Raw genomic sequence first — 57671 nt, 5'->3', positions numbered from 1 at the left:
AAGGGGATCTCATGGCGGCTCAGTGCATACCAAACCGCCATAATGCACAAAAATAATCACAAAACTAAGACTGGAGTAAACCTAACGTTGGAATTGAACCATGAGGGAACGTAAATTTTTCACTCGCTCAACCAGCGCGTTTGTTTTCTCAACAGAGATATCAGATAGTTCACTGTTTTTGCGAGATATTTCTTGCATAGATTCCAAGCTTTCATTCACTAAGTTAGTTACATCTGCTTGCTCTTCCACCGCTGATGCAATTTGGTAACTAGCATCCGATACTTTTAGTGTCATCTCATTCATTGTTATTAAGAGATCACCAGTTTCTTTCGCTTGTTCTTGGCAAGAGGCCGACAACGCAGACCCCGATTCCATGGTCGTTGTTGCTTTGCTGGCAGCTGACTGCAAGTTCGCAATCATGCTACGAATTTCTTCCGTAGAAGACTGAGTTTTTGAAGCTAAACTCCTTACTTCATCGGCTACAACCGCAAAACCTCGACCCGCTTCACCTGCCCTTGCCGCTTCAATTGCTGCATTTAGCGCTAATAAATTCGTTTGATCCGCAATAGAGCCGATAACACCTAAAATAGATTCAATCTGATTCGTACTGCTCGTGAGTTCATCAATAGTTACTTTTGATGACTCAAGTTCAGCATTCAATTGACTGATCACCTCAATGGTTTTATCTACACTTTCTTGCGCTTGAGAAGAGATATTATTAGTTTCTGTCGACAGTTCCCGTGAAGCGTTTGCACTGTCGGCAACTTCACGAATAGAGTGATTGAGTTCAGTAACCGCTGTGGCAACTTGAGTGGTCTCATTCACTTGATTCGTCAGATTATCTTTCATCGTCTGTGTATCAGATAAGTTTTTTTCAGCGTCGTTAACCACCACGGTACTCGTATCAATTGAACGAGCAACCACAGAACGAAGCTCCGCTTCTTTTTTAATAAAAGCTAACTCAATAGACGAATAGTCATCCAACTTAGAAGTATAAACAAACTCCATGAAAGGATTATCGTAACCCGCTTTGGCTGTTTTTTGTACTTGTTGCAAACGAGAGCGTTGCATAAAAATGGATAAAAGCAGCAATAATGACGCCACCAGCATCATTATGGACATAGCTCCCATATCTGCGGCGAGATGTATACCAGCAAACACAACAAGCAACGCACTCAATACTGAGCTGATTAAACCAAGATTAAACCGAGGATAACGTAAACGTGATGGGGTCTTGTCTTGCCTTAATGCTGCATAGGCCTCAATCGCCCTTTCCACCCACTCACGCTTTGGTTTAGTACGTACCGATTGGTATTCAATAGTACGGCCATTTACATCTACAATTGGTGTTACAAAAGCAGATACCCAGTAATACTCTTTATTCCCTTTACAATAATTTTTAACAGGCCCCATCCAAGTTTTACCTGTTTTAATCACCTCCCACAAATTCTTAAAAGCTTGTTTAGGCATGTCTGGGTGGCGAACGATGTTATGAGGGTTACCTATCAGCTCTTCTTGAGTATAACCAGCAATCTCACAAAATTTATCGTTGGAAAATGTAATGTAACTTTTAGGATCTGTCGTAGATATCAGGTTATCTCTTTCACCATACGTTCTTTCTTTTTCATTGGCACTTGAATTGTTCATTATACCCTCGAATGTCACTGATAAAAAAAAAGCACTCTGAATTATTATAATTATCTAAGTTCAATATAAATTCATATCGACAGCCAACAAAGCAAGTATAGTTCATATTTCACACAAAACGGTTCAATATTAACGCAACGAATAACCCTACATTATATATACTTAATCTACTTCTACTTAAGTTTTTATTAATATAAATAACAAAACAAAAACAGCATCTAACTGATTTTTCTATTTAATAATTCTTTTAAGAAAATGCCTAGTTTATTTTATAAATAATAGCCAGAAAAAACTCTGGCTATTATCTAACGATGAATTACGCGTCGCTTTCTTCTAGTTCAGCTTCAATAATTGGTTTTAACTTATCAAGTGGAACATAGCCATTAATAATTTCATCGCCAATAATCATTGCTGGTGTGCCACCAAAACCAAGTTCAGAAAATACTCGATAGTTCATGCTTATGATTTTTTCTACCTCATCATTTGTTTTTAACTCTGATTCTGTATTCGTCACTTTCGCAACACGCTCTAAGGATGACTTATCATGGCGGCCACTTTTACCAATCAAATATTTGTGAACCTCAGGGTAAGCGTCTCGCTCATTTTGCCAAACATTAAGAGCAAATTCGGCTGAGTTCGTATCTAACCCAACCACTTCTCTTTGTTGTAATGGTACATAGACATTAATAACATTTAACATTGGAAAGTCAGCTACTAACTGGTGCAGTACCGAGTCTAATCGCTTACAAAAAGGGCAGTTATAATCCGTAAAGTTCACAATCGTTAATGCTGGTTTCTCTGCCCCAAACGAACTATGAGCATCATTGTTATACAACCAATCATGATGCGTTGTCATTGCATTGGCTCTTTGCTGCTCCTGATTGATGTACATATTAAGGCTTGTTAATAAACCATCAATCAGCTGAGGGTTCTCCTCCAAAATCGTATTAATCTGCTTTAGATTATCTTGCTGAGTCGTCGATAAGTCTTCTGTCGCTGCTGTTGCAGAAAAGAAAAATACTGATGTGATTAACGTCGTTAATATTGATTTTTTCAAAATAAATCCTGTAAATAATTCATATATTTAAATAAAAAAGGCATGCACAAATACCACTCACATCACCGTTATAAACCAATTATCTTTGAGCAGTAATGTCGAGTAAGCACAACCTATATTGAAAATGAAGTCGTTACAGGAGTCTTATTCTAAGAAAACACAAAATTGCAGATGGGGCCGATACTTATGATACAAACGTACGTTTTGAGTTCGAACAATACGATAGGTACTGTACAGGAAAGCACCGATAGCCAGTAATATCGCAGCACTATAAGCGATAAACGGGGAAGCTTTTGTTTCTACATCACTACAAAATCGGACTAATTGTTCAGAAATAGAACACGTTTTTATGCCTATATTTTCATCTAATTGCTCTGTACTGGTAACCGTCTCAATACGATTACTACTTTCTTGCACATAAGAAAGTGACGTCAGCACCGAACAAAGCGTGACTAAACATACAATTAATAGACTGGCTACTAATGAGCGTCGCTTAAACATTGTGCTTGTAATTAGAAATGAGGGCATAAAATCGAAGAAAAGAAAACGTATGCAAATTAGTCTTTCGATATGAGAAAAAGTTCCTTTTTAATTCTTTACTAAACAAAATAAACACCACGAATAGCTGAAGAGAATTCCCCCCTCAGCCATTCACAACAGCAATCAAACCCAACCAGAAACTTTCGATAGAAGCGTAGTTTTTGATGCTGGTTTCGGTAAATAGTCATCCATGCCGGATGCCATAACAGTTTCTAGCACACCTTCTTGTTTGTCCCCTGTAAAGCAGATAATAGGAACCTGTTGTTTGCCTTTAAAACGACCATCATTGCGGATCTGCTTTGTGGCTTCAATTCCACCCATTAATGGCATTTCGAGATCCATTAAAATCAAATCAATATGTTCTTTTTCAAGGTAATCTAAAGCAGCGACACCATGCTCAGCATGTACAACCTGATAACCTTGTTTTTCAAGTAAAATACCCGAATACGTTCGTAAAGAGATATTATCATCCACTATCATGACTTTAGGCTGAATCGCCGAGAAGTTAGAAAAAGCCTGCTTACTTTCCCCTTTCGCAGGCTCAAAGAAAAGCTTATCAAGCTTATTCAAAAAGTAGTGCCTGTTTACCTGTTTATCCACCAATTCAAATGAAACCATACGGTTTAAACGATACTGAGAAGGCACGACTTGGGAATATAAGTACACGACACGGCTTTGTACAGAAAGCAGTTTATTTTCAAGCACCTCAAAACAAGCCCAATCAGACACGAAGCTATCTAAATCAACAATAATGACATCAACTTTTTTCTGCTCTTCCAACCACGAACAAACCGACTTTCTTGACTTGGATTCAAATTGGTACCCACTGTAAAAAGCATGCCCTTGTAGAATAGACAAAGATTCGCTTTTGGCTCCTACGTAAAGAACCTTTTTATTCACAATCGCTTCTGATTTTAGCTGGGCAACCTGATCAGAATTGTACGTTGGTAATTCAAGGGAAAACTCCAACCACGAATCGAGCAAAGAGTCACAACGAATTTCTCCTCCAAAAGCCGTGATGATTTTCTTACAAAATGGAAAACCCACCCCAAAACCTGCCTTTTGGTTTGTGACATAAAAATCTTCAAAAATATATCTAAGCTCTTTCTTGGAGATGCCAAAGCCTGTGATATAAATTTTAATGGTATTACTGTGCTCTGTATTCAATAAAGAGATATCAATATTGAAACCAGGACTTTCTTTATACGCAAACGCAGACTTCAATAACGTCGAAATGACATTTCTCAGCAATAAATCACTACCAAAAAAGTCATCTTTATTCATCAATGAGGTCAAATTTATGCATTGCTTATCTATTGGTGATTGGTATGAGTAGCCATTAATCACCTCATTAATCACGCCATTGATAGAGTACTTCTTAAAAGACTCCGACGTAATTGACTGCTCATCAATGGAACTCAGCAATAAACTTACCGACTCATTGCCACGATCAATCACTGACATACTGTCGTTTACTATGGCAAGCACCTGCTCAAGATCATTTTCGGAGATCGTATATCCAGCCGCAGATTTTCCTTTCTTCTTAGGTAATAGCTCTTTTACCACTTCCATCGAGCTGTAAACAGAGTCTAGCGGCCCTTTCATTTCATAAGCCATACCTGACCCAAGAGAGCGGGCTAACGTTAGCTTACCTTCATGCTCGATTTTATTTCGATGATTAAATAAAATACCCGCAAAATATGAAAGGATAAAAATAGGAACAAAAGCCGGGTCAAAATGCAGATAGGAAACCGCGCCATCCAAAATATAAACGGACAGAAAAGCGGCAAGATAGCCTACACATGATGATATTACTATGATTGTCCAATCATAAAGCAAGAGGATAACCAAAAAAATGCTGACCATAAATGAGAGGCTCCAAACCGTAGACCACTCATTTTTTAACATCATAAAGCTAAAAAAGAAGGGTAAACAAATTGTAATCGCCCCTAAAAAGTAATAATGCTGATATTTTTTAAATATCATTGGCATATTATCTTTAATGATTAATGGAACAAACAGCAATGAACAAAAAAGTCGTAATATTAAACTTTCATAAGGCTGCGGGAATATAAACTCCCACACGATGTAATATAAAAGAAAAGCTGCACTACCAAGAAAACCCACAATTTCTAAATTAAGTTCAGAATATTTATATATATCTTTTATTTTTTGGCTAAGGAACATAACTCTCCTATTATGAACGCGAATGCATTAACCATTATTTATACTTAATTTCAGATCACAATATTTTTACAAGACAAAGAATAACTGCAACCTTTAATCTACGCGTAGTATACTATATTGTTTTTCTATAGCTATTAATTCTGTTCAATCAGCTGATTTTTATTAAAAAATATCGCTCTACCCCAACATTAATCGCTCCATCGCAATGTCCTGATATGCTTACAAATACATTGCAACTCTCAACAGCTTGTCTACGCTTCTATTAAGGTCTGCTTGGTACACAACTCTTTCTACTACCAATAGCCTCATTATTGTTGTTAGATTACGGCGATTGGAGATACTAATGATTAAATTAAGGTCCATCTTTATTTTACTTATCATTAGCTTATTGCCTGGATGTTTTAGCAATCAAGAACAGGTTCGTATTGGCTTTATTGGATGTTTAAGTAGTGAATTTTATACGCTAGGGCTATCAGCCAAAAATGGAGTCCAACTTGCCCTAGAAAAAGCCAACAGCAAAAAAAAGAATAATTTTCATTATGAATTAGTACCCAGAGATTGCTACAAAGGTGAACAGGCCTTGGCCACATTACATGAATTTCGCCTGCTAGATGTGAGTGTAATTATCGGCCCACTACTGAGTACAAATGTAGAAACCTATTTACCGATGGCGAATGACAACCACCTTCTATTAATCAGTCCTACTGCCACATCAAACCAGTTCACAGGCTTAAACGATGCTCTGCTCAGAAATGTTGCTGACCACAATACTTATGCAGCTATCACCGCAGAGTACATACTAAAACAAGGAGAAAGCAAGAGAGTCGTCATACTGCAAGACGAAGAGAATATTTCTTACACGGAAGATTGGAAAAATACCTTTATTAATGCATACGATAGAAGCAAAGCAAACGTCAAAGTCATCGCTTATAACTCACTATACAATCCAGATAATGACACTATTATCGCTAATGCTCTTCGCTTATCGCCCGATGTCATCATCATGATCAGTAATGAACCAGATACCATCCAGTTTGCACAATACCTGAAAAGAAATAATATCCACCTCACGTTAATCGCCACAGAGTCAACCGCTTCTGACAACTTCATTACTTCTGGCGGTTCGGCGGTTGAAAATATCATTCATACTCAATTTTACGATCGAAAGAGTACCAGTGAGCACTTTCTGCAATTTAATGCCGATTACAAAAAGAGGTTTCGCAGCACGCCCAATTTTCCCGCCTACTCAGCGTATGATGCTGTAAACATCGCCATTACAGCGATTGAAAAAGCACCTAAAAACACCATCAAAGAATCTATTCTCGCAATAAGAGCATTTGATGGTGTGCTTGGAGAAATCATCATAGATGAGTTTGGAGATACTAGAGGAACCGTTTTTCTCACCCAAATCAAAAATGGTAAATTTGTTCCTCTAGAACATTAACGCTTTATTGATTCTGCCACTGTTCTAACCAACGCTGAACCTGTAAATTCGCCTCACGCCATTGTTGTGATCTTTGCAGTTCACCATAATTCGTGGAAAATTGCTTACGCAGACTGACGGCTTTCGGCACTTCAGAGATGGCCAAGTTATCCAGTACTTCAATAGCAGATTGACGATTATTACACATTAAGACCATATCACATCCAGCATCCATCGCTTGTTGTGAGCGCTCGGCCGGCCCCCCCATGATTGTCGCCCCTTCCATATTTAAATCGTCCGAAAAGACAATGCCATTAAATTGCAATTGATTACGCAAAATATCCTTCAACCAATAAGGCGAACCACTAGCGGGGCGTGAATCATAATGAGGGTAAATCACATGGGCTGGCATCATCGCATCTAAAATGCCAGCTTCAATTTGCGCTTTAAAAATAGCCATATCCACATCAAACAGATCGTCTCTTTCATCGTATGGTGTCTCTAAATGCGAATCAGCAATTACACCACCATGACCAGGGAAATGCTTACCAGTTGTCGCCATTCCAGCTTGTTTCATTCCTTGCATAAAAGCGGTGCTGTGACGAAGAATCGTATCAATATCATCTCCGAATGCGCGGCTACCAATGGCTTTACAGTCAAAACCTTTATCAAGTACTGGTGCAAAACTTAAATCTATATCATGGGCCATCAACTCCGCAGCCATAAGCCACCCTGCTTGTTTGGCAACCTCTGCACCATCATTAAACTGCGCAAAAGATTGTGCCGGAGGAAGCAAGCTAAAACCTTCTTTGAAACGCTGTACTCGGCCGCCTTCTTGATCCACACCAATTAAGATTGGGCGCTTTGCTGCTTTACGAATGGACTGATTGAGTGCCACTAACTGCTCATTATCATGATAGTTGCGGGCAAATAAGATCACACCACCAACCGTTGGATGCGCCAAAATCTCTCTTTCTTCCGCATCTAACTCATACCCTTCTACATCAAGCCATAACGGACCCATGCATTACTCCAAGCTTCTTGATTCTACAGATCTTTGCAAAGTAGCATGTAAGCCCTTCTCCCTCAATTAATAGGTAAAATATTGCACCTAAAAGTTGTGAAGAAAATCAAGCTACCACATAGATAATTGCAGAAACTCATTCGTTTATAACAAAGTAACTGGCAATATACACAAAAGCCTTATTGAGCAGAAAGTCATGCAACGTTATATCGGAATTATGTCTGGCACCAGTATGGATGGTGTCGACTCTGTCATTGTCGAAACCGATGGCCACAACATCACTTTACTCCATTCAGATTTTTATCCGATGGATATGGAATTAAAAGAAATCTTACTGTCGGTTTGCACAGGACAACCAACAAATTTACAAATAATTGGCGAGCTGGACCATCGCTTGGGCCACCTATTTGCCGATGCCGTATTACAGCTACTCAAAAAAGCGAATGTTTCTGCCACTTCCATTACGGCAATTGGAAACCATGGCCAAACGGTTTTCCACTCACCAGATAGCCAATACCCTTTTACCATGCAGTTAGGGGACGCCAATATCATCTCAGCAAAAACAGGCATCACAACGGTTGCCGACTTTCGCCGTAAAGACATGGCATTTGGCGGCCAAGGTGCCCCATTGGTTCCGGCTTTTCACCAAACTGTTTTTAATCACCGTTCAGATTCTAACTGCGTCGTACTCAATATTGGTGGTATAGCTAACATTTCCGTCTTACAGAAAGATCAAGCGTCTCTGGGGTATGATACTGGGCCCGGTAATATGCTGATGGACGCTTGGGTACACAAACATCTCGATAAACCCTATGATGATAACGCTGAGTTTGCTCTTTCTGGGATCTCCCATGAAAAATTGCTTCAGCAACTCATGCAGCATGACTACTTCCAACGCACTGCACCGAAAAGTACTGGCCGAGAATTATTTAACTTAGCGTGGTTAGAACAACAGCTACAAGTCATCGAAGAGCCAATCTCAGCAGAAGACGTTCAAGCCACCCTTGCTGAATTTACCGCGCAAACCATTTCCGATCAGGTAGCATTATATCAACAAGGCAATGCACCAGAATTACTGGTGTGCGGCGGCGGCGCAAAAAACCCACTACTCATGAAGCGTCTTGCTGAGTTATTGCCTCAATGGTGTGTCGCAACCACCAGCGAACGAGGAGTTGATCTTGATTATATGGAAGCCATGGCATTTGCGTGGTTGGCACATCAAACCATGAACCGCTTACCAGGGAATTTGCCAGAAGTAACTGGCGCTTCTCAATTAACCAGTTTAGGTGCCATTTATCCAGCTCCAGAAAAATATTAGGGAACCACCATGAGCAACACCAATTTAATATCCGATCTAGACAAATTGATCTCAGAAGGTCGTAATCCAGAAACCATGGATATTGATCTGCTTTCTGCGCACGACATCGTAAAAAAAATCAATACACAAGATAAACAAGTCGCGCTAGCGGTAGAGAAAGAGCTTCCTTATATTGCTCAAGCCGTTGAAAAAATCACCGAAGCGTTCAGAAAAGGTGCAAGACTTATCTATATGGGCGCAGGCACCAGTGGCCGGCTGGGTGTGCTTGATGCGTCGGAATGCCCACCTACATTTGGCGTGCCAGAAACCATGGTTGTGGCCTTAATTGCAGGCGGTCATGATGCTATTTTCCGAGCAAAAGAAGGCGCAGAAGACAGTGCTCAAGGTGGCATCGATGATCTGAAAAACATTCAATTTAATAAAGACGATATTCTGGTAGGCATCGCAGCCAGTGGCCGTACTCCCTATGTGATTGGAGGTTTAGAATATGCCAAAGAGCTGGGTGCCACTACGGTTTCTCTTTCTTGTAACCCAAGCTCCCCTATTGCCAATATTGCCCATATTGCTATTTCTCCCATTGTTGGCCCAGAAGTACTCACAGGTTCAACACGAATGAAATCTGGTACAGCACAAAAATTAGTGCTTAATATGCTCACGACCGCCAGCATGATCCGACTTGGCAAAAGCTATCAAAACCTCATGGTGGATGTCAAAGCCACCAATGAAAAGCTAGTCGCACGAGCTGCCAGAATTGTAATGCAAGCGGTAGAATGCTCAGAGCAAGAAGCGATCGCCGCACTTAATCAAGCAAACAACCACGTCAAGCTCGCCATCATGATGCTAATGACGGGGTTAGACATTAATGACGCCCGAAATTTACTGGAAAAAAAGCAAGGATTCTTACGCTCTGCTATTGAAGGTAAATAAAAATAAAGCGCCAACCGTGGCGCTTTATTTTTGTCTGTACTTTCAAGCCACACGATGACTAATCAACAACAAATTTATTCAAATGACCACGAAGCTCCGCCACCTTATGATTAAGTTCTTCACTGAGTGACGACGTTTTCGACACGATCTCATTCGCTTCGTTAGACATATCAGAAATCACGGTCACATTACGATTAATTTCGTCATTCACTCTCGATTGCTCTTCTGCCGCACTAGCCATTTGATGGTTCTGCATATTAATCGTATCAATAAGCGTATTAATACCTTTAAACGACTCTTCAGCATGACGAGCGGCATCAACACAACCAGACACTTTTTCATGACTGTCTCTCATAATGTGAACCACAGCATCCGTATCACTAGATAGCTGTTCAATCATGGCTTTGATCTCTTGGGTAGCTTCCTGAGTTCTGCCTGCAAGTACACGCACTTCATCAGCAACCACTGCAAAACCTCGCCCTTGCTCACCCGCTCTCGCCGCTTCAATCGCCGCATTTAATGCGAGTAAATTGGTTTGTTCTGCAATGCTGCCAATCACAGCCAAAATGGACTCAATACTTGATCCTGAATCCGAAAGCGATTGAGTCTTAGCTTCCGCACTGGACAGCGCTTCATAAACATTTTCAATCGTGCGTGTTGTGGACGAAATTTGTTCAACGCCACCTAAACACTGTTCTTGAGCCTGCTGCGCCGCTTTCGAAGCCTCTAAAGCAGAATTAGCGACTTCACTGGCGGTGGTTGCCATTTCATGTACCGCTACCGTTAACGTGTTCAATTCTGCTGTTTGTGTATCTAATCGCTGATGCGCTTCAGAAGCGGCTTCGCGGCTATTAGACGAGTTATCATCAACCGATGAACCAATGTGAGAAATATCGCGAATAATTAACTGTAATTTCTCTAAAAAACTATTAATAATATCCCCTAACTGACCAGACTCATCACGACGAGATACCTCAATCCTTTGAGTGAGATCCCCTTCACCTTGCACAATGCTTTTTAAACGAACAATCAGCTCATCTAAAGAAGAAGTAGCTGCCCGAGCAATCACCCACATACATAAACTGCCCACCAATAAAGCGATTAATCCGCCCAATAGCCCCATATTAAGCGCATGAGAAAACTCCTCATCTAACCACTGATGAAAACTTTGTTTATTCTCATTCAATACTGTTTGTGGCACTGCCACACTCACGATCCATGGGTTATCGGTTGTAGTCGCAACCCGAGAAAACGCAGTGGTTTTGCCATCAATACTGATCAGTTCTTGGTCTCGACTCGCCGATTTAGCTCGATCCCACGAAACATAACCGGAGATTTCCGACACACGCTTACCAACATTGCTAGCTACATCACTATCAGCCAACACTATGCCTTTCCACGAGCCCACAATAATCCGTCCAGTCCCGCGATAAAGTTTGTTATCCATCTCTTCTGCTAACTTTTGAATTCGAACTAAAGATAAATCAAAACCAACGCTGCCGATTAGCTCTCCATTCACCTTAATAGAGTCACTAATGGTAGTAATAAGCTCTTTCCCTCGGCTGGGAACCTCATAGTAATAAGGCTCCATTAAAAAAAGCTTGTCGGTTTCATAGGGTTTTAAATGCCAATCATCCACACGCTCGCCATTATCGTTCATCGCAGAATTGGAAAAAGATTCCATTGCGACATAATCGTAGCCCCCTTTACCATCGGGAAAATAAAAAGGGGCCAAAAAGCCATTTTTGTTCATGGCTTTCATCGCGATGTCACTTTGCTCAAAATCACTTGGCCACGTGCTTTTTTCATAAACCATGTAACCAGAAAAAACGTCGGCTTCTTGTGGCTGCATCGTGGCATCAAACAGACGAACTAAAAATTCGGCAGACAGCTTTTGCTGACTAGACAACTCTAAATTAGATTTTATGACGTCTAAATTTTTTAAAACGGGGGTCAGGAGATTTTCTACACTAAAACGTACCGTTGCAGATGCGCTTTGAATTTCACTAGATGCGGAGCTATCAAACGCTTCTCCTACTTTAATGTTCGTTTGTTGATTCACCGCGTTACTATAAAAAGCAATCACACCAATCCCCAGAACTAAAACCAGAGCCATAGAAGTACTGGCAAAAAATGCGATTTTTATCGTAAGTGACTTGTTAATACCTGAAAACATACTCACTCCAGATCTTATAGAGCCGGGCAACATCGGCGCTATAAATTGTCATATTGTAAATTTCAGACTAGACCACCCTCCTTCGCTTTACCAAAACGCCTCAATGACGGTTAAACAAACACAAAAAAAGCCGAGTGATCATCACTCGGCTTTAACATCAGATAAAAATGACATCGTTACTTACGAATGCCTTCCACGTGCAATTCCATATCAACGTAGCTTGATGTACCCATTACAGGAATGCCAAAATCAGCTAACTCTAAACGAGTTGAACCTTCAAAGCCTGCACGGTAACCGCCCCACGGGTCTTTACCTTCACCCACAAAAGTCGCGGCAATTTCGATAGGTTTAGTTTTGCCGTGCAAGGTTAAATCACCTGCAATCATCAACTCGCCATCACCTTTATCGGTTACTTTTGTACTTACAAATTTCGCACTAGAGAATTTGCTCGCGTTGATGAAATCACCACTACGAATGTGCTTATCACGTTCTGCGTGGTTTGAATCTAAGCTACGCGTATCAACATTAAACGTTACTTTCGATGCCGCTACGTTAGCTGGATCATAGCTAAATTCACCATCAAACTTATTAAAACGACCTTTAATAAAACTATAACCTAAGTGACTTACTTTAAAACTCACTGAAGCGTGGGCACCCTTTGTATCAACAACATAATCTGCTGCATTTACCGCTGCTGGCAGTGTCATCGCTGCGCTTAATCCCATTGCTAGTAGTAACTTTTTCATTATCCTTTGACTCCAATCATTTTCTTTAACGTATCATCTTTATTAATAAAGTGATGTTTTAGCGCAGCAAGTGCGTGTAGTAACGATAATCCCATTACTGTATAAGCAAGGTAGTAGTGGATCTCCCCTGCTATGTCTTCCTGGTTTTCCACTAATGAACCAAAACCAGGAATCGTGAACCAATTAAACACTTCAATACCACGGCCGTCCGCCGTAGAAATCATGTACCCAGAAACAAATAACCCAAACAACAACAAATACAATAGCGTATGAGCCAGTTTTGCCGCCATCACTTCATAAGGCTTTCCTTCAATTTCTGGCTGAGGCTTCATTTTTTTCCATACTAATCGGAAAATTGTTGCAAAAGCGAGTAACAAACCGATTGATTTATGCCAATGTGGTGCTGTTTTATACCATTCACTGTAATAAGTCAGGTCTACCATCCAATACCCGACACCAAACAAGCCGAATACGGTTAATGCTGAAAGCCAGTGTAGTGCTTTTGAAAGGCCATTATATTGTTTTACTGTGTTATCCATTGTCTTACCTAAGCATACTGCTGTGCGAATACAAACAATTCTAGTGAAATGGCTTAAAGTGTACAGATCACCCAACCGAACATTTTGTTCGAAAAATTCGAATGAACTTTTATCTAAAACGCTACAAGAATAAAGAATACAAATAATTATCGTCTTTTTTCTGTTTGTAGTTCGCTTTTCCTAACAAACAACAGATAACTTTTATAAATAATTTTCACTTTTATCTTGATTTGAGTGATGAATGAACTATTATGACGATAAGTCAACTTTGACGATTCGTCATTTATTGGCATTTATAGTTCTTTGATACGTGTTAAAATAGAAAGAATAGGAGCATGATACGCTGTCGATGGAATAACAGATAAAAAGAGCAAATAAATAATGTTTGGTTCACGCTGTAAAAGTAAAGATAAAGAGCCCTGCTTCTTCGAGAGAAGATTCACCAGTAAGAAGCAGCAAGCCATTGCAGACAGAGAGCAAGAACTCTTGTTAATAGCAAAAGAACTTGTCACTCAAGAAGGCTTTGCCAATCTGACAATGGATAAAATTGCCAAAGAGAGCCCTTATTCAAAAGGCACGGTATACAACCACTTTACCAGTAAAGAGGATGTGATTACGGCTTTGTGTATTATGGCACTTAAGCAACAAAACAGTATGTTCCAAACAGCATTAACATTTGAAGGTAACAGCCGAGAAAAAGCCCTCGCCTTTCATGTGGCGTATCGTACTTTCTCTCGTTTAGAGCCGATTCTTTTCATGTGTGTATTAACAGCGAAAACACCTTGGATAGTAGAGAAAACCTCTACTGCTCGGAATGAACAACTTAATAAGTTAGAAGAAGATGTAATTGCTATGGCTGATGGCATTTTCTTAAAAGGCATTGAGCATGGCGATCTAAAACTGTCTCCAGCACTCAGCACTGATACCATTGTTTTTGCCAACTGGGCGGTTGCATTTGGTTCTAACTCATTAATTAATAATGCAACGAACAGCCGCTGTATTAGCCGAATCCAAGATCCTTATTCTTTATTGCACAATATCAACCTTGTTTTAGATGGCCTCAATTGGGCTCCTTTATCAAGTGACTGGGATTATAAACGTACGTGGAATCGTATTGAGCAAGAGCTGTTTCCAACAGAAATTGCCCACCTTGAGTCCATAGGCCGATAAAAAACAGTAATGCCCGCCTGTTCGCGGGTTTGTTTTTCACATTAAGTGACGATTCGTCAAAAAGTAACAACTGATTCAGGGTTAAGACAAGTGTTCATTTAGTTCAACAAATGAACAGCTTAGCTTATCTAGTACCAGTTTGTTATTCATACAACCAGTTTTAGACCTTAGCCAGCCTTATGCTGGTTTTAAAATCTATGAACTTGACGAAACGTCACAAACGGAGAATGTGATGAATAAATCATTACTTAACTTGCCAACACAATACCCAAAGACGATTATTCTCTTTGTGTTATTTACTCTGGTTGCTGCAACACTCGGCGCCAAAAACTTATATTTTAGAGGTGATTACAATATTTTCTTTGATGGCTCAAACAAGCAATTGCAAGCCTTCGACGAGATTCAAGCCACATTCAACAAAACCGATAACCTATCTATTGTTATTGCGCCTAAATCTGGTGATATTTTTACACCCAAATACCTGACTTTGCTTCAGGAGATCACTCACGATGCATGGCAAACCCCATACTCTAGCCGAGTAGACTCCATTGCTAACTATCAGCATACCGAAGCCATTGATGATGACTTGATCGTGGAAGATCTTCTGCTTGAAGATATCCCATTGGATCCTGCCCGTATCCAAAAGGTAAAGCAGATCGCACTTAATGAGCCCACACTAAAACACTCATTAATTTCAGAGACAGGTCATGTCGCAGTGGTGAATGTCACCGTACAACTGCCAAATATTGATATGACGAAAGAAGTAACAGATGTGGTTACCTTCGCAGATCAACTCGTTGAAAAGTATCAAAAAGTGTATCCAGAAGTAGAATTCCATCAGGCTGGTATCGTAATGATGAACTCTTCATTCATGAAGTCAGCACAACGAGACAGCAGCACTTTAGTCCCAACTATGCTGTTAGTGATTCTGGTTTTCCTTGGCATTATGCTGCGTTCTTTCCTAAGTGTGCTGGCTACGTTAGCGGTGATCATCGGCACCATTACCGCCACAATGGGGCTCTCAGGTTGGGCGGGCATGTTCCTAAGCACCGCAACAGTGAACGTACCTACACTAGTAATGACCCTCGCCGTTGCAGACTGTGTACACATTATCGCTTCTCTTCGCCAAGCCATGCAACAAGGCAAAACCAAAGACGAAGCCATCGTTCATAGCTTACAGCTTAACTTCATGCCAATTCTCATCACTTCTGTGACCACAGCCATTGGCTTCCTAATGATGAACGCCTCTGATTCACCAGTATTACGTGATTTGGGTAACCTATCTGCACTGGGTGTTATGATCGCTTTTGTTCTGGCCGTGACTTTATTGCCTGCAATGCTAAAAGTAATGCCACTGCGTATCGCGCCAAAACCAGCAACCAAGCAATCGTCTTACATGGACACGTTTGCCAACTTCATCGTTAATAATCGTAAAGTAATTTTGCCTTTATCGGTCATTACCCTGGTGGCAACGGCCAGCTTTATTCCATCAAACAGTATCAATGATGATGCGGTTAAATACTTTGATACCAGCAATGAGTTCCGACAAGCGGCTGACTTTATGGAACAAAACATCAGCGGTATGACGAGCATTAGTATCGCCATTAAAGCGGGAGAATCTCAAGCCATCAGCAAACCCGAGTTCATTAAAACCGTTGGTGATTTTACCCAATGGCTACGTGAGCAACCTGAAACAGACCATGTCGCAAGCTTGTCAGACACTTACCTTCGCCTGAACAAAAACATGCACGGAGACGATGAAAGCTACTACAAACTACCACAAGATCGTGAATTAGCCGCTCAGTACCTGCTGCTCTACGAAATGTCACTGCCTTATGGCCTTGATCTTAATAACCAACTGAACATTGATAAATCTTCCATCAAAATTCAGCTAACAACAAAGAACTTTGGCAGTAAAGAGTTAGTTGATATTGAAGAGCGTATCTACCAATGGTTTGCAACTCATGCTCCACAATATGAAATATTAGCTTCAAGCCCATCATTGATGTTTGCTCACATTGGCGAAACCAATATGGACAGCATGCTTAAATCTTTACCTATTGCACTCGTATTAATTTCGGTTCTGTTGGTCTTTGCTTTACGTTCACTACCATTAGGTGTGATCAGCTTAGTGCCAAACCTAGTGCCAGCCGCCATTGGTTTTGGTATCTGGGCCTTAATCTCAGGGGAAATTAACCTTGGTCTGTCCATTGTTGTCTCTTTAACTCTGGGGATTGTGGTTGATGACACCGTTCATTTCTTAAGTAAATACCAACACGCACGTAAACAAGGTAACGATGCTCATCAAGCCGTGCGATATGCGTTCAACACGGTAGGTCGCGCACTTTGGATCACCACTGTTGTTCTGATCGCTGGCTTCTCAGTATTAGCGATGTCTGACTTCCGCTTGAACTCAGATATGGGCCAACTAAGCGCATTAATCATCTTTATCGCACTGGTTGTGGACTTCTTCATGCTGCCAACACTGCTGATGATGTTTGATAAAAAACTCATCGCCAACAACGACACAAAGCAAGAAAGCAATGCCACAACCACACCAGCAAACCAATTTTAAAATAAGGAATAAGCAATGAAAACGACTCAATGGATCGCCCCACTAATACTAAGCCTAGGGTTAACAGCACCAGCAGTGATGGCAGAAGACTCCGCCGCAAGCAACACAAAAGGCTTTGAGATTGCCTCTGAACGTAAGCAACGTGATATTGGCTGGAAAGACAGCCAAGCACAAATGAGTATGATTCTAAAAAATGCACAGGGAGAAACCAGCTCTCGAAAAATACGCATTAATTCATTAGAGGTAGACAATGACGGCGATAAAGGGTTAACCATTTTTGATGAACCGTTTGATGTAAAAGGCACCGCTTTTCTTAACTTTGCACACACAACAAAGCCAGATGACCAATGGTTATATTTACCGGCACTAAAACGAGTGAAGCGCATATCGTCACGTAACAAGTCTGGTCCATTTATGGGCAGCGAATTTGCCTACGAAGACTTAAGCTCATTTGAATTAGAAAAATACGAATTCACTTACCTAAAAGATGAAAAGATCGACGGCCAAGATGCCTTCGTACTAAAACAAACACCAACAGACAAATACTCAGGCTACACCAAGCAAATCGTTTGGATGGACAAAGAACATTATCGCCCATTGAAAATTGAATTTTACGATCGCAAAAACAGCTTACTGAAAACACTGTCGTTTACTGAATACCAACAGTACCTAAACCAATTTTGGCGTGCACACGTCATGACGATGGAAAACGTACAAACAGGAAAAACCACCGTATTAACAACTCATAAGTTGACCTTTAATACTGGTTTGACTGAGAAAGATTTCTCGAAAAACAGCTTAAAGCGCGCTCGATAACCGCTTAGACAATCAAAGGTGAATCATGAAAACAGCAGTATTGACATTGTCTTTGCTGGCAGCCAGCCTGAGTTCTGCTCAGGCGGCTGAAATACGAGGCCAAATTAACCTTGAGCATCGACAATTCTTTAACGATGGTGCCCAAGGGCAAGACAATGAACAAACATCTTTAGTCGCAGAACCTGAAATGTATTGGCAATGGCAGCAAGGACAATCAAGCCTTACTTTTACGCCATTTGCTCGTGTCGATAGCCTTGATGACGAACGCACCCATGCAGATATTCGAGAATTAATGTACCTGTATTTAACGGGAGATTATGAAATACGAGCAGGTATAGGGAAAGTCTTCTGGGGTGTCACTGAATCACAGCACCTTGTGGATGTTATTAACCAAACGGATAACCTCGAATCTCTGGATGGTGAAGAGAAACTAGGCCAGCCAATGGTGCATCTTACAGCTGTTAAAGACTGGGGGATCTTAGAAGGGTTTGTATTACCCTATTTTCGTGAGGCTTCGTTCCCGGGACAAGATGGACGACTGCGAGCTCCTGTCTTAATTTCTGAAGATGCAATGTACGAATCTTCTGATGAAGAACAGCACATTGATTATGCCGCTCGATATACACAAAGTATGGGCGACTGGGACATTGGGTTAAGCTACTTTAATGGTACTAATCGAACTGCAGATTTAAGATTCAACGGAGTTACTCTTACTCCTTATTACGCCCAAATGAGTCAATTTGGCTTAGATGTCCAAGGCATTGTAGGCGACTGGTTATTGAAGCTAGAAGCCATAAACCGAGACAGTTTTGAAGATCACAACGCGCTGACGGCAGGTTTTGAATACACCTACATTGGCGCATTTGATACAGATTGGGATATTGGTGTTATCAGTGAATATTTGTACGACTCTCGTGACGAAAAAGCACCGACGCCATCGCAAAACGATCTCTTCCTTGGTGCTCGATTTGTGGTTAATGATGCAGAAGGTACAGAGATATTGATTGGCATGACACAGGATCTAGATGACTCAGATTCTGTGAGCGGTAAAGTAGAAGCCTCTAGCCGGATAAACAATTCATGGAAATGGCGTTTAGACGCCTGGATGTTCAGTAGTGAGCAACCAAGCGATCCTATTTATGCCTTTAAAGAAGATGATTTTGTTGAATTGTCCTTAGAATATTACTTCTAAAGAGCAAGCATACGCTAAATGAAGCCATGGCCTTAGAACACTAAGGCCATTTTTATAATGGTAAAATCAGTTATAACTCAGACGTTTTAGATTCAGATAGCACTTGACGCTTATCATTGATCATCTTATCTAAATAACGGATTACCTTAATTTTTCTCTGAACAACATTTTCAAGAATATTAGACACATCCATTAAGGTACTGCGGATTTTTTCCCCATTCACACCGTCATCGGCAGCAGCCATCGCTTGTAAGTCTAAGTCTTGCCTTAAGATATCAGCATCTAATAGCTCATCACTTAAATGTGGTTTATTCCGCAAAGAACCAGATAGCTCTTCGTTCATTTCTTCCATCACGGTTTCAATGTGTTCCGCCTTAATACCTTCTAATTCTTCAAGGTAAGCAAACAAAAATAGCCGATCAACAAAGATGTTAATTTTTCTAGGTACACCATGCGTATACTTGGCAATTAAGCCAAATACATCCGCTTCTAAAGACGGATAATGATCCCAACCGACTTGATGCAAACGATGCAGAATATAGCCCTTAGTTTCTTCCTCATCAAAAGGCTTTAAATGACAAGAAGCAATAATACGCTGCCTAAACTGCTCCATTTGCGGTAGTTCAATAATGGGTTTCAGTTCTTCTTGCCCTAATAAAAAGCTCTGAATCAATGGTTTATCATTCATCTGAAAATTAGATAGCATCCTAAGCTCTTCAACAGTTTGAGCTGGTAGATTCTGGGCTTCATCTACGATCAATAAGGCTCTTTTTCCCTGTTTATTCAGCTGGTATAAATAGGTTTCTAAGCGTTTTAATATATCCGCTTTACTTAACCCCTCCACTTCAATATTAAATTGAGCCGCCACTAAGCGAACCAATTCTTCTGGATTTAACCGAGTGGTCGCAATTTGTGCCGCCACTATGGTGTCATCCAGTGATGACAATAAGCTGCGAGCTATTGTTGTTTTGCCTGTTCCTATCGGCCCAGTAACAACAATAAACCCTTCCCCTTGGGATAAACCATATTGCAAATAAGATACTGCTCGTCCGTGATGTGGGCTCTCAAAAAAGAACTTGGGATCAGGGCTCAGTTTAAATGGTTTATCCGTCAACCTAAAATGTGCTTCATACATAATTAAAACTGTTTACTCACATTAACCCGGGCTCTAAGTTCATCATAGCTGCTGCTAATATCGCTTGATGACTTATCCACATATGTTGAATTTAACTCAACGGATAACTGATCCTTGAGCTGCTGAGTGAGAGTAATACCTAACTCTCGGTAGTAATCGGTTTGACTTGATTGCAACACAGATGCATCAAAATCAAACTTTTCAAAACTAAACAGCACATCCAGCTCTAAACTACGGCTTAAACTGTGCCCCCAAGAAACCAATCCTCCTTCAGATTGGCTTCCTCGATTTGTTGAATTATCAATAATAGTTTCTGTTTTATTGTAGTTAGCCTCAAAAGAAAGCGTTCCTCTTCGTAAAGCCAGCTCTGAAACCCAACTTAAAGATTTTAAAAGTGTTAATTCACTAATATCGTTACCAGAAACCAATAAATCTCGTCGAAAACTGACCGGGTCTTCACTGTAATTCACCGAGTTTGTCCAGCGTCGGCTTCGATGGGAAAAATCCACTTCATAAGCATCCCCAAAGAATCGCTGACTGTATTCCAAATACAACTGTGTTCTCTGACTCGGCTCTAGTCTAATTGCGCCCCCAAGATAATCATCGTTATTGTCATCATCTATAGGAAAATTATAGTTCAATTCAAAATAGGACACTTTGTCTAAGTAATAACGCAAAGCTGGACCAATGTACGAAGACTGAGCGGAAGTGACTCTCTGACTATCATCAAAATTTTCATCATTTACTCTCACAAGTGGGCTGAACCCTTTATATTGAGTGAGACCCACTTCCGCCGATGCCGTTTCAGACGTATTTTCTTGCGAACTGGATTGGCCACTTTTTCGCTCAAAAGTGTAGTTTGCATTGGAAAAAATATGCTTTTCTGCACGCCCAGTTCCCACCGAAATATTGCCACTGTAGCTATTATTGTTACCAACACTGTCCTCGTTTCTTTCAATGCTCGTTTCAACCCCGCCACTCACCACAAGTGCTTTACGTGGATTAGACTGGTATTGAGCATCTGCTGACAACTGCTTTGTTTCAACCGTAGACCCTGTAAGAATGTCACCAACGGCATCACCATCAAGACGTTCTGCGATATTATCTACGTTACCATGTACTCCAAACTGCATTGATGAAGCACGGTTAGTCGCCACGTAATCAAACGATAACTGATTGAAAAACTGATTTTCCTCTGAGTCATGGCTATTAATCACTTGCCGTCCGTCATAGGAAAGGTTCAACGTTTGGTTACGGCCTTCCACATCCAGTGTCGTGCCAATGTTCACCGTTGTAATTGAACCACTTTGCGGACCCACATGAGATCGTTCAATATTATCTGTTTGAACAAAATCTACCCCAACGTCAGGAGTAAGAGTCCATTCCTCGGCATAACTCAGAAAAGGCAAAAACAAAACACAATAAGCAAGCTTACTTCGATGGTTCTGCCTCTGCGTTATAACCGTAACCGTAGCCAAGTCCATAGCTAGCATATCCGTACCCATATCCTTGTTGAGTAAAGGTGCCACGTACCACTTTGTTTACAATAAAACCTAAAATTAAATCATTATTAAGCTGAGACACAGCGGCCTTAATATCCCCAACTCGTGTTTTATCCTGCTCCACTACAACCATGGCCTGCCCCATTAAGCTTGATAACACCACTGTTTCGACAACACCAAGAATCGGTGGGCAATCAAACAGTAGAATACGGTCATCGTATCGTTCTGCCAGCTCTTTTGTTAATGCGATCATTCTGTCACTCGACAAAAGCTCATAACTCAAGTGGTTCGGCATGCCAGCTGGAATCAAACGTAAATTCGGCACCGATGTTGGGTAAATAACCTCACTAATATCATCAACCTCACCTAACAGATATTCAATAAGCCCAGGGCGATCACTGCCTATGCCTAACACTTTAGAAACACTGGGCTTTAATACATCCGCATCAATAAGTAGCACTGTTTTGTCTTTCTCAAGCGCAATACTCATGGCAAGGTTAATGGAAACGAACGTTTTCCCTTCATTAGGCTTGGAGCTCGTTACCATAATTAAGTCACTGTTGTTATTTAGGTCGCTATTTTCACCAAAAGCATTTTTTATGATTTTATGTTTAATAGCGCGAAATTCATCATTAATTAGCTTAGACGCGCCATCGTGAATTGGGCCTACCATTCCTTGATCTGATAATTCATCGACATCAAGCTCAATCAATTTCGGTGGCTTGTGCGTTGCTCTTTTTTTCTTAGCAACATGTTCAGCTGCTTTTTTTGCAACCGCTTTACTCGCTTCCTCTTCTAATGCGTTTTCTGCCGCTAATTTCTCCAGAGCAGCTTGTTCATCTTTGGCTTTCTGATCTTCCACTAAAGGGTGGCGTATTTTCCCCATTGCCTTTTGAATAGTACTCACAAGAAACTTACCTCCTGCATTACCCTTTCATGAACATCTGGCAGGTAATTTGTGGCAAAAAATGCTGAAAAGACGATAGCTAACAAAACACTTCCCAATAAGAACAACCTCATCTTATTCTTTTGCCAACGTTCAATACCTGATATTTCAGTCGCTGAAATTGCACCAAATACCGGCGCTCCTGTAATTTGATAAAGCTGCCTTGATGAACTGATCACAGGAGAGATTTGACTCATTAAGAATGATAGAGCGACACCGCCACCCACACCGACGATTAAAACAACAACTAATAATACTAAACGCATCGGGCCTGAAGGTGCGGTTGGGATCCTTGGTGGATCAACGATTCTGAACTTAATATTTTCCGAAGTTTGCCCAACATTTTGAGAAATTATCGCACTCTCTTTTCTTGATAAAAGCTCTTCATACTTCGATTTAGTAATATCGTAATTACGTGTTAAGCTAATCAAATTCGCTTCTACATCAGGAACTTGATCCAATTTCGATTTAAGATCTTCTACTTTATTAAAGTACCTTTGATTACGTACTTCTAAAGAAGCTACTTCGTTTTCTAACTCACTCACCATGATTTTTAAGTCTTGGTAAACTGAACTGTTATTGGCTAACGAATCTTGCGAAGCTTTAATACGAGAGATTTCTGACGACTGAAGTCTCTTTAAGTCATCAAGCTGCCTTCTTGCTTCAATCACATCTGGATGTTTGTCTGTGTAGCGAAATAACAGATCATCGAGCCTTGATTGCAACGTAAAGATTCGATCATCAAACTCAGTATTTACAGGACGTTTCTGAGACGCTAATAACGCCGCTTCCGTTTGCAATTGCGCTTTTGCAGAGCGTAATCGAGATTTAACTTCGTTCAGTTGCAATTGCGTCTCTTCTAATAACTCTTTCTGGCCTTCCATTCGAGTGTAATAGTTACGATCACTCCCCGGCAAATAGCCACTGTTTTCTCGTTTAAAGTCGGCCAATTTAGTTTCAGCCTCAATTAATCGAACTTCATAATCCTTAATTTGTTGAGTAATGAACTCATTTGCCTGATCAGTATCTAATCGCTTCTCACCGAGTGCGCTTTCAACAAACACATCTAATGTTGCTTGCACCACATCACGAACGTACGTTGCATCATCACCATCAAAACTAATGGTGTATAAATTTTCTCGTTTGGTGGATTTCAATTTTATATTATTTTTTAAATCGGCAATCAGCGCTTCATATTCTTCGGCATTGTTAGCCCGAATATCTGCATCTGTTGCCCGTGCGATCTCTTCTAAATTCGAACGATTGATTAATGTTTTTAATAGTAACTGGAGCTCTTGCGTTGGATCCGTCTGAATCGCTAGACCACGTAGCAATGGTTGCAATATCGAACGAGTATCAGCGTACACCCGAGCTTCAGAGGTAAATTGATTTGGCATTAGGGTGACAAATGCCCAACCAATAGGACACACAATCCAAGGAACAATCAGGATATACCGGCGTTTTAGCCATACCCCGCGCACATATTGCAGTAGGTCTTCAATAATATCATGCATAGCCAAGCCCTCTTCTAGAACCAGCTTTCTGGGATAATGATAATGTCGCCCGGTAATATGTCTACATTACCTCTGATCTCACCATCCCGTAATAACGAGTCTATTTGTAAGCCATACTCCTGTTGAGTATCAGCCACAATACGAATTAACCTTGCATCATCACCATCAGCAAAATCCGTTAAACCACCGACTTCAATCATTACATCCAGTAAAGTCATGTTTTCTCGATAATTTATTGCTTTTGGTTCAGAAGCCTCTCCAATAACACGTACTTGTTCACTAAATGGTCCGATAAAACCATTTACAGTCACCGTAACAATGGGATCTCTAAGGTAAGTACCCAGCTCTGCTTCTATATCACGTGCTAATTGAGTCGGTGTTCGACCAGACACAGGAATGTCTTCCACCAATGACGTCGTAATCATGCCATCAGGGCGTACTGTGAAACTGCCGGATATTTCCGGATTTCGCCAAACAAAAATATTTAACGAATCTCCCGGCCCTATCAGGTATTTGTAATCATCAACATTTTGAGTAAGTGAAGGGTAAGAGCTAGCAGCAGGCAACGGGGGTAACGAAGAACAAGAAGCTAGCAATGATATTGTGACCAAAGATACCAATGGTCGGGCCACAAAAGCCCAGTTTTGTTGACTATTCATGCATATCATCCGTAATACAACAAGTTATAAATATCCTTTAATATCAAGATAGACCAGCCTGACAATAAATGTAAATTTAAAGTAGCAAATTATTATTCAGCTACTACATTGTTTACTTAGAGATAAACAACAATTTACATTTAATTTAATCAATAGCTATGACACATATTTCTCGACATTTATGTCATTAATGGAACTAATGAACGTGAAATTCTAGAAAGGTAGGTAGACGGATATGTCTGTAAATAAGTTTCACCAAATACAGTCAAGTTGTAAGGCCATTATTTTATCTGATTTTACGGCTATGACTGTTATATTTTCTTTTGGCTGTTATTTACATAATAACTATTATCCATCAGTAATATATAGCTTGGGCAACTATGAAATTGGACTTCATTGGTTGCTATTTATTATTGCAACACACATTTCACTATTAGGAGTAGGATTATATAACGATAAAACCAGAGAAACATTTAAAGGGATTGAGCTAAGAATAATAGCCAGCATTGCTATTAGTTATTGTATTGTCAGTTTAACCTATTGGTTTACCCCTTTAGAGCCCTTTATTTACAACTTTAAAGAAATGCTTTTCTTCAGTGCTATTATTGCCTTAACAGCCACTCGATTCTTTGCTCTTTACTTTAATTATGAATCACTTGGAAAAAGACGAGTATTAATTCTTGGTGCGGGTGAAAGGGCCAGCATTATAGAAAAGAGAATGAGAAGAAAGGCTGATAGGGTTGGGTTTGAAATCGTGGGCTTTGTTCGCATGCCAGGAGACTCTGACAATGGAATAAAAAGTGAAAACACCATTGAACTCAATGAACCACTAGAGGAATTTTCAATAAGAAACAATATCTTAGAAATTGTCATTGCCGCTGACGAAAGAAGAAATAACATTTCCGTAGACAGCTTATTTTATTGCAAAATACACGGCATTGAAATCACTGAAATAATTGATTTTATTGAGAAAGAGTCAGGCCAAATTGCGGTTAACCTTATTTACCCTTCTTGGGTTATCTACAGTAATGGGTTTCATCCTTCTAATTATATATACAGTTACATCAATTGGTTCCTAAATAGCTTATTGGCCTTTTCAATATTTTTGGTCACCTGGCCTCTAATGCTACTGGCTATTATCATGATAAAATTAGAAGATGGAATTAGAGCTCCTATTCTCTACAGCCAAGAACGGGTCGGTCTGAATGGATTTCCTTTTATTATTTATAAATTTAGAAGCATGCGTTTAGATGCGGAGAAGGAAGGCGCAAAATGGGCGACAAAAAATGACAGTAGGATAACGAAAGTCGGTAATTTCCTTAGAAAATATAGAGTTGATGAATTACCTCAGCTTTATAATGTAATCAGAGGAGATATGGGTTTTGTAGGCCCTAGGCCAGAAAGGCCGCAGTTTACTAAAAACTTAGTGATGTCAGTGCCTTTTTATAATCACCGCCATAATGTTAAGCCAGGATTAACAGGGTGGGCACAATTAAAATACCCTTATGGCAGTAATGAACAAGATGCCTTAGAAAAGCTGAAATTTGATCTATACTATATTAAACATCGTAGCTTTTTATTAGACCTTCTTATTTTGGTAAGGACCTCTGAAATAATACTTTTTGGTAAAGGTCGATAATTAAAAGCGACTAGCTGTATAAGGATTAACAGTGAATGCACTAACAATGGACGTTGAAGATTACTTTCAAGTCGCCGCATTTTCATCAAAAATCGATTTTGATGATTGGGGAAAAACCTACCCTGTCCGGGTAGAAGAAAGCACTACTCGGGCATTAGAGATTTTTTCTGAACATAATGCGAAAGCCACTTTCTTTATTCTTGGTTGGGTTGCAGAAGCATACCCAAGTCTTGTTCAGCGAATTGCAAATGAAGGCCATGAAATTGCCAGTCACGGCTATGCCCATCAAAAAGCCAATACGCAGTCACGTCAAGAATTTAAAAATGATGTCTATCGCAGTAAAGCGTTTATCGAAGATCTCACAGGGCAAGAAATTAAAGGCTATCGTGCGCCTAGCTTTTCAATTGATACCAGCAATGAATGGGCTTTCGATGTTCTTTATGAACTTGGTTTTCGCTACAGCAGCAGTACTTACCCAGTCAAACACGATCACTATGGTGCTCCAACATGGCCACGGTTTAAACACACTCGCCCCGAAGGGATTATTGAACTTCCCATTCCTACCAGCCAGTTTGGTGGGAAAAGTATTCCAATCGGTGGTGGTGGTTTCTTCCGTTTATATCCATATTGGTTAAGCCGACTGTTAATCCGTCAATTTATGACTGAAACAGGTCAACCTTATAGTTTTTATTTCCACCCATGGGAAATTGACCACCTCCAGCCAAAAGTTAGTGGTGTACCGCTTAAGTCGCAGCTACGTCACTATCTTAATCTCAAATTGATGGAAGGACGCCTTAAAAAGTTACTGACTGATTTTCAGTGGGGAACAATGCGTCAAGTTTATAAGTTGGATTAACACTATGACATTAAAAATGAATACCCATTTTACCATTAGTGATCTAAAACCTGGCCGCTATAAAGAGTGGGATGCTTATGTAGACAAGCACCCTGAAGGTACCTTTTTTCACCTGTCAGGCTGGCACCAAATCGCCAAAGAGGTGTTTAATCACACTCCTTATTATCTTGTTGCTTACCAAAATGACTGTGTTGTGGGTGTACTCCCCCTTGTAGAACAAAAAAGTCTGCTTTTCGGCCATGCTCTCGTATCTATTCCCTTTTGTGTTTTTGGAGGAACCCTTGCTGACTCCGACTTTATTCAGCGCCAGCTAGAAAATGAAGCCATCACTATCGGGAAAAACTTGAGGGTTGATTACATTGAACTGCGTGACCGATCTCCTTCTACATTAACTGAACCGTGGATTAAACACTGTCACCACGCCACATTTAGTTGTGACATTGCGGATACACCTGACACCATACTGACCAGCGTCAAACGAAAACAACGGGCAGTAATACGACATTCCCTTAAAAATAACTTATCAGCCGATCATAAAGACAACGTAGATGCCTGCTACGACATCTACGCTGAAAGCGTTCGTAACTTAGGTACTCCGGTATTTGATAGACGACTATTTCGAAAATTAAAAGAGGTCTTTGGTGATAAGTGCGACACACTAATTGTCTATGACGATAAAAAACAGCCCGTATCTTCTGTGATGAGCTTTTATTATCGCGATACAGTATTGCCTTACTATGGCGGCGGAACCCCTAGTGCTAGAGGGCTGAAAAGCAGTGACTTTATGTACTATAAGCTCATGTGCTACGCCAGAGAAAAAGGCTTCACTACCTTTGATTTTGGCCGAAGTAAAATAGACTCTGGTGCTTATGCCTTTAAAAAAAATTGGGGCATGCAAGAAAATGAGCTTCATTACCGTATTGCTCTTATAGAAGCGGATTCTCCTCCGAATCTATCGCCTAATAACCCGAAATATAAGTTAGTGATTTCTGCTTGGCAAAAAATGCCCCTTTGGCTCAGTAAAATCATCGGCCCTTATCTTTCTAAATACTTAGGCTAGCTTATGAAAACACCACTTTTATACTTATGCCATCGAATTCCTTTTCCACCCAATAAAGGGGATAAGATCCGCTCATTCAATATTCTTAAGTACCTCAGTCAAGAGTTTGATGTGTATTTAGGCTGCTTCATTGATGATCCTAACGACCACCAATACCAATCGGAATTGATGCCTTACTGCAAAGAAGTTAAAGCCATCAGCTTGAACCCAACCTATTCAAAAGTAAAAGGGTTGACCAAAGCGTTACTCAGCAACTTACCTATTACTGTGCCATATTACAGTAATTCCGACATGCAGCAGTGGGTAAACAAAACCATCGATGATAACAACATCAGTAAATGCCTCATTTTCTCTTCTTCAATGGCACAATTTGTTGAACAGCCACAGTTTAGTGACTTACAGAAAGTCATCGATTTCGTGGATATGGACTCAGATAAGTGGCTCCAATACGCTCAAAAAAAAACAGGCCCAATGAAATGGCTCTACACCCGTGAAAGCCGAACATTAGGCGGGTATGAAAAAAGTATAGCTAAAGCCTTTGATGCCAGTGTTTTCGTTTCAGATAAAGAAGCAGGGTTATTCAAGCAATTCATTAATGATGACAAATGCCGAGTAATCGGAATCAATAACGGTATCGACAGCGACTTTTTCGACCCTAACGAAGAGTGCGCCTTAGAAGAAGATATCCCACTTCATCCGAAAGCCATTATCTTTACAGGTGCCATGGATTATTGGGCAAATATCAATGCTGTAGAATGGTTTATTGAACAATGCTGGCCAGATATATTAGAACATCACTCAGACAGTTATTTCTATATTGTGGGTTCGAATCCACCAGCTTCCCTACAAAAACTCAATGGCCATAACAACATCATCGTAACTGGACGTGTTGAAGACATGCGCCCTTATCTTAAAAATGCTTGCTTAGCTGTCGCTCCCCTGCAGATTGCTAGAGGCATTCAAAATAAAATATTAGAAGCCATGTCCATGGGGTGCCAAGTTGTCGCCACCTCACAAGCCTTTGAAGGGTTAGCCGATTCAGGAAAAGAGTTAGTTCACATTCATAACTCCGCAAATGAATTTAGTCGAACGATTATCAACTTAATTAATCAATTACCTACAGCTGAGCAAAATCGGCAGTGGGTAATAAACCACTACAGTTGGGGGCAAAGCCTAAAGTTGTTTGGCCAATATTTATAAACATTCCCAAAACCGCATGAATGTAAGACATGAAAGTGTAAATGGATGAGCGATATATGGATGTAAAAACCGCACAAAGAAATGCTCTTATTCTGGCTACGCTGCTCCTATGGATAGGTGTATTTCATAATACTTTATATGAATTAACCATGGCTTGGGCTCGCTCCAACACCTTTACTCATGGTTTTTTCATCTACCCTATTGTTGCGTACCTCTGCTGGTTAAAACGTGCCAGCTTGCATCAAACTGCTGTTCATTATTCACCTGTAGGGCTATTGGCATTAATCCCTATCATCTTAATTTATGTGGTGGGTAGCGCCGGTGACATTTTGGTCTTTCAATTGCTCGCCGCTATTTTATGGCTACCTGCCTCCCTTTGGGCTGTGTTAGGCAGCGCTTACATCAAAGTCATCTTATTTCCTTTGGCTTATAGCTTATTTGCCTTACCGGTAGGAGAAGAGTTAGTCCCACAACTACAAAACATTACTGCGGATCTAAGTGTGTATTTCCTCTCCCTTTCACAAGTTCCAGTATTCCGAGATGGACTTTATATCACCATCCCTAATGGTTATTTTTTAGTCGCAGAGGCTTGCTCTGGAGTTCGCTTCCTCATCGCAGCCATTGCATCTGGTACTTTGTTTGCCTATTTAAGCTATACGCACCTTTGGAAACGTATTCTATTCATCATCCTATCGATTCTCTTACCCATTTTAGCTAATGGTTTAAGAGCTTATATGATGATTATCATTGGTTATCTCACCGATATGGAACACGCCACTGGCTTTGATCATTTAGTGTATGGCTGGTTCTTCTTCGCGTTCATCTTATTACTGCTTTTCTGGATTGGCAGCCGCTGGAGCGATCCCATTACCAAAGAGCCCAAGATTGAAACAACAGCCGCAGCAACACTTGCTCGTAGTAGCACATTCAGCTTTATGACCATGTTAAGCCTGTCTGCCCTATTAATTGGTTATGTGGGCTATATAAATACACCTTCAACACAAGCCAAAAAGCTCAATATACAAACCATCAATAACTACTTCACCACTCAAGAGAACAACACGTGGGAACCCCTATTCCAACATTCTGATTCGACTTACCTTGGTTTTACTCAATTAAGTAATACGTACCCTGTTGAATCTTACTTTGCGTACTACCAAGAAAGCACCGATAAAGGTGAATTGATTAATTCAACCCACCGAAATTTTGATATCGATTCTTGGTCTCTCATCCAAAAGTCGCCTTACATTCAAACGATTAATGGTGTTAATTATCAAATGGAGCAGTCCATCATTACGTCCATAACGGGAACAAAACGGTTGCTTCGTTATTGGTATCAAGTGGATGACACTGTTTCAGCAAGCCCCATTAATATAAAACTCCATCAGGTTTGGCTGAAACTGCAAGGTAAACCGACTTCAGGCACTTTTATTGCGCTTTCTACCTTAATTGACGATTCAGACATAGAGTTAGCGCAAGTTGCCCTCGACCAAGCGACCACAACCGTATTTTCATTTAATGGGGAAATGTATGAGTAACTGTACTTCTAACGCGCGCCCCATTCATATTTGCCATCTTGTGTATAGTTTTGACACTGGGGGGCTTGAGCATGTCGTACTCAATTGTGTTAATGGGCTAGATAAAAACAAGTATCGCCATACCGTTGTGGCTCTAACAGGCAGCGGAGAATTAGCTCCTCTACTGCCTAACAACGCTCAATTCACCTGTTTACATAAACCACCGGGCAATCCACTTTCCTTCCATCGTACCATGTGGAAAGCACTCAAGACGCTGCAACCTGATGTGGTTCACTCTTACAATACCTCAACCATTGAATATCAATTTTGGGCTTTTTTAGCAGGCGTGCCTTTTCGTATGCATGCAGACCATGGCCGTGACATTTTTGATCCAGAAGGAAAGAATAAAAAGTATCAGTGGCTTAGAAGAATCCTGTCCCCTTTTATTAATAAATTCATCTGTATCTCAGATGACCTGTATCGCTGGCTGACTCATGACGTGAACATTTCCGCCAAAAAAGCCGCTCTCATCTACAATGGGATTGATACTCATAAATTTAGTCCCAAAGCTAAAGAGCACGTAGCCTCATCTCCCTCCACATTTTCAATTGGAACAGTGGCAAGGCTGGCTCAAATTAAAGATCAGCAAACCATGCTAGAAGCTTTCTATTTACTCACTCAGCAGGTTGATGATGACATTACGCTCCATTTAGTCGGTGGTGGTCCGCTACAAGAACAATTACAAAGCTACGCAAAAGAAAAAAATATCAGTGACCGTATTCACTTCCACGGCAATCAAAGTGAAGTGCTCAGCTATTACCACTCTTTTTCACTCTTTACCCTCTCTTCACTGGCGGAAGGGATCCCAATGACACTACTTGAAGCCATGAGTTGTGGCTTACCTGTCGTCGTCACAAAAGTGGGCGGAATACCAGAAGTGGTGAACCCAAACCAAGAGGGCGTATTAATCGCGCCCAAATCACCAGCCGCATTAGCAAATGCTTGGCTAGACTATATTAATAATGATGAACGCTTGCATCGTCATGGAGAACAAGCTCGTAAAACGATCCTGAACTCCTTCAGCGAACAAGGAATGTTGCAAGCATATGATCAACTTTACTCAAGGCGGAGTGCTTCCTGATGTGTGGAATTGTTGGTAGTTTTCATTTTTCTTCTTCTCAAGCGGTTGACCCACAGCTCATCGCACAAATGAATTTGGCTCAATATCATCGCGGCCCCGATGAGAATGGCGAATACATAAATGGCCCTGTTGGCTTTGGCCATCGTCGATTGTCGATCATTGATATCAGCTCAGGCCAGCAGCCAATGCTCAGCCCAGATAACAGCGTTGTTTTGATCTTTAATGGCGAGATATATAACTACGTCGAACTGCGACAATCTTTGATCGAACTGGGGCATCAATTTACCACCGATTCCGACACAGAAGTTATATTGCATGCCTATATGGAGTGGCAAGAAGAGTGCGTTACAAAGCTAAGAGGCATGTTCACCTTTGCTATTTGGGATACGGTTCGCAAGCAATTGTTTTTAGCACGCGATCGCCTTGGTATTAAGCCTCTTTATTACACCGTGAATAATGGCAAGCTGCACTTTAGTTCTGAACTAAAAAGCCTAGTACTGATTCCCGATGTGCCTAAAACGCTGTCCGATCGTGCCATCGAACAATATTTCGCACTAGGTTACACCGCCGAGCCAGACACCATCTATGAAAATATACATAAACTGCCTCCCGCGCACACATTAACGCTCACACAAAACGAACTGAAACCAAGCATAAAATGCTATTGGGATGTAAGCTACGCACACACTCAATCCATCACAGAACAAGAGGCAATCGAGCAGCTCAACGAGCAATTTAAAAAAGCCACCAGCAGTCATCTTGTTTCAGAAGTGCCTTTAGGTTCATTTTTATCAGGCGGGGTTGATTCCAGTGGTGTTGTCGCTCATATGGATAAACTGTCTTCATCAAAAACCATTACCTGTTCCATCGGGTTTGACGTCGAAAATTACAATGAAACCAAGTTTGCACAACAGGTTGTGGATCGATATCAAACCACCCACCACATTGAACAAGTCTCTAGCCAAGACATCGATATGGTAGAAAACCTCGCAAACCTCTATGATGAGCCTTATGCCGACAGCTCTGCCATGCCTACATACCGAGTGTGTGAATTAGCCCGTAAACATGTCACGGTATGCTTATCTGGTGACGGCGCAGATGAACTATTAGCAGGCTACCGCCGCTATCGTTTATTCATGAATGAAGAAAAAATTAGGCAAAAGATTCCAAAGCGTATTCGATCCACTGTGTTCAAGCCACTGGGCGAGTTATACCCTAAACTGGATATGGCCCCCCAGTTCTTACGGGCTAAATCAACTTTTCAGTCTTTGGCCTTAAGTACCGTTGAAGGGTATTTCAGAGGTATCTCCCTACTCAAAGATGAACAACGCAATGCCCTTTTTTCAGATAAGTTAAAACAACGTTTAGGCGGTTATAACGCTGTTCAAGTGTTTACAGAGCATGAAAAAAACTTTGATGGCACAGATTCACTTCAACTACTTCAATACATTGATTTAAAGACCTACTTAGTCGGCGATATTCTTACTAAAGTAGACAGAGCCAGTATGGCCAACAGCTTAGAAGTACGAGTCCCTTTTCTTGATCATAAATTTGTGGAATGGAGCGCTACCATTCCAAGTGAGCTTAAATTAAAACAAGGGGAAGGAAAATATATCCTTAAAAAGGCACTTGAGCCCTATTTACCTCACGATATTCTTTACCGACAAAAAATGGGCTTCCGTGTTCCTCTTGCAGAATGGTTCCGAGGTCCACTCAAAGAAACAGTTCGACAAAGATTACTCAGTATAGAGCTTACCAATAGTGGACTATTTAAACCTGAAACCATTCAATTATGGTTAGACGAACACCAATCAGGCATACGTGATCACTCCACCGCATTGTGGACCTTGCTCATGTTTGAAAGCTTTTACCGACAACAAGTATTAACACTAAAAAATGCGGCCTAGAGGTGATAAATATGAAAATACTCCACGTACTGGATCACTCTATCCCATTACACAGTGGCTATACATTTCGAACCCGTTCTATTTTAAACCAGCAACGGCAACTGGGCATTGAGACCGTTCACGTCACCAGCCCAAAGCAAGGTGTCTTTAATACACCAATTGAAACCATTGATGGTCTCACTTTTTATCGTACGCCTGAACCTAGCGGACTGACTTCACGTATTCCCGTATGGAATCAAATCGCCTTAATCCAGCCTATGTACCTGCGCATACTGGATGCCATTAATGAACATAAGCCCGATATTATTCATGCGCACTCCCCTGCTTTAAATGGATTAGCGGCCCTCAAGGCATCAAAAAAAACAGGGATCCCATTCGTGTATGAAATTAGAGCATTTTGGGAAGATGCTGCGGTCGATCATGGCACCTGCAAAGAAAACAGCTTACGTTATCGCTTAACCAAAACCTTAGAAAATTACGTTGTCAAACATGCGCATGCCGTAACGACAATTTGTGAAGGCTTACGTAATGACCTAGTGCAACGTGGCTTTGATGAAGATAAATTCACTGTTATTCCAAACGCCGTTAACTTACAACACTTCCAAATAAGCCCACATAAAGACCTGCAACTCACGGAACAGCTTGGGCTGACCAATAAAGATGTGTTGGGATTTTTGGGATCCTTTTATGGTTACGAAGGGCTAGATCAATTGCTTGATGCCATGCCAATGATGCTCAAGCAAAATAAAAATATCCGTTTATTACTTGTTGGTGGCGGGCCACAAGAATCTCAGCTTCACCAACAAGTCAAACAACTCGGCCTTGAGCAACATGTTTTGTTTACAGGAAGAGTACCGCATAAAGAGATTCACCGTTATTACAGCTTGGTGGACTTACTCATTTACCCAAGAAAGTCCATGCGCTTAACCGATCTTGTTACCCCGCTCAAACCATTAGAGGCCATGGCACAAAAAAAATTGGTACTTGCTTCTGATGTTGGAGGCCATAAAGAACTGATCACCCATGGGCAAAACGGCTTCTTATTTGCCGCTGATGATCCTGCCTCTTTAGCCAATACCGCTACCGAGTTATTTGAACACAAACAAACCTGGGAACAAGTGCTGGACAATGGCAGAACCTTTGTTGAACAGGTGAGAAACTGGAATAACAGTGTCTCGAACTACCTTCCTCTTTACTCTTCATTGGTAAAAAGTTAATGAGCATTCAACGAATTATGATCGTGGGGCCTCTGCCACCACCAGCCGGAGGCATGGCCAACCAAACTCGAAAATTAGCACAATTACTTCGTAGTGAAGGTGTGTTGGTGGATGTCGTACAAACCAATGCGCCTTATCGGCCTCAGTTTATTGGCGAAATAAAAGGCCTTCGTGCACTATTTCGTTTCTTCCCATATTTATTCAAACTCTATAAACACAGTAAAAGAGCCGATGTAATCCATATTATGGCGAACTCTGGCTGGTCTTGGCATTTGTTTGTTGCCCCCGCCATTTTAATTGCTAACTGGTGTAAAGTGCCAGTGATCGTAAATTACCGAGGTGGGTATGCCCGAGACTTTTTTAAAACCTCATGGCCCTGGGTTAAGCTCACCTTAAATAGGGCCCAAAGGATCACAGTACCTTCCCCATTTTTAGCCGAGATTTTCGAAGAATATGGCAAGGCATCGCATATCGTGCCCAATGTTTTAGATGAAACCTTATTTAAAGCACCAGCCCAATCGCAATCTTCCTCTGAATCTCCTCATATTGTGGTGACTCGCAACCTGGAGCTCATCTATGATGTTGCAACCTCCATCAGAGCGTTTGCCGCATTTCAGCAGCACTTTCCCAACGCAACATTGTCCATTGCAGGTACAGGGCCAGAAAAAGAAAACCTGCAAACATTAATAAAAGAGCTTGAAGTCAATAACGTCACCTTTACTGGTAGGCTTAGCCCCACTGAAGTCGCTCAGCTATATCACTCGGCCTCCATCATGTTGAACTCCAGTATTGTCGACAACACCCCGAATTCCATCATTGAATCTCTTGCGTGTGGCACCCCTGTAGTTTCCACAGACGTTGGCGGTATTCCAAAGCTCATTACTCACGAAAAAGATGCCTTATTAGTCTCCCCTCGTGATCATCAAGCCATGAAAGATCATATGCTCAACCTCATGGAAAACACAACGTTACGTACTAATCTTATTAATGAGGGACAAAAGACCATCAGTCAATTTTATTGGTCAAATGTCTGGCAAAAATTGCAACATAACTATCATTTAGCTCAATGCCATGGAGGGCAAGAGAATGCTTGATGCTTTGTATACAAAGACCGTCGTTCATGGGATTTTTCCGCTTCATGAGCGCCTTAAAGGCCATGATAGTGTAGAGATAAGAGCCCAACTAGAAAAAAGCCAATGGCTTAGCTCGGAAAAAATTCAAGAGCTACAAAATAAACGGCTCGCGCGATTTATTCAGCACATTTCTTACACCGTTCCTTACTACAAACAACTACTCGCTGATAACGGTTTAACGTTTTCAGATATCACCACAAAACAAGATCTCGCTAGGCTACCTTTTTTAACAAAGTCTGTGATCACCAAGCATTTCGAACAGTTAAAAAATCAACAATCCGGAAAAGTAACCCCTTTCACCACAGGCGGCTCTAGCGGTACTCCTCTTACGTTCTTATTAAGCAATGAAAGAATCAGCCATGATGTGGCAGAAAAATGGCGAGCAACACGTTGGTGGGGTGTAGATATTGGCGATAAAGAAATCGTAGCTTGGGGCTCTCCCATTGAATTAACCACCCAAGATAAAATCAAAGAGCTGCGAGACAAGCTCCTGAGAACTCAATTACTTCCCGCTTTTGATCTTACCGAGCAAAAAGTCCTCGATTTTCTCAACACCATTCAAATTGAAAAGCCCAAAATGCTTTTTGGTTACCCTTCGGTCTATTACCTCTTAGCACAAACGGCTCAAAAGCATCAAATACCTCTTAATAACTTAGGGATAAAAGTTATTTTTGTTACCTCCGAGCGGCTATATCCGTATCAAAGAGAATTAATCCAACAGGTATTCAATGCCCCTGTCGCCAATGGGTATGGTGGAAGGGATGCTGGCTTTATCGCCCATGAATGTCCAGATGGGTCAATGCACCTTTCCGCAGAAGACATCGTCGTAGAAATCATTGACGACAATGGCAAACCGCTTCCTGATGGCGAACAAGGAGAAATTGTGGTTACCCACTTGGCCACCAGTGATTTTCCATTTGTCCGCTATAAAACAGGGGACATCGGCGCAATATCAACCTCCCCGTGTTCTTGTGGACGTGGCTTGCCGATCCTTGAAAAAATAGAGGGCAGAAGTACCGACTTTGTTGTCGCTGCCGACGGCACGAAAATGCACGGCTTAGCACTTATCTACGTGATCAGAGAACTTAGTGGAATAAGTCACTTTAAAATCATTCAAAAAAACCTCACTGAGACTCAAATTCAGCTAGTTACCACCAATGAATACACGCCAGAAACAGAGAAAACCATTATTACTGGCCTAAAGGCAAGACTAGGGCAAGATGTCGCGATCCACATCGACTACCTTGAGGAAATTAAGGCTGAAAAGTCAGGTAAGTACCGATACGTTGTCAGTGAAATCAGTGAATAATCCGATTTATCTAAGGTATTACCCTAGCCTATATCCCGTAGTTATCTAAAAATCATCGCAGTTGCTATTTTCCATCAGAGCAATGAAAAAACTGAGGTTTATCCATCCAAATAAAATTTTTGAAACAGTGCTGTGCAGAGCCGAGGCAACCCGACAGGTTATGACCCCAATTAGCCTAACAGCGAAAGATTAAGAGAACCAAGTATGCGTATACCTTTTCATAAAGCACACATTACCGAGGATGAAGTAAATGCCGTAAGTAACACCATTCGCTCAGGCTGGCTCACGATGGGCCCGAAAACTGCCGAGTTTGAAGAAAATTTTAAACACTATATTGGCTGTCAATATGCAGTCAGCCTAAATAGTGCTACTGCCGCTTTGCACCTTGCGTTAAAAGCCGTAAATTTACAGCAAGGTGATGAGGTGATCATCCCCACGAACACCTTTATTGCGACAGCAGAAGTGATCACCTATTTTAATGCCACGCCTGTTTTATGTGATATAGAAGAATCTACCCACAATATCGATGTTAAAAAAATACCTAAACTAATCACTCCAAAAACTAAAGCAATAATTCCGGTCCATTTTGCTGGGCAACCTTGTGACATGGATGAATTACATGAACTTGCCAATCAACACGACCTAAAAATTATAGAAGATGCTGCCCATGCTATTCCCAGCAGTTATAAAGGAACCGTCATTGGCAATTTAAAAAAAACAGCCATCACTTGTTTTAGTTTTTATGCAACAAAAACACTCGCAACAGGTGAAGGAGGAATGGCAGTAACCAATAATGAAACCTATGCAGCCAAAATAACAACAAACCGACTGCATGGTATCAATAGAGATGTTTGGAAACGCGACCAAGGAAAAGCTGGCTGGAAATATGATGTCATTGATAACGGCTGTAAATATAATTCAACCGACTTAAGCTCAGCTTTAGGTATTGTACAATTAAACAAACAGCAATATTTAAAGGATAAAAGAAGCCACATTGCTCATAGATACACTGAAGCTTTCAAAAATATGAAAGGTATTCAAATAGTAGAACAAAAAGAAGACAGAGAAAGCTCCTACCATTTGTATGTTATCAAAATTGATAATCGTGACAAAATCATCAACATATTAAAAGACAATGGGATTAATTGCAGTGTTCATTTTATTCCTGTCCACTTACATTCGTATTATAAAAACAAATTTAATTACCAATCAGAGAACTACCCAGTTTCAAATGAGGTATATAAAAAATCGCTCTCTTTGCCTATTTATCCAGATATGACTCCAGAAGAGATTGAATATGTGATTAGCCAAGTGAAGCAAGCCTTAGGTCGATAAAAGCTAAGGCTTACTTATAGACTATGTCCTGTAATTATCTTAGTAAACGTCATTTGCAGAAAAAGCCATAAAACCTGACGTTTCATCCATTAATCTGTGATTTGATCTAGTACCCTTGCTAATTGGCATGTTCTTTCATAACGAGAAAAGCGTTCTACATTTTTTCTTGGTACAACAGGTTCTTTCATCAAAGCAACAATGGATTCAGCTAACTGTTCAGGGGTTTCAGCGCACTGACTCATCTCTACACCAGACAAAGCCTGACCTGTCGCACTTCCTATAGGACAATAGGCAAGAATAGGTCGACCAGTACGAATATATTCATACAACTTCCCAGGTACTTGATTACAAAATAATCCTCCTTGAATGATCAGTAGCGCATTTGAAGCCATCATTTCATCTAATGACTCTATATAATTAACAGGAGGCAAAAATTCCACTAAATCTTCTATATCCAATGGAGCTAACTGCGATTCAAAAACACCAGCAGAAGAAACGCCCCTGAAAACTAATTTAAAATTACTTTTATTTATCACATTTTGAGACTTTAATATCGACAGCGCACGAAAAAGACCACTCGGATTTCGGCCACGTTGATAAATAGCGCCACTATGCAAAAGAGTAAATTGATTCTTATCATCGTCATTAGAAAGCTCTATACCACGTGTTTCACCATTCAGGTGGTGGAAGTTACCTTCATCGTACCCATTTTCAATCACGTGAAACTTTCTTAATGGTAGATCAGGATAAAGTGACTGATATAAAATGGACGCTTGCTGAGTTGTAAATACCACACCATGAGCTTGAGTTAATGTTTTCCGTTCAATCTGATGAGCAATGAAAGAGTAATTTCCCCCTGATGGATCATATCTTGTGTAAACCGGATCTCTATAATCAGCGATCCAGGGTAAACCACTGTGCTTAGCGAGTTTATGAGCAATATTATGAGCCGTTGAGATAGGATAAGTAGACCAAATTACATCAGGCGAAAGTTCATCAATGAGTTTTTTCCCTAAAGGCACCGCCGTAAAACGCCAACTCCACCAACGATCCGGTACTTTTGTTATGCCTAAATATTTCCCTTTAATTGAAAAATCACGGGACGCATTAAATGAAAAACTACGATAAATATGTTTAATGCCATGCGGCACTTTCTGGCTATGATCCGTGACTTCGTGCGCGCTTTCATTAACCGTCAATATGATAGGTTCCCAACCAAACTCTTGTAGATATTGTGCAAATTTTAACGTTCTTTGCACACCTGCACTTTTACAAGGTGGAAAATCAAGCGCTACCATTAGTATTCTTTTTTTACTATTCATGGCTTCCTACTACTACCCCTACTTTAGAAAAACACGAAAGATCAGCCGCTCCTTGGGCACTAAATTTCCCACGCGGCTGCCCACATAAATTAAGTAGTACAGAACTGTTCACCGTACGAATATCTTCAAGTTCACTAACATCAATCTGTGTACGGTTGTCAGCTTCTCTAAGCGTCGATCCATTTCGACTTCTCAGACTTCCATTTAATAAATTATTGGAGACAAATGCAGATGTTTCAGGAAAGCGAACATCAATACCTAATGTATTTAATAAGGTGTTATGAGTTACGACACTGTTATTCGCTCGGTTTAAATATAATCCGACATCTCTACTACAGTTGACGATCAAATTGTTCCGCACTACCCCATCATGGTGCTCAGCATCACAGCGCCCACCTCGACAAAACGTTTCGCCAGTGCCACCGCCCCCTAGTGATAACCCAACCCTCGTTGTTTCATCATCAGGTAGTGTCCATTCACAATTCACAATATTCTCTTCTAATAAACCATCACGGCCATTACCTTTAAGGAAAGCGGCATAACTTATACGGTCTCCTTTTTGCTTACTGTTATTTGCAATAAAATTACGTCTTACAATCCAATCATTACCCGCAACGACATCGATTAAAGTAACCGAACTACTCGTTTCTCGCCCTTGCTCGTTATAAATAGTATTCGATTCAACCAATATATTATCTGGGTAACGGCGTTTTTCTAATGAACCAGAACCATTTGCTTTAATAATGGAATTAAAGTTCTTAATTTCATTATTTCGAACAATAATATTTTTAGCCCCTGCAATATGAAAAGCATGCTCACACGCTTGATGACTTTGACATACCCCGTTGATCTTCAGATTTTCGAATGACCAATAGTTACCTGAAATCAAAAAGCCTTCAAAAGTCTGCAACTCAAGAGAAACGTCACCATAAGCGTCGGCACGTAAACGAATAGGACGCTGTTGGCTGCCCGATTGAGTAACGTAAATCCGAGAAGACTTAATGTAGTAATCTCCTTTCTCAATCACAATATCATCACCTGGCTGTGCCGCTTTTATCGCATCCAATAATTCCTTAGACGTATTGACATAAACTTCTCTCGTATATCTTTCGCTCTGCAAGATTTGATAGTGTTCAATTAAGCGCTGATCAGACACAACCTTAGGGGAAGCAACAAAGGAGTGCTCTTTATTCGCTCCGATAGAAGACGGGGCAATCTCTATAAAAACGTGTTTATTTGAGCCTACACTGGCTGCAAAATTAGAAATATATAACGCAGGACGTGAAAACCAACTTAATAAAGGAGATTGAGAAGAAGCAAGAGAGTCTGCCGCACGTTTAAAGAAAATATCGGCTGGAAGGTCATGTCGAGCAAAATAATAACCGCCAATAAATATAGAACTTAAAAAGACGAATAAAATCAGATAATGAGCTAAAACCCCGACACGATAAAAATAGTTACCAATCAATTTAAAACATCGTCTAATCATAGCTCACCTTTCCTGTCATGCCACTGACATGCACTTTTTATCTCAGCATTGCAAACCAATAACTCAGATACACCAGAAGGCCATTCCATATTTTGAATGTCAGGATCAGAGCTTAAAATAACCCCAAGAGAGCCAAACTGCCTAAGCTTTTGGTTATTTGTAAATATATGCTCTTGGGTTCTATCTATACGATATTTTTCCAAACTGGGACGATGAACAGTAGTGATTCTGTGAGTGTTTTTATTTGTAGGAAGGTTTATCTCAAAACGCCAGCTAGGCGCTCGCTTTATTTTTTTCTTACTGAGCCCGCCAGAGAAATTATCCCCATTCAAAGTGGTATCATCACCATCACTTTCTACATAAAATTTATAGTCATCCCCACCGATTAAGTAAACATCATCATACTTTCCAAAGATTTCAGTAATTAAACGACCAGTGCCATTTTTTGTTTTCACAACGTCCTCTTCTGTCACTAAGATTCCATTGTTTTGATCTCCTTTTAAAACAGATTCAGCATCAACAATAGGTTTATTGACCGTATGATAAATAACCTTTACTTTATACTCAGGCTTAGTTGTTACAATGTGATCCTGCACTAAAAGAACATCTTGAGACAGCAGATATAAAATTTCTCTTGTCACAGTACTAACTTTGCCACCATCGCCGTTATTATCATACCAAGAGCTGTTATATGATCTAGTCAAGTCCGACTTTAAGTACACAACAGATTCATCTGAAAATCGGGCTACTATCTCTCCACCGGCAAGCACCGGACTTTTTGTCTGCTTACTAAACCAATCGTTAGGGCTTAAAATTGCACTTCCCAACGGCATCGTGACTCTTTGGCCGCCATCATTCACATCATTATTACGATTAAAACCTATTTTTACTTGCTCATTTGGGTTTTGAACCAAAATGGTATTCTTAGCCACAGAACGAATAGCATAATTTAAACGGTTATCACCAGAGTACTTTCCGTACTGACTCGAATTAACCAATAAAGGCGCACCTTTAAACAAAGATAGATGGCCGTTATCATAATGACCATGGTGGGTGAACATGTCACCACTGCGATAACTGATAAATGTACTGTCACTATCCCAGCTTTGACGAATATAACTTTGACCAAAATGCTTTTCACCAAAAGTAGCAAAATGAGGCAATAGATAATCCGTATCCGCTGGATTTTTTGCTATCGCCAGAGAAATAAAGTTAACAGAATTAAATAAGGGCCAACCCCAGCGATAATTGGAAAAATAGCTTTCTCGACCATGCAACTTTTCTAACGATTGAGAATATTGATGAAAAACTGGGTTCTGAGTTATTTGAGCAATAATATCAATGACTCTCCTCGTCTCGTCTTTTAAATCAAGCCTTGGTCCTTCATCCCCTAATGGTTCAATTCGCATATCGGGTCGCGTGGCGTAAATGTGCCAGTAACCTATTCGTTCAAGTAGCTGTTTAATTTTCTGGTGCCATATATCAGGCTCAGTACCATTAAGGTATGCAGCCAAAGCCAGTACAACATAAATAGCCCGTGAATTAATCCAGTAATTATAACCTTCAGGCCACGCCTCAGTCATTGAGCTGGCATTCACCAGTGCATATAAGTGCGGCACTGTTTGAACAAGCTCTTCTGAGGATGCATGATCTAATGCCATCACAACTAACCACATTTGTGATGCTAACGTACTTCGTCCATGCCACTGTGACGGATCATCACTGTTCAATAACAGCAAATAATGTTTAATTGCTTTTCTTAGTAACGTGTTTACTTTCCTTTTTTCATCTTCAGTAAAGGAAATATTATTTTTTAATGCGTCATACGCAAATGCTAACTGCCAGCCATTAGCATAGTGACCACTAGAGTTAGGCAAAACCAATCCAAAATTAAGTATTCTATCTTTCGCTAGCTGTAAAAACTTTGGGTCGTTATATACCAGTGAACAACTGGTCATCCATAGTAAGTCTGCCTTTTTACAAAATAGATATTTTTTCAACTGGGATGTATCAAATCTAATAGGGGTTATTCTATTATTACTTAAATCATTGATTTGTGGGAGGAATAAAGGAGAAGATTTTTTCATTACTGGAATAGTATCTGTACTCAGGTTAAAGCCTAAATCAGATTCTGGGACTAAAAAATAATCAACATAAGGGTTATCAATATTAAGCTTATCCATAGCACGAAAAGCTAATTGATTAACAGTCAAATCGAAGTGCTTTGCAAATAAGATCAAAAAAAGAGCCAATCCAAAGTGAGCAGATAATCCAGAGAATATAAAATAACTTCTTTTTAAAAACATCTAACCTCTCCTGTAGTTAGATGCTAACCGGAAGCAAAATTTCAATTCAGAATCATCCCAAGGAGTAAATCGATTAATTCTGTATCTATCATGTTCAAGATCAGACAATGCGCCCCAATTAGTAGAGAAAGCCGCTTTAAAGCCTAGCTTTTTAATCATATCTACGTGATTTTCATCAAAATCTTTTAGGTATTTTCCATTAGGGTAAGCAAAATACTCGACTTCACTAGCTATAATATTTTCTAAAATATTTTTACTTTCCGATATTTGATTAAAAGCAATATTATCAGATTCCTGAATAAGAATAGGATGGTGATGGGTATGAGCTCCAATAACCATATTATTATTATGCATTTCTTTTATTTCTTTTTCTCTTAAAAAAACATGCTCTACGTGAGGTTGACCAGCTTGATTCGCAATATCAGATATTAGTGACTCTCTTTTAACCAATGGTAAATATTTTGCTATTTCATTAATCTGGTAATAGGCTGATTCTTTTTTTCTAAAAGTAGATATATCATACTTTTGATTGCCTAGGTTTAAATAACCAAGTGTCGTTGGGGCATTTAAAATAGATATTGAGAGTAATTCATCCCATAAAAAACCTCGTTGTAACCCATCAGTAGTAATAAAAAAGCTCGCTGATAATCCTTCGCTTAATAAAGATTGGTATATCAAGCTGTAGCTATCTTGATAGCCATCATCTACCGTAATTGTTACTGCACTCTTAGGAAGGTTATTTTTTTCTTTTAAATCTAGCGCTTCAGGTAAAGGTAAAACTACAAAGTACTTTTTAAGCCAAAATAATTGTTCTTTGAAACGTTCAAGTGAAAGGTCACCAGACCTTAAGGGGCTAAAATTTTCTGAAACACGGTGATAAGTCAGCACATTTAGTCGTTGAGACCCATTAAATGAGCTGCATCTTTCAGCGTATGATTTCAGCATTCTCTCAAGCATGTTGGTCCACCACAGCATCAGATGAAGTAACCGTAGATTTCTGCTTTACAATTCGATGATCTAATACATAGATAATGGCTAAAATCGCATATAAAGCATCAAAGTAAGCTAAACTTACCCCAGCTCCGCCAGCACAATATGCAATGAGTGAAACCCTCAATAAACTGCATAATTGAATCGTGCTACTATCCATCTTCATTTCTTTAGCACGCTTAACTAGCCTACCTGCCTTGAAAAAGCTCGTAATTAATATGCCCATGAATATTAAAAACCCGATATACCCATGATCTCCTAATACTTGAAAATAAATACTATGGGCAGCTTTAAAACCTATTTCTGATAGATGTGATGTATCTATTAAATTATTAAAACTATCTGCTGCTGGATATTTAAACCATATAATATTAACTTGACCAGCTTTAAATCCACCTCCAGTAATTGGGTTATCATTAGCCATTAAGACAGCTTGCTTCCAAGCTAATATCCGCCCAAGAAAAGATGAATCTTCTTGTGCCGTCTCAATAGTATCCATCCGATCGTGCCACTCTGATGGTAAAAAACTCGTGGAAGCAGAGAAACCAACAAAAAACAAAATGGCATATAATATTTTTCTATTACTTTGTAACCAAAAATAACCACCGACAGCAAATAAAGCAACCAAACCACCACGAGAAAAAGTGCCAAATATAGCAATAACTACTAAGACAATGGCACATTTAAGACCCGTTTTTATAAGCTTATTTTTGGATACAGCTATAAGATAAACGAGTAATGGTAATACCATATTGAACGCCAGAGCTAGCTCATTTCGGTCTCCTAAAACATGACCAGGTAATCCATGTATTCGGTGAGCCCCCCCAGAAACAATGTACTTTAACCCTTCAAGACAGCCATAAAATCCAATAGAAAAAACAAGAGCCCAAATAAGAGTGTTGATATGGAGCTTAGATTTTAAAATAAAGATGGCAAAGAAATAGCACAAGCTTATTTTAAGAAACTCAATCCATTCAGGCCAAACGAGAAATGGGTAAGAAATTGTAAAAGCACTTGTTATTGCAGTCCAAACCAAGAACATAAAGATTAGAGAAGTTAATAAATCCCACTCCACTTTTGGTTTATTTTTTAGTATGAGATATGAAATAACTGTAGCGATAACTATGATAAAGTTATATCTAATTCCCGAACCGAAGCTATACATCCAACCATTTGGAAAGTGCATTGCAACCCATACCCACATTGCAACACCAATAAAAGGTCGCTTCAAGGTTGCAAAGACCAAGAAAGGAAAAACCACAATAAAAAGTAAATCCCTCATTTACTTTCCTTGTAATTTTTATCTTGTGCGTTATCTTTTGTATCTTCCTTAATTGCCCAGAAGCATAAGTAAACAACTGCAATTAAGTTACAAGCCCATAATAAACTTTCCATGTCACTTCCTCTCTACAGAATTCATCCTTGACTTCTACAGTAGTGGGTTATCAATAATCTCCCCTAAGGATAATATAGACTAAATTTTTTTATCTTGCTTAACTTTCAATGAATTAGTTACTCTCTTCAGTCTTCCATTAAGTTTGCCCAGTTCATTTTTGTGATATGCTATATAATTATCCTGAGTCATACCATTTACATATAAACCAAATTCATTAGATCCGTTGTTATCGCCTGTTATTACTTCGACTACGCGTTCATTAACAAAAGGAAAGTAATGACTTCCATCATAAGTGTTTTTGGTATTCACAGTAACATCACTAACAATCGAGAAATCATATATCGTAAATCCTTCCTTAGATATTAAGTGAATAGACTTTAAAAAATAGTCTAATAATCCTTTATCATCCATATCCTTAACATGCCAAGCACTTATCGGTGGAATATAAAAAATGACATTTTCACGTTCATAGCGTGAAGCAAGCTCAAGATACTGTCGACTAACTCCTTCTAAATCATTCCCAAAACCAGAAACAGTTTGGGCTAACTCTAAGTCAGGATTAAACTTTTTACTGGTGTTTACCACTGACTCAAAGTTTTTATTATACTCCCTTTCTAGAGGGCTAAGTCCCACTAAGGTTCTTAAAGAATAAATAAATGAGTCCATAGAAAAGTATGCCGATAAAAAGCTATCTGGCTTTTCCATAGTATGGATAAAATCAGGTACTGATACAGGAATAGTCGAAAAGTAATTTTGAGGCTCAATAGAAATTATTACCTTATCTATCTTATTATTAGAATAAGACAATAGGTAATCACTATACTGGATAAACTCATCTATCCTACCTGCCGAAAATGACATATTGAAACAGGTGTTATCCTGAAATTTACTTTCATGAATTAATGTTGTTCTAGAACTGCCAAAAATAAGACAATCAATATTATCTTTCTTATTATGAAACTGATTTACCTTTGAAACCCTTTCATTAAATGCAAAATTTCTATCTGTAACTTTGTTGCCATTAAAATACCATAAAGGATCTACCAATAAATTAACAACAAACACAATTAACATTATCGAGATAGACGTACATGAAAAAATAAAAATTTGAGTTTTATAATAATTCATACCTTCTACCTATTCAAAATTGAAAGTAAAGAAACTCACTTACCTTATTCAAATTTAATATACACCATGAAAAAACACATCCCAAAAGCATTGGAGATATGTACTTTCTACTAAAAGATAAAGAAGAAACTTCGGTTTTTATTAGATCTAAACTTTTATTTATACAAACATCATAAATTTTATTGACTATCTCAGTACTATTGGGTGAAAACTTACAAAAAATAGTAGAGACTACAATAAATAAAAATATACCTTGTTCATACTCACTCTCTTTTCCATTTATAAGTTGTAATATTGACAATGCCCACCCTTTTAAATCACCAAAGAAATATTGAATATCAACTAAACTAGGAAAAGAGGATATATCAACCATAGCCTTCGTTAAATGAAGTGCAGCACTAAAAGATTCGGCCCTAAAAAACACCCAAGCAACAACAACCGAAATGAATGTTAAAACCCAACATAAGAAACCATAAACGATGCCATCTAACTCTATTTTTAATATACTGGAAGTTACATGATTAAAGAAATGATTAACTATTAAATAAAAACCATGTAATCCTCCCCATATAATAAATGTCCAGCCAGCACCATGCCATAACCCACCAATCAACATTGTTAATAATAAGTTTGAATGCCGTCTAAATAACCCTACGCGGTTACCTCCCAAGCTGATGTATAAATAATCACGTAAAAACCTGGATAATGTAATATGCCACCTACGCCAAAAATCTACTATACTCGTTGCTTTATATGGAGAATTGAAGTTTAAAGGTAACCTAATTCCAATAAGCAAAGCTAAACCTATGGCCATATCGGAATATCCTGAAAAATCAAAATAAAGCTGAAATGTGTAGGCTAACGCTCCTTTCCAAGCATCTAAAATAGATAGTTCACCAAAATTATTCGCTAATTGAAAAATTGGTGTAGCAAACATCGCCATTGAATCCGCAACAATTAATTTTTTAAACAAACCAATAGTAAAAAGACTAATACCGAGAACAATAAACTTTTCGTTAAATTTATAGACATTTATATTCCTAAATTGAGGTAGCATTTCTCTGTGATGTACTATAGGACCAGCAATTAACTGTGGGAAGAATGTCACAAACAGCATGTAAAGAAGAAAATTTTGTTCCGAAATTTCACCTCTATAAGAATCAACGAGATAAGCAATTTGCTGAAAGGTAAAGAATGAAATAGCTAATGGTAATACTATATTATCGAGATGAACTTCTAATGACGAAATCCGATTAATCTCAAAAACTACAAAGTTCGCATATTTAAAATAAGCAATAGATGATAAATTAAATAAAACACCTAAATATAAAACTAACTTTTTAGCCGATCTAGATGATAATGACCGTTGAAGAAAACCTGCGATATTATAATTAACACAGATTGAGATCAATATTAAAGAAAGGTACTTTGGATCCCACCAACCATAGAAGAACAAGGAAACAAATACTAACCATAATATTGATAGATTAGTATTTCTACATACCCTCCCTATCAAAAAAAACACCATTAATGATATAGGAAGAAATAAAAATAAAAACTCAAATGAATTAAATAACACAACTACCTCTATTTACTTCCATTAATAAAGCAGTTTAAGTCGTCAAAAATCACATTTATATTATTTTCAACCTTCTGATATTTAGCCTTATCATAAATTAATTGGATATTATTTGGATCATCTACCCAACAAAAACCAACCTCTTTACTTAGTGCATTTAAGAATTCAACCTGATGGTTATCAGCTAACTCAACATTAGCTACAGATATAAATTTTTTATTTTTTCTAATACAGTCTGTTGTACTTCCTGTTCCTCCGTGACAAATTATGAACTCTGCATCATCATAATAACGACTAAGATCTTTGTCATATCTAAAAAATTGGCAATTCTTTGGCTCAAATTCTCCAGAACCTATCTGACATAGAACATTATCACCTGAAAAAAATCCGTTTTCTATTAACTTATCGATATGCATTATTAATCTATCAAAGCTGTATGTGCCAACTGTTACAAAAATCATAGCACCTTCCCTCTATACACAGATTTAGGGTATATCTGGCTTAGCTCTGGCCACTGAACATAAAATTTATCTGAAAGATTAAAATTATAAATAATTTTCCCTGTTCTAGATAAATCATTAACCCGTGTTAAGCTTTCAATAAATATTTTCTTTGATTGATATTTTATCGAACATAGAAAAAGAGGTATCGCCATTGAAGAGCCAACTGATATAATAAAATCAGGTTTAATTTCATTAATAATAGAATAAGCTTTTATTAAACTACGAAAAAAATCCTTTACTCGGATAAATGGGTTTCTCGTTGAAAAATGGGTTGTTTTTGGCATTACAAAGCATTTATCGCTTTCTAAGCTACGTAATATCGAGGTTGAGTCTTCAGCTGTAACATAATAAATACCAGAATCATCACAGTCTAAATTCTTCATTATTTGCTTCATCTGGCCAAGAAACCCACCGCCAGCTAGTATCAATAACACTTTTTTTGATCTCATAATAAGTACTCTCGCTTATCTTTTTTTAAAATTTTCAAAAAAATAGAAGGTGTTATTAAAAATAGCCTAAAAAATAATGCAAATGTCGTAAATAAATGAAAACGACTTATAGATAGCTTGGAGTTCAGTTGAAATATTGATTTATAATTATCTAGATATGAAACAAGAAGGAAATAATATTTCCCAATCGGTAAGGGGTAGTTAATATTATTCTTTAATATTATAGCCATATAACCCTCTCCATCCTTGAGAAGTTATTAATATTATCCTATATTTATGGTAGTACGTATATTTAAAATGGTCAAATTTATCTTAATAAAAATCAACCATTTTATTAAGATAAATTAAATAATTATTTTATACTTAGTAAGGTAAAATCGTATTTACTAGTATTTACAGGGGTAATCAAAATCTCATTATCTGGTAGTATTCCTGTAGGAAAAAAAAGATGAGCATACTTTGTGCACCCCTTACGGTTGCTCGGCTTAAAATTCAAACTTTCTATTTTATCCCAAACATCTCCATTCTCTGAAAACCATAAATCAGCAGTTTTAGTAGGGTTATTTGGCATACCTATCTCATAAGTTGTTCCTAGATACATTTTTCCAGAGCATGATTTAATTATATGATAAGCTGGTTTATCTATCTCAGCTAAGGTTTCTCTCTTTTTAGTCTCTACATTCATTCTATATATTTTATTTTTTGAGTCTGGTGGTGCATCTTTTCCTGCATCCATTCCCCAATATATATAGTCTTTAGTGAACGTTGCTGAAACCATTCTCCAGGATTGATCTCCACCTGAAAATTTGATCAAAGTATCAAATTCATCATCAGTATAATAGAGGTTCGACTCATGGTCTTTATCTCCAGTTGTGACCCAAAGCCTATGCCTGTACTCATCCCAGAATATACCATGAACATGCTTTATTTCATCTGATTCAAATTTATAACAACAATGCATTTTTCTTCCATCATCTGAAATACAATATATTCCTATTGAGCTCACTTTATCATTAATATACTCTCCAAAATATGCATTTCCTGACTCTGGATGTACAGCGATACCTCCCTTTAAAGGTGATTTAATTCCATATTTATTATAGTCAAATGTTTTTTCCGCTAATCTTTTTCTTCCATCGTATCTATATAAAGAACCATACAAGGATATTATTGTTCCACTTGGTAATAACGTTACATGCCCTACACCAATATTATCTGAAAAACATCTATACAGTCTTGAACGCGCGATATAATCTTTTATCTTCCCTATAAAACCAAGGTTTCTAGGTGGTAATCTGAATATTTCAGATAATACCTTATTACTATAACAATATTTATAGATGATGTTATCTGTTGAGCATAAACAGTAATCATAAGTAGAGTGATGAACCATAAACTTTCTTGCTAAATTTATAGTATCAACTTTTCTTGCCATAAAAACCTACCTAAAATATTGAATTTAATTTATATTAAAGATAATCTCTCAAGAAAGTTTAAGCTTTCGTCCTATTTTCTTAGTTATCGTAGATATTAATGGCATTGGGTCTGATATTCTAAATAACGCATCAAAATAACTATATCCTTTACCTTCCTCTATAAAATTGCCCGTACTAAGAGCCATTTTGTCTGCATAAGATTCGCGCCAAACGACTTTCTTACTATACCTTTCTGGCTTAGTACACTTCCCAAAAAAGTAGCCAATTTCTTGCAGAAAGTTGACACCAGATAATGTGGCTACCTCATGCTGAAAGTCCGTTCGACCTACAGTAGGCTCGATAATATAAAACTGTTTTTTAATAGGATCCCACTTATATTCCATTCCTATCAAGCCAGTAAACCCCGTCTTTTCACAGAACTCTATCGTTAGCTTTTGCAACTCCTCATGACGCTCTGGAGAAGCAGTGCAACTTGCTGTTCCACCAACACCTACAGGCCAAGATCTTAATTTTCTTCCGCAGAAAGAGGTCACCTCTTCTCCACTCCGAGCAATGAAACAAAGGTAAAAATAAATATCTGAATCCCCACCATTTATCCATTCTTGTGCGATCATCTCGGGGTTTACACTATGTATTTCTTTATAAAGTTCAGAGATCTCCCCCAAACTATTAACCTTGTAGCCTTTCTTAAACCTTCTTCCGTATTCAGGGTTTTGTTTCAACGGTTTAAAAATGCAAGGAAATTCCAACTGCTCAAGAGAAGCAAGATCAGAAAGAGATTCAATTGTTATTGATCTCGGTATTGGACTGTTAGCTTGCTCTGCGAGTTCCTGTATCCCTTGCTTACTCTGCAGACGTTCCACATCTTGGGAAGGAATCAAGTCAACAATAAAATACTTTTTTAACTCTTCTAAATGCTGACTTAATAGCGTAACGCACAACTCCTCTGTTGGCAGCAAAATGGGCTTTGTTACATTATGAGTTCCTAGAGCAATAAGCTGCTCAATAAACTCTATACTATTCGTTTTACGAGTTTGCCATTTATGAGCATAACGAGAGCGCCATGCAGGCCCATCGACCTGATGAGTAGCAAGCACGACATGGCAAGAGTTAGCTAAGGAGCGAATAACTCCTAATGCATTTAACCCACCACCAATAACTACGAAGGCTGTATTATTTGCCATGGCTTATCCTTTAATAATGTACTTTCTGCTCGCTGTAAAACAGATGCAACATACTGAACATCCGCTTCATTTAAACCAACTAATGGTAGTTCTAATAATCCAGACTCAGGATGACCAGTAAATGGCTGTGACCCATTCATGTAGGCTTTTCTTGTTTCGATTCCATTTTCATTTAAAAACTGTGATAACTCTTCTGGAGTGATCTTATGTGTTCTGATTATTAATCGAGTCAGAAAATTTACACCACTACTTAATTGAGGAATATGAATAGAATCTAAACAATGTAGGTGTTCTTGGTATTCTTTTAATGATTTTTTATTGCTTTTTTTTATATCATCTATTTTTTTAAATTGAATAAGTGCTATTTTAGCATCTACATTAGAAATTCTAGTAATACTTTTATAGTAGTCTTTCCTAGGTAAACCAAGCTTAGTTTTTATCCTAGATAAGTAATAATCTATTGTTCCTAAGTACCTTTTAAATAGGCATGTCATAACAAAATGCAAAAACGGTGACTTCCTGCTTTCCGAATATGGTACCCCTTCATATTGCTTCATTAGATAATTATTAATTTTATCATTATTACATATAAGAAATCCTCCAGAAGCTCTTACACCTGTGACTAACGTTTTTGACTGGCTAAAACTGACTACCCCTACATCACCAAAAGTTCCTACTAATTGCTTCTGGTGAAACTCGCCTACAAGCTGTGCAGCATCATCAATAAGAAAAGTATCATTTTGTTTTGATAATTGGACTATCTTATTGATCTTAGATACCTTCCCATACATATGAGGCATCAAAATTGCTAACGTTTTTTCGGATATTAATGACTCTATGGATTCAGGATCTATGGTTAAATCCTCTCTTATATCTGCCATTATTGGCTTAAGCTCTGCACGAGTAATAACCTCAATAACACTTGGGCAAATATACTTAGGTAGTATTACTTCATTTTTATCAGTTTTTATTTTTTTCATCACCAATAAAGACTGGTAAATTCCGGCTCTAGCTGAGTTAAGAAGATAAACATTATCTAAACCGAAATTACTCTTAATAAAGCTTTCTAATTCATTTATATGCTTACCTTTAATTCCACTAGATATTATATGAATATAACAACTAAAAATGAATTCTTTCCATCCCCAGTAAGCTACATTTAACTGAACTCTACGCATTTGAACGACTCACATTAAAAGGCCAACGATCGAGTTTATTCTCAGGCACACCCAAATCAAACAAAACTGACTTGAATATACTGATGCCATCTTTCCTTATATATACAATCCAAAACCCATAACTAATAACCCCCGTAATCACTTTAATAACTAAAAGATACAGTTCGACTTCTTTTATAAAAACAGGAATAATAGTTTCTATGGCATATATTGAAGCCCACATAAAAAAACAGCCTGAAATAGGGGTAAACATCTGATTTAAATAACTTTTAATAGGAAGGGAAAAATATTTAGATGAAATTAAAATAAGAGCAAACATTAAGAAGGGATATGTGACAGCCAATAGTAAGGACGCGCCATTTATCCCATTCCATGTGGCCCCATAAATGACAGCGCATGGAATAATAATTGCGCACAACGTAGTATACCTAGCTGTAATATCCGCCCTTCCAATAGAGATCAATGCTTGAGTTAGTAAAGGATCAATGGATTTGAAAAGCCCCATCACACACAAAAACTGTAATGGAATAGCGACTGCTACCCAATTATCCCCTAATAGAATAGGTACTAGCTCGTTTGCTGTTATTATAATACCAAATAGAACAGGGAAACTGATAAGTGATAGGCCTGCTGTTAACTTTAATAACGCATTATTTAATGCATTAAAATCATCTTGAAGCTTAGCAAACAGTGGTGAGGCAACCTGTATAATCAAATTTGTAATATGAGCAGTAGGTAAATCCGCTATGGTTTGTGCCATAGAAAATATACCAGTTTGCTTTTCACCAACCACCTTACCCAATACAAGTATCTGAGAATTTATATACAGATACCATGTCACACGTGAATAAGTTACAGAAAGGCCAAATTTCATTAACTCTGTGGCTTGCTTTATAGAGCCATTGGTATCAGGTAACCAACCAGATAACCACATCATAGCAATGGCTTTAAATAATTGAGTAACGAGTAAACCATATACAAGCGACCACACTCCATATCCTATGTACGCCAGCAGAAGTGTCACAGCACACTGAACTACTATAGAGATGAACTCTATACCTGAGATCGACTTAAAACTCATTTCTTTTAATAAAAGAGCATTAGGTACCGTTTTAATCGCTCCAAAAATAAAACCAATAGCAATTACTTGCAAGATAGGTTCAACCTGTGGATTTTCATAGAAATCAGAAGCACTACTTGAAAGGAAAAAAGTTAATATGTATAAAAAAATACTTATCATTAGTGCTATATAAAATGCACCAGATAGCTGCTCTTTAGACACTTCTTTTCTTTGTATTATGGCACTCCCTAATCCAATATCATTAAAAAAGCTAATAAATCCAGAGATAACCATGGCCATCGCCATTAAACCATAATCCTCTGGAGAGAGGATACGAGCCAAAATAAGAGTATTTATAAATGATAAAATCCGACCTGCACTTTTCCCTGCTCCTAGAAAAGCAATGCCTTTTAATGTTTGCTTTTTTAAATCTGACATAACTGCCTATCCCTAGCATTAAGTCAATGTTACACGTCTAAACTTCGGTACACCTTCGTTCCATATAGCCTTTTATTGATTCAAGTTTAGATATAACTTCTGTTTTTATATTTTTCTTACGAATAATTCGCAAGCTCATTTTTTTATTCTTATTTGATAAGCTCTTTTTATACTGATAGTCGCCTGCGAGAAAATCGTACTCTATTATGCCTAGTTTAGAATAGTAAACGATGGCTAAACAATGCATAACTAAACCCGGTTTTAACTTAGAATCAGAAAACTCTTCAATTCCAGATAAATAAAATAAACTTTTTCCAGAGTACCTGAAACAATATAAATACCCGATGACCTTCTCACCTGATGTCACCTTAAATAAATCTGTTTCATTATTGCCCAATAAGTTTTCATGAAATATATTGAATTTTTCATTATTAAAACCGCTGGAAGTTTGTGTTCTATCCCATCGATTCTTATGTAACAGTTTTAGCTCTGATAAGTACTCTTTCTTTTCTTTAACTCCTACTGCCAAATCGATTTTTAACTGACCATAATTTTCTTCAAATTTTTTTATCGAACGATGAATCTGATACCGTGTGTTTCTTGATAATAATGATAAAAAATCTTCTACTGTTTGTAAGTCAGAGTTCAGAGAAACCTGATAGCTATACGATTCCGAAAACACTTTTTCATGAAACAACTTTTTATTGATTTTAGAAAAAATACTAGAATCACTCACACCTATCATGATCTCATCGATATTGAAGTCTGACTCTAAGTAATGAAATACAAAACTTCTTACTTCATCTTCCAGTCCTGATTCAACCAATACATCATTGTACTCAATCCAGACTTGGTCCATTTCAGGATCGCCAGTACGATTCAAATACAATCGTTCTAAGGTCAAAAATTTATATCTGAACGCTTTCTTAGTTAAAAAACCTAGACCAACGATACGTTCTTTATCATCTTTAATTTCAAGTAACATTGGTCTTATATTAAACGATGTTAGCCAAGTGCCTATCCAAGACCAACTCAAAAAAAAGCTGGTTTCAGACTTTTTTTCCAAGTTAGACCACATCACTTCTACATCAGAAATGAAATAGTCAGAACTCAAAGCCGCTTGATAGTGGTTTCTCATCAAGATAACGACCTATTATTGGCACTGATGTACCATGGTAAAGCTTCATTCAGACCATCGGACAAATGATATTTTGGTTCGTAGCCTAATAAGGTTTTCGCTTTTGATATGTCAGCTTGAGAATGCCTGACATCACCAGGGCGGAAATCACGGTACTCCGGCGTTGCACCCACAGCATGCCCTTTCTGCTCTAATCCCTCTGTAAGTAAAGAGAATAACTGATTTAATGAGGTACGATCCCCCAATGCTACATTGTATACTTGATTAAGGCTGTCTGGATTTTCTGTGGTAGCAGACAATATATTTGCTTGCACCGCATTAACGACATAACAAAAATCCCGGCTTGTTTCTCCATCCCCATTAATAAATACCGTTTTATCATTCAGTAATGCATCAACCCACTTAGGGATCACTGCTGCATAAGCACCATTAGGATCTTGTCTTTTACCAAATACATTGAAATACCTTAAACCAATGGTATGAAAGCCGTAACTTTTAGAAAAAACCGACGCATAAAGTTCATTCACATACTTAGTCACTGCATAGGGAGACAAAGGCTGGCCAATTTTGTGCTCAACTTTAGGCAAATCAGGGTGATCACCATAGGTCGAACTACTTGCAGCATAAGTGAAACTTTTTACTTTCTCATCTCTGGCTGCCACAAGCAT

The 57671-nt window shown here is 38.9% G+C and carries 46 protein-coding genes (1 of these 46 only partly in view); 18 read left to right on the top strand and 28 right to left on the bottom strand.

Going from position 1 to position 57671, the window contains the following annotated elements; translation table 11 throughout:
• Positions 1 to 81: 81 nt before the first annotated feature.
• The 4 genes from MHO82_RS00695 to MHO82_RS00680 form a co-directional block, all read right to left on the bottom strand.
• Complete coding sequence (locus MHO82_RS00695) at positions 82 to 1647, bottom strand: PAS domain-containing methyl-accepting chemotaxis protein (protein ID WP_239181927.1); 1566 nt, start codon at positions 1645 to 1647, stop codon at positions 82 to 84.
• 316 nt (positions 1648 to 1963) lie between these two features.
• The gene (locus tag MHO82_RS00690) at positions 1964 to 2704 is read right to left on the bottom strand and encodes a DsbA family protein (RefSeq protein ID WP_239181926.1); all 741 of its coding nucleotides are present in this window, start codon (positions 2702 to 2704) and stop codon (positions 1964 to 1966) included.
• A gap of 144 nt (positions 2705 to 2848) precedes the next feature.
• Entirely contained in the window at positions 2849 to 3205 is a 357-nt protein-coding gene (locus tag MHO82_RS00685; protein WP_239181925.1) for a hypothetical protein, read from the bottom strand.
• Positions 3206 to 3367: 162 nt separating this feature from the next.
• Positions 3368 to 5110 carry a hybrid sensor histidine kinase/response regulator gene (locus MHO82_RS00680; protein ID WP_239181924.1) on the bottom strand — a complete coding sequence of 581 codons (1743 nt, stop codon included), beginning with the start codon at positions 5108 to 5110 and terminating at the stop codon, positions 3368 to 3370.
• Positions 5111 to 5774: 664 nt separating this feature from the next.
• Here MHO82_RS00680 and MHO82_RS00675 point away from each other — a divergent pair.
• Positions 5775 to 6875, top strand: coding sequence for an ABC transporter substrate-binding protein (locus MHO82_RS00675; RefSeq protein WP_239181923.1), 1101 nt, complete (start codon positions 5775 to 5777; stop codon positions 6873 to 6875).
• A 4-nt stretch (positions 6876 to 6879) separates the two neighbouring features.
• On the opposite strand, the gene nagZ is transcribed toward MHO82_RS00675, so the two are convergent.
• Positions 6880 to 7878, bottom strand: coding sequence for a beta-N-acetylhexosaminidase (nagZ, locus tag MHO82_RS00670; RefSeq protein ID WP_239181922.1), 999 nt, complete (start codon positions 7876 to 7878; stop codon positions 6880 to 6882).
• 196 nt (positions 7879 to 8074) lie between these two features.
• Between nagZ and MHO82_RS00665 the strand changes: the two genes are divergently transcribed.
• Positions 8075 to 9196, top strand: coding sequence for an anhydro-N-acetylmuramic acid kinase (locus MHO82_RS00665; RefSeq protein ID WP_239181921.1), 1122 nt, complete (start codon positions 8075 to 8077; stop codon positions 9194 to 9196).
• 9 nt (positions 9197 to 9205) lie between these two features.
• Positions 9206 to 10123, top strand: a complete 918-nt coding sequence (murQ, locus tag MHO82_RS00660; protein WP_239181920.1) for an N-acetylmuramic acid 6-phosphate etherase — start codon at positions 9206 to 9208, stop codon at positions 10121 to 10123.
• A 58-nt stretch (positions 10124 to 10181) separates the two neighbouring features.
• Here the strand turns inward: murQ and MHO82_RS00655 are convergent, their stop codons facing one another.
• The 3 genes from MHO82_RS00655 to MHO82_RS00645 all read right to left on the bottom strand — a co-directional run bounded on the left by MHO82_RS00655 (position 10182) and on the right by MHO82_RS00645 (position 13584).
• Positions 10182 to 12299 carry a methyl-accepting chemotaxis protein gene (locus MHO82_RS00655; RefSeq protein WP_239181919.1) on the bottom strand — a complete coding sequence of 706 codons (2118 nt, stop codon included), beginning with the start codon at positions 12297 to 12299 and terminating at the stop codon, positions 10182 to 10184.
• 176 nt (positions 12300 to 12475) lie between these two features.
• Positions 12476 to 13045, bottom strand: coding sequence for a YceI family protein (locus MHO82_RS00650; RefSeq protein ID WP_239181918.1), 570 nt, complete (start codon positions 13043 to 13045; stop codon positions 12476 to 12478).
• Complete coding sequence (locus tag MHO82_RS00645) at positions 13045 to 13584, bottom strand: cytochrome b (RefSeq protein WP_239181917.1); 540 nt, start codon at positions 13582 to 13584, stop codon at positions 13045 to 13047. The genes MHO82_RS00650 and MHO82_RS00645 overlap by 1 nt, the downstream gene beginning before the upstream one ends.
• 381 nt (positions 13585 to 13965) lie before the next feature.
• On the opposite strand from MHO82_RS00645, the gene MHO82_RS00640 reads away from it, so the two are divergent.
• The 4 genes from MHO82_RS00640 to MHO82_RS00625 all read left to right on the top strand — a co-directional run bounded on the left by MHO82_RS00640 (position 13966) and on the right by MHO82_RS00625 (position 19337).
• Positions 13966 to 14754 (top strand): TetR/AcrR family transcriptional regulator, encoded by a 789-nt coding sequence (locus tag MHO82_RS00640; protein ID WP_239181916.1) that lies wholly within the window; start codon positions 13966 to 13968, stop codon positions 14752 to 14754.
• 232 nt (positions 14755 to 14986) lie between these two features.
• Positions 14987 to 17329, top strand: coding sequence for an MMPL family transporter (locus MHO82_RS00635; protein WP_239181915.1), 2343 nt, complete (start codon positions 14987 to 14989; stop codon positions 17327 to 17329).
• 78 nt (positions 17330 to 17407) lie between these two features.
• Positions 17408 to 18145, top strand: coding sequence for an outer membrane lipoprotein-sorting protein (locus tag MHO82_RS00630; protein WP_239182266.1), 738 nt, complete (start codon positions 17408 to 17410; stop codon positions 18143 to 18145).
• A 25-nt stretch (positions 18146 to 18170) separates the two neighbouring features.
• On the top strand, positions 18171 to 19337 hold the full coding sequence (locus MHO82_RS00625; RefSeq protein WP_239181914.1) for a hypothetical protein: 1167 nt from the start codon (positions 18171 to 18173) through the stop codon (positions 19335 to 19337).
• A 70-nt stretch (positions 19338 to 19407) separates the two neighbouring features.
• On the opposite strand, the gene MHO82_RS00620 is transcribed toward MHO82_RS00625, so the two are convergent.
• Genes MHO82_RS00620 through MHO82_RS00600 form a run of 5 tightly spaced genes read right to left on the bottom strand, consistent with a single transcriptional unit; the run spans position 19408 to position 25093 of the window.
• Positions 19408 to 20472 (bottom strand): XrtA/PEP-CTERM system-associated ATPase, encoded by a 1065-nt coding sequence (locus tag MHO82_RS00620; protein WP_239181913.1) that lies wholly within the window; start codon positions 20470 to 20472, stop codon positions 19408 to 19410.
• Positions 20473 to 20474: 2 nt separating this feature from the next.
• A complete protein-coding gene (locus MHO82_RS00615; RefSeq protein WP_239181912.1) occupies positions 20475 to 21965 on the bottom strand; it encodes a TIGR03016 family PEP-CTERM system-associated outer membrane protein in 1491 nt (496 codons plus the stop codon).
• On the bottom strand, positions 21904 to 22881 hold the full coding sequence (locus MHO82_RS00610; RefSeq protein WP_239181911.1) for an XrtA-associated tyrosine autokinase: 978 nt from the start codon (positions 22879 to 22881) through the stop codon (positions 21904 to 21906). The genes MHO82_RS00615 and MHO82_RS00610 overlap by 62 nt, the downstream gene beginning before the upstream one ends.
• Positions 22878 to 24434 (bottom strand): XrtA system polysaccharide chain length determinant, encoded by a 1557-nt coding sequence (locus MHO82_RS00605; RefSeq protein ID WP_239181910.1) that lies wholly within the window; start codon positions 24432 to 24434, stop codon positions 22878 to 22880. Before MHO82_RS00605 ends, MHO82_RS00610 begins: the two co-directional genes overlap by 4 nt.
• 14 nt (positions 24435 to 24448) lie before the next feature.
• Positions 24449 to 25093, bottom strand: coding sequence for an XrtA/PEP-CTERM system exopolysaccharide export protein (locus MHO82_RS00600; RefSeq protein WP_239181909.1), 645 nt, complete (start codon positions 25091 to 25093; stop codon positions 24449 to 24451).
• 235 nt (positions 25094 to 25328) lie between these two features.
• On the opposite strand from MHO82_RS00600, the gene MHO82_RS00595 reads away from it, so the two are divergent.
• From MHO82_RS00595 to MHO82_RS00545, 11 genes are all read left to right on the top strand, one after another.
• Positions 25329 to 26732, top strand: a complete 1404-nt coding sequence (locus tag MHO82_RS00595) for a TIGR03013 family XrtA/PEP-CTERM system glycosyltransferase (RefSeq protein WP_239181908.1) — start codon at positions 25329 to 25331, stop codon at positions 26730 to 26732.
• 31 nt (positions 26733 to 26763) lie between these two features.
• Entirely contained in the window at positions 26764 to 27588 is an 825-nt protein-coding gene (locus MHO82_RS00590; protein WP_239181907.1) for an XrtA system polysaccharide deacetylase, read from the top strand.
• Positions 27589 to 27592: 4 nt separating this feature from the next.
• Entirely contained in the window at positions 27593 to 28648 is a 1056-nt protein-coding gene (locus MHO82_RS00585; RefSeq protein ID WP_239181906.1) for a FemAB family XrtA/PEP-CTERM system-associated protein, read from the top strand.
• A gap of 3 nt (positions 28649 to 28651) precedes the next feature.
• Positions 28652 to 29848, top strand: coding sequence for a TIGR03087 family PEP-CTERM/XrtA system glycosyltransferase (locus MHO82_RS00580; RefSeq protein WP_239181905.1), 1197 nt, complete (start codon positions 28652 to 28654; stop codon positions 29846 to 29848).
• 56 nt (positions 29849 to 29904) lie between these two features.
• Positions 29905 to 31386: an exosortase A gene (xrtA, locus tag MHO82_RS00575; RefSeq protein WP_239181904.1), complete on the top strand. Its 1482-nt coding sequence runs from the start codon at positions 29905 to 29907 to the stop codon at positions 31384 to 31386.
• The gene (locus tag MHO82_RS00570; protein ID WP_239181903.1) at positions 31379 to 32506 is read left to right on the top strand and encodes a glycosyltransferase; all 1128 of its coding nucleotides are present in this window, start codon (positions 31379 to 31381) and stop codon (positions 32504 to 32506) included. The genes xrtA and MHO82_RS00570 overlap by 8 nt, the downstream gene beginning before the upstream one ends.
• Positions 32506 to 34413: an XrtA/PEP-CTERM system amidotransferase gene (locus tag MHO82_RS00565; protein WP_239181902.1), complete on the top strand. Its 1908-nt coding sequence runs from the start codon at positions 32506 to 32508 to the stop codon at positions 34411 to 34413. The genes MHO82_RS00570 and MHO82_RS00565 overlap by 1 nt, the downstream gene beginning before the upstream one ends.
• An 11-nt stretch (positions 34414 to 34424) precedes the next feature.
• The gene (locus MHO82_RS00560) at positions 34425 to 35630 is read left to right on the top strand and encodes a TIGR04063 family PEP-CTERM/XrtA system glycosyltransferase (protein ID WP_239181901.1); all 1206 of its coding nucleotides are present in this window, start codon (positions 34425 to 34427) and stop codon (positions 35628 to 35630) included.
• Complete coding sequence (locus MHO82_RS00555; protein WP_239181900.1) at positions 35630 to 36724, top strand: glycosyltransferase family 4 protein; 1095 nt, start codon at positions 35630 to 35632, stop codon at positions 36722 to 36724. The genes MHO82_RS00560 and MHO82_RS00555 overlap by 1 nt, the downstream gene beginning before the upstream one ends.
• The gene (locus MHO82_RS00550) at positions 36717 to 38072 is read left to right on the top strand and encodes an AMP-binding protein (protein ID WP_239181899.1); all 1356 of its coding nucleotides are present in this window, start codon (positions 36717 to 36719) and stop codon (positions 38070 to 38072) included. The genes MHO82_RS00555 and MHO82_RS00550 overlap by 8 nt, the downstream gene beginning before the upstream one ends.
• 204 nt (positions 38073 to 38276) lie before the next feature.
• Positions 38277 to 39407, top strand: coding sequence for a DegT/DnrJ/EryC1/StrS family aminotransferase (locus tag MHO82_RS00545; protein ID WP_239181898.1), 1131 nt, complete (start codon positions 38277 to 38279; stop codon positions 39405 to 39407).
• 89 nt (positions 39408 to 39496) lie between these two features.
• On the opposite strand, the gene MHO82_RS00540 is transcribed toward MHO82_RS00545, so the two are convergent.
• From MHO82_RS00540 to MHO82_RS00470, 15 genes are all read right to left on the bottom strand, one after another.
• Entirely contained in the window at positions 39497 to 40729 is a 1233-nt protein-coding gene (locus tag MHO82_RS00540) for a glycosyltransferase (RefSeq protein WP_239181897.1), read from the bottom strand.
• The gene (locus MHO82_RS00535; protein ID WP_239181896.1) at positions 40722 to 42218 is read right to left on the bottom strand and encodes a chondroitinase-B domain-containing protein; all 1497 of its coding nucleotides are present in this window, start codon (positions 42216 to 42218) and stop codon (positions 40722 to 40724) included. The genes MHO82_RS00540 and MHO82_RS00535 overlap by 8 nt, the downstream gene beginning before the upstream one ends.
• Positions 42215 to 44524, bottom strand: coding sequence for a heparinase II/III-family protein (locus tag MHO82_RS00530; protein WP_239181895.1), 2310 nt, complete (start codon positions 44522 to 44524; stop codon positions 42215 to 42217). The genes MHO82_RS00535 and MHO82_RS00530 overlap by 4 nt, the downstream gene beginning before the upstream one ends.
• A complete protein-coding gene (locus MHO82_RS00525) occupies positions 44525 to 45481 on the bottom strand; it encodes a polysaccharide deacetylase family protein (RefSeq protein WP_239181894.1) in 957 nt (318 codons plus the stop codon). It abuts the gene before it with no gap.
• Entirely contained in the window at positions 45474 to 46796 is a 1323-nt protein-coding gene (locus MHO82_RS00520) for a putative O-glycosylation ligase, exosortase A system-associated (RefSeq protein ID WP_239181893.1), read from the bottom strand. The genes MHO82_RS00525 and MHO82_RS00520 overlap by 8 nt, the downstream gene beginning before the upstream one ends.
• Before the next feature lie 192 nt (positions 46797 to 46988).
• A complete protein-coding gene (locus tag MHO82_RS00515) occupies positions 46989 to 48038 on the bottom strand; it encodes a hypothetical protein (protein ID WP_239181892.1) in 1050 nt (349 codons plus the stop codon).
• Between the two features lie 13 nt (positions 48039 to 48051).
• A complete protein-coding gene (locus MHO82_RS00510; protein WP_239181891.1) occupies positions 48052 to 49554 on the bottom strand; it encodes an MBOAT family protein in 1503 nt (500 codons plus the stop codon).
• Between the two features lie 71 nt (positions 49555 to 49625).
• Positions 49626 to 50078, bottom strand: coding sequence for a PssE/Cps14G family polysaccharide biosynthesis glycosyltransferase (gene pssE, locus MHO82_RS00505; RefSeq protein WP_239181890.1), 453 nt, complete (start codon positions 50076 to 50078; stop codon positions 49626 to 49628).
• The gene (gene pssD, locus MHO82_RS00500; protein WP_239181889.1) at positions 50075 to 50569 is read right to left on the bottom strand and encodes a PssD/Cps14F family polysaccharide biosynthesis glycosyltransferase; all 495 of its coding nucleotides are present in this window, start codon (positions 50567 to 50569) and stop codon (positions 50075 to 50077) included. The genes pssE and pssD overlap by 4 nt, the downstream gene beginning before the upstream one ends.
• Before the next feature lie 352 nt (positions 50570 to 50921).
• Positions 50922 to 52004: a hypothetical protein gene (locus tag MHO82_RS00495; protein WP_239181888.1), complete on the bottom strand. Its 1083-nt coding sequence runs from the start codon at positions 52002 to 52004 to the stop codon at positions 50922 to 50924.
• A gap of 48 nt (positions 52005 to 52052) precedes the next feature.
• The gene (locus MHO82_RS00490; RefSeq protein WP_239181887.1) at positions 52053 to 53189 is read right to left on the bottom strand and encodes a hypothetical protein; all 1137 of its coding nucleotides are present in this window, start codon (positions 53187 to 53189) and stop codon (positions 52053 to 52055) included.
• A complete protein-coding gene (locus MHO82_RS00485; protein ID WP_239181886.1) occupies positions 53165 to 54367 on the bottom strand; it encodes a DegT/DnrJ/EryC1/StrS family aminotransferase in 1203 nt (400 codons plus the stop codon). The genes MHO82_RS00490 and MHO82_RS00485 overlap by 25 nt, the downstream gene beginning before the upstream one ends.
• Positions 54360 to 55865 carry a lipopolysaccharide biosynthesis protein gene (locus MHO82_RS00480; RefSeq protein ID WP_239181885.1) on the bottom strand — a complete coding sequence of 502 codons (1506 nt, stop codon included), beginning with the start codon at positions 55863 to 55865 and terminating at the stop codon, positions 54360 to 54362. The genes MHO82_RS00485 and MHO82_RS00480 overlap by 8 nt, the downstream gene beginning before the upstream one ends.
• Before the next feature lie 37 nt (positions 55866 to 55902).
• The gene (locus MHO82_RS00475; protein WP_239182265.1) at positions 55903 to 57003 is read right to left on the bottom strand and encodes a GNAT family N-acetyltransferase; all 1101 of its coding nucleotides are present in this window, start codon (positions 57001 to 57003) and stop codon (positions 55903 to 55905) included.
• A protein-coding gene (locus MHO82_RS00470; protein WP_239181884.1) for a GDP-mannose 4,6-dehydratase crosses the window boundary here: on the bottom strand, positions 57003 to 57671 show its 3' portion. It continues 369 nt past the right edge of the window; only the last 669 of its 1038 coding nucleotides appear in the window; its start codon lies off the right edge, out of view; it ends in the stop codon at positions 57003 to 57005. Before MHO82_RS00470 ends, MHO82_RS00475 begins: the two co-directional genes overlap by 1 nt.

Origin of the sequence: Vibrio sp. Of7-15 (assembly GCF_022347565.1) — a bacterium.
Taxonomy (GTDB): domain Bacteria; phylum Pseudomonadota; class Gammaproteobacteria; order Enterobacterales; family Vibrionaceae; genus NORP241.
Note: the sequence above shows the minus strand (reverse complement) of the source record. Positions and strands in the feature narration are given on the sequence as shown.

What these genes read in the sequence shown, in the direction of transcription:
- MHO82_RS00695 (WP_239181927.1), bottom strand. Translation starts at nt 1,647, where the DNA reads ATGAACAATTCAAGTGCCAATGAAAAAGAAAGAACGTATGGTGAAAGA.
- MHO82_RS00685 (WP_239181925.1), bottom strand. Translation starts at nt 3,205, where the DNA reads ATGTTTAAGCGACGCTCATTAGTAGCCAGTCTATTAATTGTATGTTTA.
- MHO82_RS00680 (WP_239181924.1), bottom strand. Translation starts at nt 5,110, where the DNA reads ATGGTCAGCATTTTTTTGGTTATCCTCTTGCTTTATGATTGGACAATC.
- MHO82_RS00675 (WP_239181923.1), top strand. Translation starts at nt 5,775, where the DNA reads ATGATTAAATTAAGGTCCATCTTTATTTTACTTATCATTAGCTTATTG.
- nagZ (WP_239181922.1), bottom strand. Translation starts at nt 7,878, where the DNA reads ATGGGTCCGTTATGGCTTGATGTAGAAGGGTATGAGTTAGATGCGGAA.
- MHO82_RS00665 (WP_239181921.1), top strand. Translation starts at nt 8,075, where the DNA reads ATGCAACGTTATATCGGAATTATGTCTGGCACCAGTATGGATGGTGTC.
- murQ (WP_239181920.1), top strand. Translation starts at nt 9,206, where the DNA reads ATGAGCAACACCAATTTAATATCCGATCTAGACAAATTGATCTCAGAA.
- MHO82_RS00655 (WP_239181919.1), bottom strand. Translation starts at nt 12,299, where the DNA reads ATGTTTTCAGGTATTAACAAGTCACTTACGATAAAAATCGCATTTTTT.
- MHO82_RS00650 (WP_239181918.1), bottom strand. Translation starts at nt 13,045, where the DNA reads ATGAAAAAGTTACTACTAGCAATGGGATTAAGCGCAGCGATGACACTG.
- MHO82_RS00645 (WP_239181917.1), bottom strand. Translation starts at nt 13,584, where the DNA reads ATGGATAACACAGTAAAACAATATAATGGCCTTTCAAAAGCACTACAC.
- MHO82_RS00640 (WP_239181916.1), top strand. Translation starts at nt 13,966, where the DNA reads ATGTTTGGTTCACGCTGTAAAAGTAAAGATAAAGAGCCCTGCTTCTTC.
- MHO82_RS00635 (WP_239181915.1), top strand. Translation starts at nt 14,987, where the DNA reads ATGAATAAATCATTACTTAACTTGCCAACACAATACCCAAAGACGATT.
- MHO82_RS00630 (WP_239182266.1), top strand. Translation starts at nt 17,408, where the DNA reads ATGGCAGAAGACTCCGCCGCAAGCAACACAAAAGGCTTTGAGATTGCC.
- MHO82_RS00625 (WP_239181914.1), top strand. Translation starts at nt 18,171, where the DNA reads ATGAAAACAGCAGTATTGACATTGTCTTTGCTGGCAGCCAGCCTGAGT.
- MHO82_RS00620 (WP_239181913.1), bottom strand. Translation starts at nt 20,472, where the DNA reads ATGTATGAAGCACATTTTAGGTTGACGGATAAACCATTTAAACTGAGC.
- MHO82_RS00615 (WP_239181912.1), bottom strand. Translation starts at nt 21,965, where the DNA reads ATGCTAGCTATGGACTTGGCTACGGTTACGGTTATAACGCAGAGGCAG.
- MHO82_RS00605 (WP_239181910.1), bottom strand. Translation starts at nt 24,434, where the DNA reads ATGCATGATATTATTGAAGACCTACTGCAATATGTGCGCGGGGTATGG.
- MHO82_RS00600 (WP_239181909.1), bottom strand. Translation starts at nt 25,093, where the DNA reads ATGAATAGTCAACAAAACTGGGCTTTTGTGGCCCGACCATTGGTATCT.
- MHO82_RS00595 (WP_239181908.1), top strand. Translation starts at nt 25,329, where the DNA reads ATGTCTGTAAATAAGTTTCACCAAATACAGTCAAGTTGTAAGGCCATT.
- MHO82_RS00585 (WP_239181906.1), top strand. Translation starts at nt 27,593, where the DNA reads ATGACATTAAAAATGAATACCCATTTTACCATTAGTGATCTAAAACCT.
- MHO82_RS00580 (WP_239181905.1), top strand. Translation starts at nt 28,652, where the DNA reads ATGAAAACACCACTTTTATACTTATGCCATCGAATTCCTTTTCCACCC.
- xrtA (WP_239181904.1), top strand. Translation starts at nt 29,905, where the DNA reads ATGGATGTAAAAACCGCACAAAGAAATGCTCTTATTCTGGCTACGCTG.
- MHO82_RS00570 (WP_239181903.1), top strand. Translation starts at nt 31,379, where the DNA reads ATGAGTAACTGTACTTCTAACGCGCGCCCCATTCATATTTGCCATCTT.
- MHO82_RS00565 (WP_239181902.1), top strand. Translation starts at nt 32,506, where the DNA reads ATGTGTGGAATTGTTGGTAGTTTTCATTTTTCTTCTTCTCAAGCGGTT.
- MHO82_RS00560 (WP_239181901.1), top strand. Translation starts at nt 34,425, where the DNA reads ATGAAAATACTCCACGTACTGGATCACTCTATCCCATTACACAGTGGC.
- MHO82_RS00555 (WP_239181900.1), top strand. Translation starts at nt 35,630, where the DNA reads ATGAGCATTCAACGAATTATGATCGTGGGGCCTCTGCCACCACCAGCC.
- MHO82_RS00550 (WP_239181899.1), top strand. Translation starts at nt 36,717, where the DNA reads ATGCTTGATGCTTTGTATACAAAGACCGTCGTTCATGGGATTTTTCCG.
- MHO82_RS00545 (WP_239181898.1), top strand. Translation starts at nt 38,277, where the DNA reads ATGCGTATACCTTTTCATAAAGCACACATTACCGAGGATGAAGTAAAT.
- MHO82_RS00540 (WP_239181897.1), bottom strand. Translation starts at nt 40,729, where the DNA reads ATGAATAGTAAAAAAAGAATACTAATGGTAGCGCTTGATTTTCCACCT.
- MHO82_RS00535 (WP_239181896.1), bottom strand. Translation starts at nt 42,218, where the DNA reads ATGATTAGACGATGTTTTAAATTGATTGGTAACTATTTTTATCGTGTC.
- MHO82_RS00530 (WP_239181895.1), bottom strand. Translation starts at nt 44,524, where the DNA reads ATGTTTTTAAAAAGAAGTTATTTTATATTCTCTGGATTATCTGCTCAC.
- MHO82_RS00525 (WP_239181894.1), bottom strand. Translation starts at nt 45,481, where the DNA reads ATGCTTGAGAGAATGCTGAAATCATACGCTGAAAGATGCAGCTCATTT.
- MHO82_RS00520 (WP_239181893.1), bottom strand. Translation starts at nt 46,796, where the DNA reads ATGAGGGATTTACTTTTTATTGTGGTTTTTCCTTTCTTGGTCTTTGCA.
- MHO82_RS00515 (WP_239181892.1), bottom strand. Translation starts at nt 48,038, where the DNA reads ATGAATTATTATAAAACTCAAATTTTTATTTTTTCATGTACGTCTATC.
- pssE (WP_239181890.1), bottom strand. Translation starts at nt 50,078, where the DNA reads ATGATTTTTGTAACAGTTGGCACATACAGCTTTGATAGATTAATAATG.
- pssD (WP_239181889.1), bottom strand. Translation starts at nt 50,569, where the DNA reads ATGAGATCAAAAAAAGTGTTATTGATACTAGCTGGCGGTGGGTTTCTT.
- MHO82_RS00495 (WP_239181888.1), bottom strand. Translation starts at nt 52,004, where the DNA reads ATGGCAAGAAAAGTTGATACTATAAATTTAGCAAGAAAGTTTATGGTT.
- MHO82_RS00490 (WP_239181887.1), bottom strand. Translation starts at nt 53,189, where the DNA reads ATGGCAAATAATACAGCCTTCGTAGTTATTGGTGGTGGGTTAAATGCA.
- MHO82_RS00485 (WP_239181886.1), bottom strand. Translation starts at nt 54,367, where the DNA reads ATGCGTAGAGTTCAGTTAAATGTAGCTTACTGGGGATGGAAAGAATTC.
- MHO82_RS00480 (WP_239181885.1), bottom strand. Translation starts at nt 55,865, where the DNA reads ATGTCAGATTTAAAAAAGCAAACATTAAAAGGCATTGCTTTTCTAGGA.
- MHO82_RS00475 (WP_239182265.1), bottom strand. Translation starts at nt 57,003, where the DNA reads ATGAGAAACCACTATCAAGCGGCTTTGAGTTCTGACTATTTCATTTCT.